This window comes from Bacillus sp. Marseille-P3661 (assembly GCF_900240995.1).
Taxonomy (GTDB): Bacteria; Bacillota; Bacilli; order Bacillales; family Bacillaceae_J; genus OESV01.
Genome location: NZ_LT965960.1, coordinates 1 through 41001 on the forward strand (window position 1 = coordinate 1; position 41001 = coordinate 41001).

A 41001-nucleotide genomic window follows, 5' to 3' on the forward strand; every position below is an offset into this window, starting at 1 on the left:
GGAACAACCAAATCATAAATTTGCATATATGGACTTAAATTCATCATCTCTTGTTTTTGTATCATCCAATCCACCCACTTGAAATTGATACTATAATTATACAAGAAAAAAGGTATAATTCCTCAAACATATGAGAATTATACCTTTTTAAAATTTTAAGGACTTTTTCAGTGGCCTCCCAGATGGTAAGCATTTTTTATATTAATCTTCAATTTGAAATGAAAAACAACGGTCATCTACCATTTGATCATTGTAGGTTCGTTCAATGAACTTTAATTTATTAGTTTTGTCTAGCAAAATTACAGTCGAAGTTCTCGTACCGTAATCACTCGTTTTAATAAAAAGTGGAGAAAGTTTCTTTTCCCACTCAAAGCTGACCCCTGTTTGCGGTAGCATGTGATCCGGAGCCTCTTCGTTATTTCCTAAAACGGAGAATAAGCACTCCATATCTAACGTTGTTTTGTTCATACAAGCTTTTAGCCCTTCTACCCCTCTATCAACCTTGGGCCAACTTGTATTTAACAAATGATTACTTAAACCATACAAACCGGATGTTAGTTCCTTTGGCTCATTATTAATATTAGAGTAATACCATAAGGAGGTAAAATCTCCGAATACTAAATTGTAGCCTGGGTACCGTAAACGGTTATTATTAATAATTGATAGATACTCTTCGGTCGTTACCGATGAGTTAAGGTAATCTGCAACTAATTTCCCTCTACTTTCCTTCCCTTCATTTGTCTCATTTGGATCACGATAGTTTGTTAGTGCTGCAAACTTTCCAGATTTAGTAACCCCCATCCATGTTCCTAGTTTTTCTAGATCTCTTCCCGCTAATATAGACGGATGGTCTTTCCAAAATGTTGCTTGCTCTGTTGGTCTATTATAAAATTCATCACGGTTTCCGGCAAGTATAAAAGGAAATTCAGGATGAACATTATAAGCGAATAATAGAAGGCACATGATCAAACATCCTTTTGTAAAAAATTTAATTTCATGTAAACTTTTGTAAAATGCTTTTATATTTATTTTATATAAAAGCGCTGTGAAAATACAATGGATACTCTGGAGAATATAATAAGAGTTAAGCATTAAAAGTGAGGATTGAGGTGGAAACATGATTGAGTATTTTGAAAAAGTTTACAGTGGCGAGCCTTTTACTATATTCTCTACGGTTCATATCATGACCTTGATGCTCCTGCTCTTATTGAGTGTAGCACTCTACTTTTTACGTCACTTTTTTCGAGAGCCGATCACCAATCGAATCAGTAGACATACAATCGCGTTTACTCTCCTCGGGTCAGAAATAAGCTTGCAAATATGGTTTTTAAGTATAGGCGTTTGGGATAGTAGCCATTCCCTTCCACTTCATTTAAGCAGTATTAGTTTATTTACTTCAGTGGTAATGCTTATATCAAAAAATTTCACACTATTTGAATTCACCTATTTTTCTGGAATCGGAAGCGCTCTTCAAGCCATGCTTACTCCGGATTTAGGCGTGTACTCTTTCCCACACTTCAGATACATTCACTTTTTTATTTCTCATGGCGGTGTTGTGTTATCGTGCTTATTTATGATAATCGTAGAAAAATTCCGCCCAACATTCCGTTCAATATGGAAAGCTTTTTTCCTATTAAATCTATATGCAGGTACAGTCTATCTATTAAATATCATCCTCCAAGGAAATTACATGTATTTACTACGAAAACCGGTAAATCCATCTCTATTAGATTATTTAGGGCCTTGGCCATTGTATATTCTTTCACTAGAAGGGGTAGCACTAATTATGTTTCTTATTCTATATTTACCATTTTCTATTTATTATCATTGGAAAAGTAGAAACAGTTTTTTACAGTAAATACTTAATTCTACCACTTTTCGAAATTTTTACAATATAAAATATGTACAAAATATTGATATCTGTGTATAATAAAATTATCAACTTTTAAAGGAGTGACAAGCTTATGGTAGAAATTGAAAAGATTTATGAGGAATTTGAAAATGTAAAAATGCATTATGTAGGTTTCATGACTAATGATTTAAGATATGATTTTGCAATTATTTATACCAATATGTTTTTAGGCAAGACTTTGTTAACTTGTATGCAAACTGGTCGTTCTACACTTATTGAAGGCAGCGATCTTGAGGATCCAGAACATTTTTGCCAAATCTTTAATATTGATACAGATGAAGCTAAAACTGTTACTGAATTTTTCAAAACAAAAATCCCGAACAGTGGGTTTACAAGACAATACTAAAAAAACTCCCTACCGTCATAAAATGCGGGTGGGGTTTTCCCCGTGCATCCCCAAATGTTACTAGTACCTCAGCAGTATTTTAGTCCTATGAATGAACCAAAATATATCCGTAAACAATTTCATGATAAATATATGACTAATGGAGGTGAATATTGGTTGCTACGACAGTAAGGCCAACAATAGACAAGCAGTGCCATAGTAGTCAACAAGGTGTAGCAATCAAAATGACATTATGAACAAAAATAATACTAGTAATAAAAAGAAAAATCCAACTATCAACTCAAATAAACAGCGAATATCATCCATTGAAAATGACCCGACTCCTGAGAATAATCCACTGTATGGTGAAGAGTCACATAAAAATTAAACAAGATATGAAAAGAGGTCATTTGCTTAAATAGCATATGATCTCTTTTTCTTTATACTCTAATATCTCTCAATATATTTGAAGTGATTAAGCCCACATACCGCCTCTATCTTTTCTTTTAGGTATTATTTTTGTTTTATTGTCATCTTTTTCTTCAAATTTTAAGCATGATTGTCCGGATGCTCGAAATACATAATCAGCCGGTATTTGTTGTGTTTTAAAGTTATAGGCTCTACAACCTCGGGGAAAACGTTGATCCCATGTAGTATAAAAATATTTACATTTAAAACAGTCTGGTTTATTCTTTTTCATTGTATTTGACTGCAATAATAACCCACCAATTAAGTAATATTAAATGGGCCAATTAAGTATTGCCTCCCCCTCCCCTTTCAAAGCTGATACCTAGTGGTAAATTTTACGTTACTTTTTCCAAAATTGAAACCATTTCATTGCTTGTTTTTTTGTGATATCATCTTTAGTCAGTACTTCTTGTTGTCGTTTAATAGACTTCAGTTCGCTTATTATTTTATGATCTAGCTCTTCTATCATTAGCTTCTGTGCATATAATTGACTTTCTAATTTTTTGTATCTTGTATCGTTATCCAATTCCATTGTAGGTTGTTGTTGTGTTTCCGGCAACGATTTCTGTGCACTCTGCAAGTCTTTCATTAGTGATTGTATTTCTTTGTATTGGGAATCAAGCTTGTCTAGAAGAATCCAATTAAAGTCTTTTAATTGTTTGATTTCCTCGTAAAGCATCGTTATCTCATTATTAGCAATGTGGTCATCATTCATTTCTTCAATATATGAAATACGCTCTAATATTTGTGATGTTTTTTTTATATTTCTTCCTGGTTTATTTAATATTTTATAATCCATAAAACACACCTCTAAAATAAACTTGTCCTATAGACAAAGTAAAATAGCTAAACAATTCATAAAAAGCTAATTCCACTCATAAATATGGACAAGGACTAAGTAAATTATAGAAAGTGGAATCATTAATGAGTAGATCAATTATAACATATCTTTTTGTATTTTTAGGAGCAGTGTTGCAAGGAGTTGGAATGTCATTATTTTTATTTCCTCATGACATCCCTTCAGGTGGTGCCGCTGGACTTGCTATTCTAATGAATTATTTTCTCCGTATGCCCTTAGGTATTGGTTTATGGATTGTAAACTTCGTATTTTTATCCGTTGCATTGAAGTATTTTGGATATTCTTGGACGCTTCGAACGATGTTTGCCGTTACAACAACTTCTGTAACAGTCAGTTTACTATCTACCCACGTTTGGATTCCGCATATCCACTTATTATTAGACTTGCTACTTGGCAGTATTATTTTTGGTATAGGTGTTGGTTTATTAATCCGAAATAACGCTTCAAGTGGGGGTATGGTCATTCCTGCTTTAATGATTTCTAAACATTTTATGATAAGACCAGGTTCTGCAATGTTTGGCATTAATATTTCCATCTTCTTTCTAACTGCTGTTGTTATTCATTGGAAGATCGTTATATATGCCATTGTATGTCAATGGCTTTCAACAAGAATAATTGATTTCGTTAATGAAGTTGAAATTCCAAAATCATTTTCTCCTGCGTTTGGTTGGAGAAAAAAATAAATATTACTTTACATAACTTTAATAAAACCCACTTATTAAGTGGGTTTATTTTTCTATTTAAACTTAAACTATAATCACATTACTTTTTTTCCTTTTGCTGTAATAGTAGCTTTTCTTTCCTTTTTCATGGAGCTTATTAAGCTCATAGTACCAATCGTAGCTAAAAATACACTTCCAATAGCTACTACGGTATAAAAATCTGCTTCAAAAAATAATTTTACTAGCCCGTATGAAATCACTAAAGAGAAAACTGGTGATACTAGCCATACCTTTAACATCCGTTTTATAATCCCTTTTTGCCATAATAGTAGACCCTTATCTGCAGCGCCTATGCCGAGTATACCAGCTGTAGTAACCTGTGTAATTGGAATTGGTAAACCAAATAATGATGCGATGATGACCAACCCAGCACCAAAGCCTGAGACCGTACATCCTTCTAGTAGGGACAATGTGGTAATTTTTTTCCCATTAGTCTCCATCACCTTTCCTCCTAAAAGAAAAGCACCTAATGAGATAAAAAAGCCACCTATTAAAGTTCCAAAAGAAATAGAGATAATCCCTGCTCCAACTAGAGGTCCTATAGCGTTTGATACATTATTCATACCTGCTGAAAATGCTTCGAAGAAACCTGTAATAATTAATAAAATGGTAAGGGGTTTTTTCCAACGTACGTTTAGATTCCCTTTTCGACTTCGGTTAATTTTTGAGATAATTAGCCCAGCTACAAAAGTTAAACTAAATGCAATAATTGGGATGATGATCCAAAAGGATACAATAACTAGTAATTTATGAAAATAAACGGATTGGAAGGCAATACCAACACCGACTACTGAACCGACCGTTACCTCACTTGTTGATAACGGAATACCAATCATATTTGCAATAAAAAGTGTAAAAGCTGCTGATGATAGAATGATGATCGCCATTTGAATGGTAATAATTGATGATGGTACGATCCCCGTTCCAATAGTTTTTACTACCGCCTCTCCTCCAATAGCGGCTCCAAGAAATACACCTATCGAGCATAAAAGCAACGCAATTCTTTTATTGGCTACAGCACCTGATCCATAAGCAACTCCCATAGACGCGGCAGCACCACTCGCCCCCATATTCATTGCAAAGAAAAATGCCACGATTAACGAGATTACGATATACATCATTAGGTCCACATCGCTTTAGCTAAAGTGAAGGCCGCATTCATTTTTTTGATGATTCTGCCAGCGTCCTGCACGTAAATCTTCATTGCTATGAACTGGCTTTGTACAAACCTCACAACCGATACTAGGATAACCTTTATCGTGTAGTTCATGGTACGGGAGTTTATTCAAGTTTATATACATCCAAACATCATCCCACGTCCAATGTATTAATGGACAAATTTTGATAAGTTTGAATTTTTTATCTTTATTAATATACTGCACATTTGCCCTAGTAGGTGCTTGATCTCTGCGAAGCCCTGTAATCCATGCTTTATATTTGGAAAGTTCTTTCTTTAACGGTTCAATTTTTCTAACATTACAGCATAAATTAGGATTAGATTCCCAAAGATTCTTGCCATATTTTTCAGCTTGTTGCTCTAAAGTATATTGAGATTTTAAAAAGTTTATATTGTACGTTGGATACCTTTCTTTAACTTTTTCAATAATTTCATATGTTTCAATAAAGTGAAGGTCTGTATCTATAAAGGCAATACTAGCATTTTTATTAATTTTGCTGATCAGGTCTAATAATACACTGCTTTCTGCCCCAAAACTGCAAGCATATACGATTTGATCACCATATTGCTCAAAGGCCCATTTAAGACAATCCATTGTATCCTTTACTGAAATTGAGTTAACTATATCTTCAGACCATGAATCATATGTGAGCAAGATTTTCCCCTCCTTTTATTCAAAAGGTCGGTTTCTAACTTCTATCTGCCCTTTCTGCTAAAATCGTAGATAAATCAAGATATTGAACGGTATTATTTTCTACCGTGAATTGATTCATCATATTTATATTTCCTGTTTCACTGATAGAAACCATACCGCGTATCCATGCACCATGTCCGAATACTAAAATTCGTGAATAATTTTTATATTTATCAATAAATGTTAATAGTCGATTTTCAAAATCAATCATGCGTTCACCTAATGTTAAATTTCGTGGATGATCAATCCAACCTGCAGTATTTATTAAATATTTCTTGTCTTTTCCCTCATAATCACCAAAATTTAATTCATTTAACAAGGGATCCGTTACATAAGATGTATATCCGTACTGTTCGGCGGTTTGGTGGGTTCGCTTTAATTGACTTGCGAGAGTCAACTCAGGTTTAAACAATTTAATTTTTTCAATATTTTTTGCTATATTCATTTGTTGTTCAGGTTCTACAATCGGATCGATTGAAATATCACGACTTCCTTGTAATAATCCCTTTTTATTCCATTCAGTAGGAAGATGTCTAATTAAAAAAAGTTCCAATGTTATAAACCTCACTTATTTTGTTGATGAAGCTCTCTTATCTGCCATGAAAAAGGTTTCGCTTCTCAGCCCAACTCGTTCGGCCTCTAATAGAAGGGCGTCTTGAATTTTTACATTTCCTAGGTTCACATTTGCTCCAAACGCATTAATAAAATACATTTGGTGCTTTGAAGACGCGGCTTCAAAGATAACTTTACGTAAATCAATCTGTTTTGAAAGTTCTGCAACAATTGATTTTTTCACTTCTCCATTCCGATTATATATGCCTGCTGTTCCAGAATCTCGTCCTTCCGTAATCACATATTGGCAGCCAGCGTCTAACAATGCAGTGATTTCTTCAGTCCAACTCCGGATTGATAAATCTTTATCACTATCCTTTGAACCAACTTCACCTAATACATAAAAGTCTTCCTTTAATTCCTCTACTAAACTAATTCTTTCTTCTAAAGGAATATCAAGGGTACCATTTGAAACTTCGATCCAATTTACTCCAAGCTCTCTTAAAGATTGTGTGTATTTTTTTAGCGTTCCTTGTAAATAACATTTTTCGAACAAGGTTCCACCACAATACACCTTTATGTTGAAACTTTTATACAGATTAATTTTTTCTTGGAGATTTGGGGTAACATAGGCAGATCCCACACCAAGTTTTGCTATATCAATATAGCGATGATAATCCTCTAATAAATGTTTTAATTCCCCTATTGGAATACCAAAATCAGTCACAGATGTAATTCCAAACTTTCGATTCCCTGTTGTTCTGGTTGGTAATGTTAGAAAGTCCATTAGGATAAACGCCTCCTTTGCTTTCAAAACTAGATTATTCACACAAAATATAAAGAGTGCAACTGTAGGTCAAAAAACTAGGCCCATTTTTGAATAGTTATGAGGACAATTTCTAACAATATAAAAGTCATGAAAAGCTGTAAAAGGAGTTGTACTAAACTTGGCCAAACAAAACCAATCATTTTTAACTATATTAGCAATTGGATCCATACCACTAATCCTGGTATTAGGAAACTCTATGCTAATTCCAATCTTGCCTAAAATGAAAAACGAGCTTGACATTTCCCAGTTTCAAGTAAGTCTCGTTATCACAGCTTTCTCGGTAGCTGCCGCTATTTCAATTCCAGTATTGGGCTATCTTTCAGACAGATTTACCCGAAAAGCGATTATAATTCCGTCTTTAATCGCATATGGAACAGGTGGAATTATTGCAGGATCTGCTGCCGCTTGGTTTGATAACGCTTATATGTGGGTATTAGCTGGCCGTGTTTTACAAGGCATAGGTGCAGCAGGTACAGCCCCGATTGCAATGGCATTGACAGGAGATCTATTTAAAGGTGGCCAACAAAGTAAAGTTCTTGGACTCGTAGAGGCGTCGAACGGATTTGGAAAAGTTGTCTCTCCTATCATTGGTTCATTGCTCGCATTACTTGTATGGTATGCAGCTTTCTTTGCATTTCCAGCTTTTTGTCTTATATCGGTTTTACTCACTTTATTTTTTGTTCATGAAAAGAAGAAGAAAAAAGAACCACCTCCAGTTAAACAATATGCAGCAGGACTGTTTTCAGTTTTTAAACAAGAAGGAAGATGGTTATTTACCGCTTATTTAGCTGGTGCCACTTGCTTATTTACATTGTTCGGTATTTTGTTTTATATATCTGATGTACTTGAAAAAACATATAATACCGATGGTGTATTAAAAGGTAGTATACTTGCTATCCCTTTGCTTTTTATGACAATTACATCGTATATAACAGGTAGTAAAATTGGAAAACATATGAAACTTATGAAAAACTTAATTATCATTGGTTTTCTCCTAATGACAGTTTCATTTGCAACACTTGTATTCTTCGATAAATTAGTACCTTTTATAGCTATACTTGTCATTTCAAGCATCGGAACCGGGTTAGTTCTTCCTTGCATTAATAGTTTTATTACTGGTTCTGTAAAAGCAGCACGAAGAGGTTTTGTGACCTCACTCTATGGATCAGTACGTTTTTTGGGAGTGGCTATTGGGCCGCCAATATATGGGTGGTTAATGGAATGGTCTCGAACGGGTATGTTTCTATCAACCGCGAGCTTAACATTACTAGTTGGCTTGTTATGTTTAATTTTGATTCACGTTAAAAATGAAAATCCTCAGAAACAAATGGGCGGTTCAGTATTTAAACGCCTTGAATTAAAAACTGAGTAAAAAGGTGGAGGTTTACAATGCAAATTTATTTTTCTCCTGAGGTTATGAAAAATGAAAGCCAGCTACTAAATATCGTCGATCAAAATAATAAACCTATTGGTTTTTTAACGTTTTTATTTGACGAAAAAAAGATGTATGTTTATGGCCAAGCAGAAGAAGGTGTTAAAGAAGACTTTAAAGATTTAGTTACACCCTACATCCAAGGCATGAAAAAAACAAAACCAGACATCGAAGTTTATAGCTATTTAACAATCGGAGGCTCAAAGTTTGAAATAAACGCTGAAGAAGAAAGCAAGTAGATTCCGAACAATATATCTCTGCCCTACTACATCGTACTTGTCATTGGGCAGAGTTCAAAGGTTTAATGGCGTATAGTAGTAGAGACACACAAGCCTCATTGGTAAGAGGACGCTTGGGTAAAGAGTTTTATTCTATATCAATCCGAAAAGGATAACCAATATTGGTTATCCTTTTTTGTAATGTTTTAAGCAGAAGAGACCTTAACTTGGGTCAGTCTCATCGTATGATAGCGTTGTTACTTTAGTTGTATTATGCTGGGCAATATCTTTGTTTGAAGCTTTTTGGCCCAGTTCTTCATGATCGTCTATTCCCGGAGCAACGGTTGCTTCGTACTTTTGTTGTTTATCTGTGGCCATTTCATTAACCTCCTAATGTCTAGTTTCTATTTTTATTTCTCGGGAAAGCGCAATATTTGACAAGAAGAGCTTTTAGTTATCACAACTGACTCGATTTTTGTAACAATATCAATGCATCTGTAGATGACCTATATCGATTGGACGAATTTGTCTATAACGGTATTGTATTCTTGATAAAACTTAGTTGGAATTTGATGTTTAGCTTTGGAAATATAAATAACATCTGTTTGCGATATATTATTTTTAAATAATGTTTGATAACCATGGATATAATGATCCCTTGAGCCATAAATTAGCAAAAGCGGTATCTTTATTTGAGAAAGACGAACAGTACAATTATAATAAAGGCCTTCCTTATACATTTGATACAGAATCCTTGGATTTACCATTTCAATATAATTTTGAAGTTCCCTTTGGAATGGTTTCTCTTGAGTATGGCTTGTAGCTAAAGCTTTTGCTAATAATTTAATTCCTCGCACTTGGGCAATAAAAATCCCTATCTTAAATTGCTGCTGCAATCGAAAACTGCTCACTTCTGAAAATCCCCCGCACAGAATGATACCTTTAACATGATCAGGATACAGCAAGGCGAATTCAAGCGCGATAGCCCCACCGTACGAGTAGGCACATAATATTACATTCTTTAGATTTAGATGATCTACTAACGCCTTTAAATCATGTGCTAAAAGCGTTATCGTAATATCTTCGTTTGAGAATTCACTTCGGCCATTCCCTCTAATATCGTATAAAATCACTTTATATTTTTCTGATAAGCTTTTTTGTTTTTTAAATGTTATCGAGCCCATGGCAGGTGGATGAATAAAAACGATCGGGTCCCCTATTCCATGTTCCTCAAAATACATGTTCATTTCCCCATTAATCGAAAAGTACGGCAATTTTGTCCCCCCAAAAAGAAAAGTATCTCTTTACATGTATTATGGGCCTGACTTTATGGCTTTATGTGAAAATTAGTTTGAATAGTTTTGCTCATTCTATGGCAACTTTAAAAGGAGGGGGTAATATTTTATGAGTCAAAGTAAAAACACACTAAACGAAACAACACCAAGCAACAAGAAATATGATGATTATATAGAGGTATTTCCCGACCTACAGGGAACGGAGAATTTACTCAATGTTACATTTGCGCCAGGAGAGAATTCGGATCTACAATTAAATGGCAGTGATGTCGATTATGGAATCAATTAGCGCTGCTGTTACATTATAGAATTAATTCCTAAAATGAGCTCCTCTGGTTCATGAATGTTTCTTTCAAGTACCAGAGGCTGCTTTATATTTGCTTATTTAGGGTATCCTTCTCTTGGTATATCTAAATTTTTTCCATTTACATCTTCGATTTTTCCATCGATTGTTCCCTCTACAAGCGAATCACTTGCCTGCTCATGGGTTATAGCGAGCCCTTTCTCAACTTCATTATTACTAGTATAAAAGCTTGGATCATAAATTTTTTCAGCTATTTTATTACTTTGATTTTGATTATTACTTTTCATAATCATGCCTCCTTTTTATTGACTTTTATAGTTTGTGTTAGACTTAGCTATTTATGACATCTTCCACTATTTTTAACAATAATTTTGGCATTTTATTATCGAGCTATTTAGGCCGATACCTATCCACCTTTTTCCTTTATACATAAAGTAATAAAAGAACCTTTATTAAGGTGGCGATTAGACGTGGATCAAAATAGAAACCCCAAACGTAACTTAATAAACCAACAAAACTTTAAACAATTTATAAAATCTACTGAGCGTTTTTTAGATGATACCTTTGGTCATTTTAATTTTAGTCAACTAAATTTTAATAACTTCGATTTAAAAAACATGTTTCATCGGACCATGCCTATTAAAATAAATGAAACTACTACGCACTATATTGTTGTAGCAAGCCTGCCAGGTTATGCAAAAGAAGATATAAAAGTTGAATTAATCAATCAGCAATTAAAAATAACTGCCATGACCAGTAAAGATCCTTCAAGTCACATCGAACGAATACTTGGTTTTCCTCATCCAATACAAGAAGAATCTATCCAAGCAAAAATGAAAAACGGTTTATTAAAAGTCTTTATAAAAAAACAACAACCAACCGGGCGCTCGATTGCGATTGAAAGCAATTAATAGTTAACTGGATTATTCTAAAAGGAAGGAGTTAAAAGATGAGATCTTTCACCTATCTTGATTTCTTAGCGTACATGGGGGTTGGTAATGCTCATCCTGGTGGCTTAGAACTAACGAAGAAAATAGTAAAGGCAAGCAGGCTTAGAAAAGATGATCATATTTTGGATGTAGGCTGCGGAACAGGCTTAACAGCAGCCTATCTTGTAAGCGAATATGGCTGTCAAGTAACAGCAATAGACATACACCCGGAAATGGTTAAGAAAGCTCAAAGACGATTCAAGGAAGCGAACCTTCCGATTATTTTGAAAAGAGCCAACGCTGAAAATTTACCATTTCCTGATCAAACATTTGATGTGGTCATTACTGAATCCGTCACAGCTTTTACAGATATATACCGTTCACTTAAAGAATATCAACGTGTATTGAAGGATGGAGGAACCCTGTTAGCTTTAGAAATGACCGCTGAGGACGTATTGAATAACGAAGATAAACAAAGTATCCAAAATCTTTATGGCATGAATCAAATTTTAACAGAGCAACAATGGATGGTTGCAATAGAACAAGCTGGTTTTAATCCAATTGAAATATTGTTTTCAGGTAAAGCAAGCGAACACTTAGTATATCAAAATGAATTGCTTGAAACCTCAATGCCTATCTTTGAACCCTCAGAACAAGTTGATACAGATATTTATAATATTTGGGCCGATCATGAGCTGCTCATCCTTAAATACCAATCTGTATTGGGTCATCGTGTATTTAAGGCGATTAAGTAGTTAGGTTGTCCACTTTAGAAATGAAATCATTCAGTACGTTGTTGTTTCGTGTAAAATGGCTAAAAATGAATAAGCATCCTTGCAGTGGATGCTTATCAAACTACGATTATTCTTGGTCACCATCTAATTCCTCAATTAATCCAATACTTAATAAATAATCAAAGGTAATATCTGCGATTACCAATGTTTCTTCTTCAGTTGGAATGTATCCAGAATCAATTAATCTTTCGTAAAAGAAGTTCGCAATTTCATCTGAATCAATTACTATGTTCTTCAATAAAAGATCTCCCTTCTATGCAACAAGTTAGTTAGTTTGTTCATTTATATGGGCGATCTTTCCTACTTATGATAGTGTATTACTGAACTTGCTTAAAATTATCTCATGTTTACATTACTTTTTTGCTGAGTTTTCTCTTCATCCGGTTGATGATGAGAGTTTGTCTCGCTTTGTGACTGCGATTTTCTCTACATTTTTCCTTTAAACAACGAACAAACTCTCGCTTGGACGCAACGTTTACCCTTATCGACCGTCGAATATTCTTTTGATTCTCAAAATTCATTTTTACTATGGTGTCGTTGCTTGCTGGACAAATCAATGAAAAAACACACTGGATATCCAGTGCGTTAATTTTTTTAATAAATATGTATTTGAGATAAGAATCACCTTATCTCATATATTCAGGTTTCATACAAAACCTTGTAAGCCGTGTTCTGTTCATGTTGTGCTGCAAACGAAAAAATTTCTCGCACTCCATGGAGAATCATCTATCTCATAACTGTTAAAGTTATGGTGTCCTTTCGTTCAATTCCGTCTGGACACTTCCCCTACCAAATTTGGGTTTCTCGCTCGTGGGGTTTACCTCGTTCCACCTCTAATGTTTCCATTAGAGCTCCGTCACTGTGGCACTTTCAAGGTAGTCATACCATATCCATGAAGGACTTAGGTATTTTCCCTGCCGTCAACCTAGATTTTACTAGGCTGCCCTAGCTTACGGTTTCGCTAGGCACGATCACTACAGGCATCTCAGCCTGTGCGAGCACGGACTTTCCTCACAGAAATAAATCTGCGCGATTCTCGCCGGTTTTGTATGAAATTCATATTTGATATCACTTACTTTATATACTTTAACAATTAATTTCACAGAAGTCAATAGGCGCATTGAAATTTATGACACTTTTTTAATTGAATTTAAAAAGAAACATATGCATACGCTACCTGCAAAAGCAATTTAGCAATAAGTTGTTCGACTTCACTAGTAAGTAGTAATTAAAGTGGAAAACCTAAAATGCATGCTGATACAGCAGTTTGTTTAAGCGTCCCTAACAGAACTTTTGTTAATGGATATTTCTTTTTCATTTTAAATTCAAGCAAAATATAGTTAGAACCTGGTTGTAGATTTTGCACTTCACCTATCATTTCTTTTTTTAATTTCCAATCACCCATATTTAGAATAATATTATCGTTAACAATTGCTCTTGCGTATTTAATGATACCATCAGGATCGTAAAGTTTTAGCTGTAACTCAAAATTAACCGAAGAATCGATCGAGGGAATTTCAATTTTTCTAGAAATCATTCCATCAAACGGCGGCTCGACACCATAATTATTACTTTGAATGGCTGATTTAAACCATACCCAATTGCCATGTTTTACTGGATTAACTTTAACGCTTACTTCTTTGGCATTATTCCATTTGGCTGAAGTGCCCTCAATAATAATAGGATTTCTGCGTGATGTTTCAGCAATAGAATTATAATTTGTTGTTAGCGATGAAAACAAACAAATACCCTCCTCTCTTGTCGTTTTATTAGTATACGAATAGAGAGGATTTGGGTTTGTGCAAATACCTATATAATTAATTATTCTTGATTAAATTCATTAATACCAGCCCAGTCAGAGAAATGTCCACTTCCGTTACATCCAGGACACTCGTAGCTATTCGTAAAAACAAATTCATTAAAGGCTGCAGAGTTTATACCCCTTCCATAGCAATCAGGGCAAATTCCTTTCGCCTCCATTTTAGCTATTTTCTTCTCGTAACGAGCTGAGTTCCATTCCATAAACGAATTGAGTAAACCCATCTTTTTCACCTCATCATACTTTTATTTATTTTATGTTGTGAAAAAAATGGCGTTCTTATCCATAAATAACAAATTTATTTTTTTATTTATTCCTCATAATACATCTTACGTGTTATTCCGCCATCTACGATTATATTTTCGGCTGTTACAAAGTCATTTTCTGGATCTGTCAAATAAAAACATGCCCTAGCAATATCCTTAGGTGTGCCGACACGTTGTGCTGGATGCTGCACATGATCAATTTCACGCAATTGTGAATAATCCCCAGTTTCAATCCATCCCGGGCTTATCGAATTAACTCGAATTTTATCTTTGCTAAGTGAAAGAGCAAGGGCATGTGTTAAGGCAATAATGCCACCTTTAGTTGCCGCATATGCCTCAGAATTCGGTTCAGACATAAATGCTCTTGTCGATGCAAGATTAACTACCGATCCTCCATTAGCATTTGTTTTCATATATTTGGCAGCTTCCCTTGTACAAAGAAACACACTGCGCAAATTAGTATTGATGATATCATCCCACTCATCAATCGTTAATTCATAAGGTGATTTCCAAATAGAAACGCCAGCATTATTAATAAGGATATTCAATTGACCATATATACCGACAGTTTGTTCGATCAAATAGGAAATATGATCAGGTTTTCGTACATCTGTTTCGATAAAAGTTGCATAACCACCATTGCCTTCAATCCTCTTTTTAATTTCATAACCGTTTTGTTTATGTATATCAGCGATAACAACCTTTGCCCCTTTATCAGCATATGACTCTGCTAGTCCTGCGCCAATTCCACTTCCAGAACCGGTAATCACTACAACTTGATTTTTAAAATTCATTATAAAACTCCTTTCAAGTGATAAAGCACTCCTATGCATGTCAATCCATATTTTAGTGTTAAGGGGTGGAAATCATGAAGGAGATGATTCTTTTATTTCAAGAACTTTTAGTCCTATATGGTATTGGTGTGATTGGGTTTGTATGTAAAAAAATAAATCTTTTTCAACCATCAGCAGACATTGTGTTTTCGAATCTTTTATTATATGTCACACTGCCTTGTTTAATATTATTTTCTATGGATATTCCCTTTACATCAACTATCCTATCGGAATTCTATTGGTTAATTCTATTATCATCAGGGGCGTTGTGCTTAGCCAGTATATTAGCTTACCTTTTAGCAACGAAATGTAGTCTTTCTTCCAATCGGAATGGTGTATTTCAATCCCTAATCATTTTTGGTAATCAAGGTTTTATTGGTTATGGTATTTGTTATATTTTATTTGGTGAAAAAGGCATATTATATGCAGCATTTTTTAATTTTCCTTATTTATTATTAATTTGGAGCTATGGAATTTATTTAATATCAAAATCAGCAGGTAGTATCAATTGGAAAGAACTATTCCTTAACCCAGGCATAATTTCAACCTGCGTTGGATCTCTTATCTTCATTGTTCCCGGTGGTTGGCCAATACCTTTACTTAACATGTTTAAAATGGTTGGAGAGATAACCATTCCCTTATCAATGCTTTTTATTGGTTGTTTATTAGCAAATCTGAAAATTAAAGAGATTGGTTCGCTATTGAAAAATAAATATTTATGGATTAGCTCCGTATGTAAGTGTCTGATTAATCCGTTATTGTTATTTCCATTATTATTCACGACTATTCCATCTGGACTTGTACTAGTCGCTATATTAATTACGGCTACACCGTCTGCACCGACCACGTCCATTTATGCTCAAAGATATGGTGGTGACCGTTATTTTGCATCAACAGGGGTGTTAATCTCAACATTATTAGCATCTATATGTATTCCCGTTTTATATGGACTTGGCATGCTTTTACTATAAAAATATGTCATGAACAAACGAAAGACTGTCTCTCTGATTCTAAGACAGTCTCTTTGTACATATAAAAGCTTAAAATGAAAAATTATCTGGATCTGGGCCAGTACGTTCGTTTTTATTTAATGAATCAATACGCTTCACATCTTCTTGAGATAACTTAAAGTCGAAAATGTTTGCATTTTCTTGTATTCTTTCTCTTTTTACTGATTTAGGTATAGTTACCACACCCTGCTCTAAATCCCAACGAAGTACAATTTGCGCTGGGGTTTTACTATATTTTTCCGCTAGTTCCACTATAATAGGGTGGTCAAGGATTTTGCCTCTCATTAAAGGTCCCCACGCTTCTGTTTGAATACTATTTTCTTTGCAGAATGATAGAACTTCTTTTTGCGTTAAGCGAGGATGATACTCAACTTGATTTACCATAGGTTTGATTTCACTATTGGTCATAAGATCTTTTAAATGATGGACCTGGAAATTGCTGACGCCTATTGCTTTGATAAATCCATCATTATAAAGCTTTTCAAGTGCACGCCAAGTATCTATATATTTGCCTTTTACCGGCCAATGAATTAAAAATAAATCAAGATAGTCTAAAGCTAATTTTTTTCGACTTTCTTCAAATGCTTCTAAAGTTGATTCATATCCCTGCGCATCATTCCACACTTTGGAAGTTATAAACAATTCTTCTCTTGGAATTCCAGAATTTTTTACAGCTTGACCTACACCTTCTTCATTTTTATATAAAGCAGCGGTATCAATACTTCTATAACCAAGCTCAATTGCAGTCATTACAGAGCTTTGAACTTCTGCACCATCTTCAACCTTATAAACTCCCAGTCCCAGCCAAGGCATTTTAACACCATTGTGCAATGTCGTTGTGTCAGATATGTGGTTGATATTCATCAAAATCCTCCTTATAATGGAAAAATGTTCATTCTTTACCATCATAGCATAGCTTATGAATCCTATAAAACTAATACGATCTAGCTGGTATACTATTTCCAAACTTTTATACTATTTTATTTTTATAATCATGTTAAAATGAAGGGAGAATAAAATAAGGAGCTTAAAATGAATATTATTATTTGTAAGCCAAATCAGCCACCTTATATAAAAACGATAAACGGTAAATACGATGAAATGGTTAACGTAGTTGGCAGCTCACTTAAACCACTATCAATGAACCATGATTCTATTATTATAATGTGTAACGAAAGTCTTTATGAAAGTGAAAAAGATCATTGGAAACATCGAATGAATATTCCAGGGATTTTCTTTTTTGTTGGCCGAGAAAAAAACCGGCTTAGAAGTCTGACTGTTGACGAGATCGAAGATATTTTTGATACGATTAGAAGAGAAGATTTAACTGTAGTTTGACGGGGAATAGGGCTGTGTATGCCATACACAGCTCTTTTATTTTGCCATTATATCTGCTGATTTGATAGTATAGAGATCAAATTACTAGATAAAAGGAGTACACTATGTCATTAAACGAAGTTAGTACAATCATTTTTGATTTAGATGGAACATTATATGAGGATACACACCATTTTGATTATTTTGCAAAAAAAATGGCGCAAAAGTTACCAATCGACTTACAAAACGACTTTATGACAGACTATTCTGCCTCTCTAAACGGACAGCATCCGTTACAAATTGGCCGAATTTATGATGTTCAGCGCGATTTAATTTTAGTTCATGAAAACCAAGAAATTACCGCCGCTTTTAAATGGGATGGAACCGTTGTCCCGGATGAAACCATTAAACAATATTATCCGCAAAAAGTACAACTTGATCTAACGAGTATGATTAGTGTCGGAGATTTATGGTGGGTACCTTCCTCCATTGCCTATCATTATAAATTAGATTCAAAACAAGGGCGTGAAGCGTTTTTAGAAACGAGAGAATATATGATGAGTGATGCGTTTCAAATGACGCCAATCCCTGGATTAAAAGAGCTGCTTGAAGATTTATATACAGATATTAACTTAGTACTATTCACGAACAGCCCTGAGACTGACAGCGAAGCGATCCTTGCGAAGCTTGGATTAAGTCAGTACTTCCATAAAAAAATATTTGAGGGAAAGAAGCCTGTTCATACAAAAAGCTGGTTTAACGAAATTAAAGAATGGTTTACCGCTGATTATCATGAAATGCTTAGTGTAGGTGATAACTGGATTAATGAGATCCAACCAGCTAATGAACTTGGATGTAAGACAATTAGTATTGATGCACATGAAATAGGTTCTCATCTTAAAGCCGATTATAAAGTGACAAAGATGAGTGAAGCCATAACAATTTTAAAAGAATTAATTAAAAAATAAGGGAGCATAATTATGCTCCCTTACTCGTTTTCATTTAATTCTGCAGCAGGAACTTCCATTACTTCATCTGGATTATCTCTTGTATGAACGCTAACAGATTGGTCTGTTTCATTTGCTTGTTTTAACCAAACTGATACTCCATTATATGTAACCGTTATTTCGTTTGGAGATGAGATGATTTGTTTCGCTCTTTTAATATCCATATGCATACTCCTTTTTAGTTTATAGGTCATTACTATGTTTTCTATAATGGAGTATTGCTATACTATATAATTTTAGTTTTCTTACATCTATTCTTCTGTCAGTTTGACAAGTAACGAATCTCCATTCGTGGCAACTCTAACAAAAGCGTAGTGTACCTTTTCTTGCAATTCAAGCCCTGTTCCCTCAGGTACAAAGTAATTTTCTATACCATATTCAATGTTCTCATAGCCCTTAAGAATACCAGTTATCCAAACATCCGCTTGATCTATTCGATCAGCTGGTATATCTGTACCCACGATATAGTCGCCACTATATTCATAAACCCCTTGAGCATTCCTAACTAATCCAACACGGATACGTTGTCTCCAAGGTAAATCCTCATCATTCAGATCAAGTGAAGAAATGGAATAGCGTAAGGTTAGATAATCCCCTTGTAACATTGATCTAGGATCTACAGGTGCTAGCTCTAATTTTATTAATTGACCATTTGCTAATAGCCTTTCACTTGTACCGATTTGAATTCCAACTACAATGACCTGAAAAACAATAACCATGATAATACTTACCTTCCGGGAGTATTTAAGCTTTTCAGCAAGTTGTTCATTGGAGTTATCAAGCCATCTTGCTATAAACAAGATAAGCATACCAGTTAACAGGAATGTAAACGACTTATGCAATAATCCCCAAACTAAGTCGTAATATTTATAAATAAGAAATGCAAACCAGAAGGCAAGCATTAATCTAAAAAAGATTGTTTCTGTATGGCGCATGAAATAGATAAGCAATAATGTAGTTAAAATGAAATATAAGCTATTAATCAAATAATACATTATCGCATGATTTTCGTTTAAGAATGTTAGTACAAAAAAGGCTAACATCCCGTAAAACACGCTGTTAACATTAAGCTTCTGTCTAAAATGCTGATTTCTTGCCAAAATGGATCCAAGATAAACAAGCCCGTTTAGAATAATCACTGTCCAGACCACAAGCTCTTTTGAATAATTAACCTCAGCAACAGTACTTACTATTACAACCATAATTCCCAAGTAGATAAAATAACGAATTATAGTATTATTAATCTTCCATAAAGCTAAGCTTAAAAACAAACAAAAAATCGTCGCCATCCAAACATTTGCTCCAATTGCAGCTGGAATCCCAACGAAATAGCCTGTTAATAAAAAGGTATACCTGATAATAGAATCCCATTGTACCCTTAGCAACGCAATTACGATTAAGAGGATCCCCATGACAACAAAAAACGGAAAAGAAAAATTATGTGTCATTAAAAACGTTACCCCATAAATGGAGCTACTTGCAATAATAGAAGCGATCGCAGTAGTCAGGCCGATGATGATCCTTCTAAAATCAAAATGATTTTCAGATACTTTATTACCTTTCCATTTTCTTAAACCCCAAATCACTATTGCAACAATCACAAATGGCAGTAACATAGTGAATAAAAAAATGTATTCGGATCCCATAAAAATCAAAAATTCGATAAATTTTATTGTAAAAAAAGCAACAGCAGCTAGGCTTAGTAATAGGGTATATCCTTTATGGACTGGATATTTTCCATAGTACATGTAAAACAAAAATAAAATCACAACATACAAAAAGCTACTAAAAATATTAAATGGGGCAAATAGTTCATCTATAGTCAATGCTAACATAATACCGTGCATTACAATGAAACTTAACAACTGAACAGGTTTTGAACTTAACAGCCGTCGTTCAATTGCAGCATAAAGCAAACCATTAATAAAAGCTAAGCAGAGAAAAATAACCTTTAATTGTAGCTCCGGAACAAATTGAAAGCTTGAGGATGGAAACAAGTAAAACCAGACAGATAAATGGAATAATATAAACGACAGTACATAAAAAGGTTGATATTTTGTAATAATGGCCAATATTACAGAAGGGATGGCCCAAATAATAAACATCATAAAACTATCGGCATGCGAATTATAAATTTGACCGATTAAAGCGATTCCGATTCCAAATGATAAACAGCCTAAGAAAAGAAATAGTGAACTTAAAAAGGGCTGCTTTTTAAATATTCTCGTAATTAAAAACGACATTCCATAAAAAAAGATCATGAGACTTATACTTAATGTTACTTTATACCCCTGCGCTAATCCAGGCCAGTTAGAAGCAAAAAAGTAAATAATTGCAGCAATAATTAAGGAAAGTCCAAGCACATACCCAAGCTGTACAGCTTTTATCTGCCAGCTTTTTTTCTCAAGTTCCATTTTGCCCACTTCCTTATATTAAATAATCGTTTTATTATAACATAAAAAAAAGAAACCTTTGATATTTATACAAAGGTTTCTAACCATTTATTCACTGTTTTGAGTAGTATTAAAAAAGAACTCTTCAGCAAATTCAGCATCTTTCTTAGGAGCCTGTTTGTCTTTTCCGTTGTCTTCTTGGCCCATTATTCCATCAGACTCGTAGCTAAGCTTTATGTTTTCATCTTTGTCATGTCCCATTAAAATGCCCCCTCTGCTCTAAAAATCACAAAAATTACTAGACGGTAGTATTATTTTTACCGTTACATGATTAAAAAATGTATTATTTTTTATGTATGACCCCTTTTTCTAGACGTAAAATATCATCTGGCCATGGAATTGCAACTGAAATTTCTTCGTTTGTAAAGGGATGGATTAGCGAGACATTTTCAGCATGCAGTGCTTGTCTAGAAATTCCCTCCTTTTGCCCTCCATATAAAGAGTCTCCTACGATCGGGAAACCTAAATGGCTAAGGTGTACACGGATTTGATGGGTTCTGCCTGTTTCTAATTTTAATCTCACTAAGGACATGGGAGGATTTGAATAGATTTGCACTCTTTCGAAATGAGTAATCGCCGTTTCTCCCGTTGGCGAAACTCTTCTTCTTGAAGGGTGGTGGCGGTCCCGGCCAATCTTTTCCTGAATACTTCCTTTTTTTTGATTCAATTTGCCATGTGTAAATGCAATATACGTTCGTTTAATCAGTCTTTTTTCGAGCATTTGATCGAGTATCGCACCTGCTAATGCATGTTTTGCAAAGACGACGCCACCTGTTGTATCACGGTCGAGGCGATGAATATGACGAACCTTAGTTTTTAGTCCGTTCATCTGGAAATGGAACGCAACTGCATTTGCTAATGTGCCGCCGTTATGATCATTAGGATGTGTATCCATCCCTGCTGGTTTGTCAACAATAAGCAAATGATCATCTTCGTACATTACAGATAGCGGCAAATATTCTGGTTCTACACCATATTCTTCGTCAATAAACAACCGTAGCTGTAATCGATCCCTTTTATGAAGAGGACTAGTCCATTGCGTATTAATCTTCCCGTTAACCTGAACTCTTTTTTCCATTCTCATTTGATGCAGTAACTTTTTTGGACCCCGCCATCTATCTTTTAAAATGGAATCTATACTTATACCATCCCATTCTGTCGGAATTTCAACCTCGAGCCATTCACCTTTTTTATCTACCTTCATGTTTTTATTTCTCCTATACACTTTTACTTAATAATACATTTATAAGTTGTTCAGGATCTTCTTCAGAAAAAATCACATCTCTCGTCTTTTTCAAAAGAAATTCTTGCTCTACCATATGATCTAATAAATCGATAAGGGGATCAAAATATTGGCCAACATTAAGAATGCCTACTGGCTTTGAATGTTCACCAATTGAATGTAATGTAAATATTTCAAAAAATTCTTCCATCGTTCCGATTCCTCCTGGCATAACAATAAAAGCATCGGATAGATCATACATTTGTGCTTTACGTTCTGGCATTGAGTTTACAATTCGTAAATCAGTAAGTTTGGAATGAGCAATTTCCCGTTTAGAAAGTATTGTAGGAAGTACGCCGATCGCCTCCCCATTCATTTCCACAACTTTATCAGCAACCGCACCCATTAGCCCTGTGGAGGATCCGCCATAAACAAGCGAAAGCTTATTTTCAACAAGCTTTTGTCCTAGTTGTACAGCCATTTCTTTGTACAGTGGATTTAGTCCGTCACGAGATCCGCAAAAAACTCCAACTCTTTTCATCTATATCCCCCTAGAATCTTTTGTATTAAGAACAAATTTGGTCAACTCAACTAGTTTACATTGACATGTACTAAAAGAATACCATTAGTGCTAGCAAAAACAAAAGCATGGAAATTTTAAATGGTACCCATTTACTATGTTTTAGGGGTTGGAATAGGGGGTATTTTATACTCTATTGCTTTGATTGATTAGCTTTGAAGTGGGGTTATTGTGATAGTTCCTTGTTTCATGGTTTGATGAAAAGGAAACGGGTGCGTTTTTTGCTGTTGGTCCCTCTTCATACGCTCTATGAAGAGCTTTCGCTTGCACTTTTTGCCGGTGTTTCCTCTTCATACGGCTTATGAAGAGCTTCTGCTTGCACTTTTTATTGGCGTTTCCTCTTCATCGTGCTTATGAAGAGCTTTTGCTTGCACTTTTTGCTGCAGGTTCCTCTTCATCGTGCTTATGAAGAGTTTTCGCTTGCACTTTTTATTGATGTTTCCTCTTCATACGGCTTATGAAGAGCTTTTGCTTGCACTTTTTATTGGCGTTTCCTCTTCATCGTGCTTATGAAGAGCTTTTGCTTGCACTTTTTGCTGCAGGTTCCTCTTCATCGGCTCTATGAAGAGTTTTCGCTTGCCCTTTTTGCTGTTGCTTCCTCTTCTTACGGCTTATGAAGAGCTTTTGCTTGGACTTTTTATTGATGTTTCCTCTTCATCGTGCTTATGAAGAGCTTTTGCTTGCACTTTTTATTGATGTTTCCTCTTCATCGTGCTTATGAAGAGCTTTTGCTTGCACTTTTTATTGATGTTTCCTCTTCATCGTGCTTATGAAGAGCTTTCGCTTGCACTTTTTGCTGGCGTTTCCTCTTCACCGACTTTTTACTGCTGCTATCTACTAAAACAAAAAAACACTACTCCATTAACAAGAGAGTGCTTTTGTTGATATTACGAGTACATACTTTCGTCTTCACTCCAACTTCTTTCACCAATTTCCGTACTTCTAATTAACTTTGCATCATTAAGGATATTTTCATGATAATTTTTCTGTTTATTTAAATCTGCTGTTGTCCAATGGTTTACATAATTTGCTAATCCACCTAAATCAGGAAACAGTGTAAAATGATTAATCCCACTTAGTTCTAGAAACATGATAATATCATTTTTTAGGTCTGGTGTTATTTGAATATGCTTTAATACTTTCTCATTGAATAATATTTGGTCATTTTCCTCTTCTAATCCTAGCTTAGTATTTCCTTGAAGTGTAAAAAAACCTTTTTGAAACATGCTACGGTATGTATTCATCGTTGGACTTAGCGCCATCGACATATGAAAATTCGGACGCTGCTCGATAAATGAACCATCTTTAGGCATACTTTTCAACTCATCAATATTATGGAATAACTTATTTAACTGAAATGGATCGATTAACCATACACTACACGGATATACCTCATCCCAATCTTTTGTAGCAAAATATAAAGCAACCGCAAACGATTCTGACCAATCTAATAATCTGGTCTTTACACCGTACTGCTGCATTAAATACAGCAAGTCCCATTGATTTTCAGTTTTATGTAGCTCATACCCATTTTCAAAAAATCTTTTATAGCTTATTTCTTCCCACTCTAGTATCTTGTCGACTGAAAGATTTTGTCTGAACAGTCCAGATAATAAGGGAAACCGATTTCCCTCACAACCATTGTTATTTTGCCCGCGATACCAAACTAGTCTACTTTTTTTTGTAAAAAATGTTACCTCATCCATAATGGTTAACCATTTTTTTGAAAAGAAATAGTTTGTAATATCAAGTGGATTATTCATAAATGATCACTCACAATCTCCCTCATGCTTACTACAAGTTATACCCACCCTCAAAAAAAAAAATACTTTTTAGCCCAATTCACTCTTTACAAACATACGTTCCTTTGTATAAAATAAAACATACGTTCTTAATATTGGAGGTATGTATAATGATCATCAAAGATCACCCTATTTTAGCCATGACTGTTCAGGAGATTGGTGAATTATCACTTGAAAAAATTGAAGAGTACCGTCATGAACTTAATTTCTGGATTAGTAATCATCGCAAAGATAAATCAAACGACATTGTTGACTATATATTTAGATATTTTATAGAACAGAAAAAACGCTAAAATCTTTCTTCTCGCTGCTATAATACATAAAAGCTCCCTTTTTACGGGAGCTTTTTTTCGCATCATTATTAATCTATCACTTGATAGCGATGAGATATCAAGTGATAGCACATTGATATCTCATAAACTATGACTTAAATGATTACTTAAGACAGTTATAAATCGTTTTTCATAAAAAATGTTTTCTTCCACATGATTTGAAATCGCAAGCCATTGTTCCTTTGGCATACCCAAATGATCTTCTAATTCAACCGTGTTCAAAGTTTTGTCAGTTTCATAGGTCGTGACTAAAAAATTTGCCATGTCAGACGGTGATTGAAACAAATCAAAATAAAAGTGTATGTGTTCATCTGGTTTAAATTGATATAGATCTTTTCCAATACGCTTTAATTGTTTGATACAATCATTGCGGCTTTGATCCCAAAGTTCATCAAGCTTCGTATAGACGCTTTTTAAAAAAGGGATATCTTGGCTATAATCACTAGATTCATACTGCTCTAATACTCTTCCCAAATTGTCGCTGTAATAGCGGTCAAACTCACTTTGATTTTTTACAAATCCGATCATAACTGTTGGAAGATAAATATATTTTAAAAACCCGATAAGTGCATGTGTATTCGGATAAACAACCCATGAGTTTTCATATTGAAAAGTATTTGCATTAAGCGCGTATACATATAAAATAACAGAATCTTGATTTAGCCCCGGTTCGTTACGAAATAATCCTTTCCAAAGCTCTGCATCTTCATGATATAATTTTTCCCAAAAATAAGGTGTGTCATATTTCTTCATCATTATTAAACTCCTATTCTCTATGTTCCAATTCTTCACTCTATATATAAATATTAATTAAGACCTGCTGCTATTTTGATTTTCGTTTGATGATTTCCATCAATTAGGCCGTCCTTGTGGCGAGTACTATTTTTAAAATGAATATCAAAATGACCCTCAAAATTGTTATTCGTAATATATTGCACATCATGCGGCATAAACGACATTGAAGCCGCGATTTTTCTTCCATCTATTTCAACAATGACTGGTCTAACATTCCAATTAAATCCGCCCCATATTTTTTTAGCAATTTCAGTATCCTTTGCTGTTAATGGTTCACAATCGGCATGGTTGGCACCTATTGTGCGTTTGACTTGGAATGAAATTCCTGTTTCGAAATCCGTAACTGTTCCTATCTTACCAATTGAAAACATATATTGTGCTTCAGTCCACCAATCTAAATACTCCCCATGTTTCTCACTTTTTCTTTCTTGCACAGGAATATTTCGAACAGGAATTAAGACTGTTTGGCCAATGCTTAGTGGACTAGTACTTGTTAAATTATTTAGCTCTAAAAGTTCATTCATAGGAACACCGTATTTAATTCCCAAATTCCAAATATTATCCCCAGATTGTACGGTGTGCTTTTTATAGGAAACTGTTGTTGAATCTGGTGCAGAAACATATGTTGCTGCTTGAGGGATGTTTCGAGTTATCGTTCCGTCTTCATAAATAAAAACTGAACGTGTTTTATGATCCCAGCTAACGTCCATTCCTAATGTTTCACTTAAGAACCGCAGCGGAACACGAGTAACCCCATCAATAATAAAAGATCGGTCCATTTTCACTTGATTACCGTTTACACGAGCAAGGGACGAGCCTACAATAAAACTGACATCTGTTCCATTTTTGGAGATTCCTACAGTACTTGAATCACCATTCCACCAAACATGTGCACCTAAACTTTCTGTTATTTCACGGACAGGTATATATGTCCGATCATTTTTGATCACAGACTTGTTTTTATATGGAAATAATTCATCATTTATATACACTTTTATGTTATCAGTATTTGCAGAAGTCAAAATAGGTACTTGTGCGAATAAGGATAGAGCTAATGTCGTTCCAATTAATAGTTTACTAACTTTTGATGATGTCCTCGAATTTTTGATTTTACGTAGTATCATTCTGCACACACACCTTTGCTGTTTTGTCATGTTTATGTTTATTGACTTTTATCTCTAGTATTTATGATACTTTGATGCATGCGCAGATGAAAGTAACAATATTTTCATAGAATGGTAGATTTAAATAAGCAGGTATTTATAGGATAATAAAAAATAAAAAAAATCAAGCAACTCGATAAATGAGAAACTTGATTTTAGATATCGTCACTACCTATTTGTTTCATATATTCCTTTAAAAAATCCCTCCATTTTTCTATATAGCTTTTGCGCTTTAAATATATCAATTTCTTTGAAACGAATTTTAGTACCTGGTTGAGCCTGAGCAAGCTTAGGTATGTCGACAGAGATAATTGTTGCAATCATTGAATAGCCGCCAGTTGTTTGATGATCTGCCATCAAAATAATTGGTTGGCCATTGTTCGGTACTTGGATCCCCCCAAAAGGAACAGGCTCTGAGATAATATCCGCTGTATTCACATGTTGGATCTTTGGCCCTTCAAGGCGATATCCCATGCGGTCTAATTTATTTGATAACGTATACGTGGATTTCAAAAATGTTGTAATCCCCTCGTCAGTAAACAAATGTTCATGCGGCCCTAGAATAATTCGACAACATATGTTTTTTTCATACTTCGGAATATGCTTTGGATTTAGAGAACGATTGAACAGTGATTGCTGTTGGGTTGTACCGCCATAGATAACATCTTCTTTTTGTAAAGCATTGCCTAAACCACCCGCTACATATGTAGACTTGCTTCCGATAATGATCGGACTATCGATTCCACCATCAATACTTAGATAACTTCGCATTCCATTTTCCAAACCTTCAAATGTTAAAATATCATCCTTTTGAACGCGAAGACTTCTCCACATTTCTACTTTTTTTCCATTTATCTTCGGCATTAAATTAGCCCCAGTAATAGCAATTAGTAGGTTATCCATTGCTTTTAACACTGGGCCGAGCATTGTAATTTCAAGACAGGAATCATTACGATTATTTCCAACTAAAAGATTAGCGATTTGATAGCTAAAAGGATCCATTGCACCAGACACAACAATGCCATATTGTTGAAATCCCCAGCGACCGTGATCTTGTATTGTAGTCATTAAGCCGGACTTTAAAACGGTAAAAATAGGACGCTTTTTCATATTCTATCACTAGGAGACTTCATAATAATTTGATTTTCCATTAATACCTTATTTAAAGTTTCAACAAATTCTAAAGCATTGGCATTATCACCATGCACACAAATAGTATCCGCGGCAATTGTTATGTCTTCACCTGTAATAGCTTGTACCTTACCATCTTTAATCATCCGAATGATTCGTTCAGTTACAAGTTGGGTATCATGCAATACTGAATTAGGTTCTGTTCTTGGGGTCAATGTACCGTCACCGAGATATGTGCGATCTGCAAATACTTCCTGGACAACAGTCAAACCATGATCTTTTCCGATTTTAGCTAATAAACTTCCAGATAGAGCATATAAAAGTAAGTTCGAGCTCACACTTTTGACGGCTTTTACAATAGCTGTTGCAATACCCGCACTTTTGTTCGCCATATTGTATAATGCACCATGTGGCTTAACATGTTGAACTTCTGAACTTTCAACCTTAGCTAAAGCAACCAAAGCACCGATTTGATAGGTAACTAAATTAAAAACATCATCCGCTGCAATATTCATATCTCTTCTTCCGAAACCAACCAAATCAGGTAAGCCTGGATGAGCACCAATCGCTACATTCGCTTGATTTGCAAGCTGAATAGTTTTCCTCATAACAGTTGGGTCACCTGCATGAAATCCGCAGGCAATGTTAGCCGATGTTATATAGCGAAGAACCATTTCATCATTACCAAGCGTATATGTACCAAAACTCTCTCCCAAATCACAATTTAAGTCAATTCTCATTTTTTTCATACTCCTTCTCCCAATAGCGCAATTGATAACAGTTTTTTTCTATTTCTCTCTCGATAGAATAATACTCATCTTCAGCAATTGGTTTGAATTTTAGATAGTCGCCAGCTGAAAAAATGACAGGTCTAGAATTTGTTGGACTAAATAATTTAAGCGGTGTTCTACCGATAATGCGCCATCCGCCTGGTATTTCTAACGGATAGATACCAGTTTGTTTCCCTGCAATCCCCACTGAACCAGCTTTTACTTTTGCCCGTGGATTTTCAAGTCTTGGCGCTGCAATTTTGGTAGACATTCCTCCTAGATAAGGAAAGCCTGGCACAAATCCAATCATATATATTAAATATTCTGTTTTGCTGTGGATATCGATAACTTCTTGCTCAGTAAGATTATTGAGATCCGCCACAAAAGGCAAATCCATTCCAAACTCGCCACCATAAAGTACTGGTATCTCATAAACGTTGGCTTGAATTGAAAAGTTATCATCAAGAATTGTATTGATCCTTTCTAGTTTACTTTTTAATTCTTCATATAGAATTGTACTTGGATTATAATAAATAACAATTGTCGTATAAGCAGGGACAAATTCAATAATTCCTTTTATGGATTCAGCCCTCAATTTCTCAGTATACCTTCGAATCCATTTATTTGTTTCACTATCAATCATATTGGAAAATTCGATTCGAATTGCACAATCACCTAGAGGCCGTAATTGAATATTCATAACATATCACCACTTATTATTTATAGTTGCAGAAAATTGATCATTTAAAGAGTATACACTTGATCTGCGGTAATACTATTCATAAAAACTGCCGTTTGCAAAATCATCATACATTTCTTCCCCAACATAGACATATATCTGTTATACTTAACTTTAGTTCAATTTACGGAGGATGTTCCTCCGAGTCCTGAATAAGAAAGGAATTTGTACGATGTCTACAACTCACACTTTTTCAAAACATGAAGAAATAGTAAATTCAATTACTCACGGTATTGGTGCATTACTTAGTATAGCCGCATTAGTACTGCTTATCGTTTTTTCTTATTCACAAGGTACATTACTACATGTTATCAGCTTTTCAATATTTGGAAGCACGATGCTGTTGCTTTATGTATCTTCAACTTTAGTCCATAGTTTCCCACCTGGAAAAGCTAAGGATATATTCGAAATAATGGACCATGCATCCATTTATCTTTTTATTGCAGGTACTTACACTCCATTTTTATTTATTGTCATCAAAGGCTGGCTTGGATGGACATTATTTGGAGTTATTTGGGGTATGGCTATTCTTGGTGTTGTTTTTAAAATATTTTTTGTAAAACGATTCCTTTACTTATCGACCGTTATTTACTTGCTAATGGGTTGGCTAATTGTCTTCGCATGGAAACCACTTGTTTCTATTTTACCAACTGGTGGGGTTATTTGGTTAGTTTTAGGTGGAATTCTTTACTCAATCGGTACAATTTTTTATATGTGGCGCGGCTTTAAATTTCATCATGCAGTATGGCATTTATTTGTGTTAGCTGGCTCCATTGCTCATTTCTTTGCAATTTTACTTTATGTATTGCCAATTCAAGGCTAAAAACCACAACTCCCCAGCAAAGCTGTGGTTTATTTTTTTGGAATACGATCACATCAATGAGTAGCATTTGTGTTTTTGATAATAATACATAATAGAATCACCATTTGCACCTGACTCGTTTTAATTGTAAAAGAGGTGACGCTGTGAGAGTAACAAGTGACGAAAATAAAAAACTAAGTGATGCCATTGATCAGATGCAAGAGGGACTAGATACATTTATTGAGTTATATAATCAATCCGAGGAAGATAAACCTTTTCTTGGCTTAGATGACGAAGTTATGGATATGATCCAAACCGCCACTAAAGTATTAGGAGCAGACGTTGTTAATCAAAAAGTAAACACGATCATTAAAGAAGTTCTTTCTTTATTACCACTTGATGATTATCGAAACGAACATACAGATGACGAAGATACAGAATAAATTTCTACAATACACTCAACAGATGACAGTAAAGAGGTGATATGTGATGCAAATAAAATCAATGATAGAAAATGTAGTAAAAAAAATTACTGATACCGCCCAAAACATTATAACAAATAACGAAGCCCATCTAGAAAAGCACTCAATAAATGAATTAGTTTCATTTATTAAAGAGGATGAAAGCACAACTAAAACAAGTCAAACTTTATTAGGTCTCCATTTCCATCAATATGTTCTTTGCAACGAAGAATTTGAGTTCCATCTTGAAACAAAAGGAAAAACCGCGGAAAAAATATTATATCTAAACATTTTTCATAAAGGAAAATCTATTCTCAAATATAGAAGCTATGATTCTAAATTCTCGTTAGACAAAAATATTAAAATTCCCCTACAGTTAACGCACTAACTTATGATGTTTCGTTTCTTGGGGTTGTAGGATCACATTTAGGTTGTTCAAGTTCTGAAACTTGTGCAACCTTTGTTAAATGATAACATTCCTCGCGATACATATGATCTGCCATTAACGGAGTGAATGATGAAAGGATTTCATGATTCATTTCCATTTCCTCAAGCTCAGCTAAAAATTGTTGAAAAATCTTAATTGCTACTTCTGTATCATTATTTAATCGCTTTAATGCCGGGAATTGATCAATGTTTGCCCTTAAATAGCCTGTCATTTCAACTGCCTTCAGGTAAAAAGCTTCAAATTTAATCGTAAAGTCATGGCTCTTTTCTTTTATAGCTTTTTCAGTTTGATCCATTTGATCATTAATTGCCCCTGCGTGGCCGGCAGCATCTATGAGCCATAATAAATGATGATGTAGTACATGTACTTTAGGTGGTTGCTTTTTATCCATTAAGAAATGAAGGATCCGCATATATTCTTCAAGCTCATTCACCATATGATTCACAAATGTGACAGTTAAATGAATCGATACCTTTCCAACTAACATTTCACGAATTAATTGTAATTTAAAGTTTCGTAATGCATTGCCTTGTTTAATTGCGACCTTCGACAATTGAACCACTTCTTCTTGAGAATGAATGGTTCGAGCAGTTTGTAGTAAGTCATCAAAAACAGTTTGGTGCTGTTTAGCTATCTCGATATACTCTATTTCTTTTGGTGCTAGCGCCGAATGAATAAAACGAGCATGATCTCCAAGTATTTGCAGCCAAAACCGATGCTCAAATAGCGCTTCATTTACATATGCCATCCTCCTTCTCCCCTTTCGTTTAATACGTTATAAACAAATGTATGTAATGAAAAGGACGTCCTATTCAAGTTAGCTTACTAAAAAATACATGTTCAGCCGTAATCTCCTCATTTATTGTGATGAGTCCAAAGGAATATTCCGGTTGTTTCCGTTTATCTGTTGGGGAGCCAGGATTAAATAACAATAGATCACCCATTTTTTTCATAAGGGGAATATGCGAATGACCAAAAATAATTATGTCCACATCGTCTTCTTGAAATGCCTCTAAAGCTCGTTTTTCTGTCGTTTTACCTTTACCGTGACCGTGTACAATCCCAATTTTATAATCCATTAAATGTAGAATTTTCTTAGCTGGAAATTTACTTTTAATATCGTCACCATCTACATTTCCGTAAACACCTTCTACAGGTGCGTATTTAACTAACTCATCATAGACATCCAATTTGAGCCAATCTCCCACATGAATAATTAAATCAACCATTTGTAGATATTCAATCAATTTCTGCGGAAAATGCTTGGCTCTTTTTGGAATATGCGTATCACCCATTACACAAATTTTCATTGTTTTACCCCTTGTTTACATAATATTATTATAGTTAACCCTTAACTTCAAACCTACTATTATTTTTTCGAAAACGGGCAACACTATGCTATATAAAAACAAAGCTTTATAAATAGTTACAATATTTCTTTATAAAAATTTTATAGAAATATGAGAGGGATTATCATGTGGTTAGCAATTTTTTGGGGAGGTGTTGCAGGTTCTGCAGTATTGGTCGGTGCACTTTTTGGGATATATTTTAAACTTCCAAGCAAATTAATTGCACTTATTATGGCATACGGCACCGGAATATTAATAGGTGCTGCTTCATTTGAATTATTATTGGATGCAATCGAGAACGGAGGTCGTACTGCAACAGTAGTTGGCTTTATCAGCGGTGCTACTTTGTTTACAGCTTTCGAATTCATCATTGCTAAAAAAGGTGGTCATCATCGGAAACGGTCATCAAGTAACCCTGTTGGACATTCAGGTCTCGCTATTTTTGTCGGTACAATTTTAGATGCGATCCCCGAATCTGTTATTCTAGGTGTCAGCTTACTAAAAGATGGCTCTGTTAGCTGGGCTCTGTTAGCAGCTATATTTTTGAGCAATTTTCCAGAAGGCTTATCCTCTACCCATGGCCTAAAAAAGGATGGATATTCCAATAAGAAAATAGTCTTTTTATGGGCATTTGTCTTTTTGTTAGCTGCTTTTGGTTCCTTTTCTGGATTTTACTTTTTAAAGGATACATCTGAAGTTTATATTGCCTCAATCGGTGCATTTGCCGCAGGAGGTATTATTGCCATGGTATCATCGACAATGATGCCTGAAGCATTCGAGGAAGGCGGACCTATTGTCGGAATGATTGCAGCTCTTGGACTACTAACATCCTTAATGTTATCTTAAGCTTGTCCGCTGCCTTACCCTAACCAACATTTATTAGTTTAAGCGAGGTATATACAACAGAGAACAGCATTTGATAATTTAAACTGCTTAGAATGGTTCTTTTTTCATAAACTATAAAACATGTATAAAACAAAGAAAGACAGACGTTAAAGTCGGTCTTTCCTTGTAATATGAATTATTATTTCTTATCGATCATTTTTGACAATGAATTTAGATCCATAGGCATATTATTATTAAGGATTGACTTTACAATCATATCTTCTTTTTCTTTAGAAACACGCTTTCCAGCTAATTGGCTCACTTGTCTAATTACCTGTCTTACAGTTTTTTCATCTTTGAAGTTTGCTGTTGACAATGAATTAGCTAATTTCATAATATCATTCATATTAACTCCGGTTTTCTTTTCAATATTTCCAAACATATTATTATTTTGCATACGCTTGAAATACCTCCATTTCCTTTGACGTTAATATCATTCTATGGAGATCAAATATAAAGGGTGCCAATTCAATACAAAACAGGCATCTAAAACAATATAAGTGATGTTAACGCTACCATAAAAGGCCCATTCGTTTGTACTTTGTTAGTAATCTCTATTGAAAACTCTAACACTTTGTTGGCATTTATTTTCATTCCCTACTATAATTATTTAATAGGATTATTTTTGGAATTTTACGTTAATCGCGCTTAGGAAGGAGATGTACCATGAAAACCCATTTAGTATTCAACTCATCGATCGCATCAAACAAACCCAATAGTATACTGAATACGGATATTAACTGTCCATTTTGCGAACGTGATTTATTGACAGACATAATGGATACAGACTATCCGATTATTTTGTTAAAAAATAAATATCCTACCTTAGAGAATACTTTTCAAACTGTTATTATCGAAACAGACGTATGTCACTCTGAATTATCAGAATACAGTAAAGAACATCTCTATCAGCTAATCACGTTTGGCATTAAACATTGGAAAGAAATGATTAGCAGTGGGAAATATAAATCCGTTCTCTTCTTTAAAAACCATGGACCGTATTCCGGAGGTTCAATTCGGCACCCCCACATGCAAATAGTTGGTCTCGAGCATATTGACTATTTGAATAATGTACAAGACTATCATTTCGATGGAACAATCATTAAAAAAGAACCTGAAGTTGAATTTAATATTTCAGATCACCCAAGAATGGGCTCGTTCGAATTTAATGTCATTTTAAATCATTCTGAAGGTATTAAAACGTTTGCCGATTACATTCAAACAGCTACCCATTATGTATTAAATTACTTTAATCGGCATTGCAATAGCTATAATCTTTTCTTTTATGAATTACATGAAAAAATTGCTGTTAAAATAATTCCTCGCTTTTCCACTTCACCATTATTCGTTGGATACTCAATCCCACAAGTATCCAATAAAGTTGATAAAGTTGCGAGTCAAATTAAAGACTTATATTTTAATAAGTAAACAAGGAATTCATACTATAATTCATAACCCTAAAAGGGATTCATATTAAAATACTAAAGAGAAGCTAATCTTATGAAGAAAAGAATTAGTTTTTCTTTCTTCTCTTCATTTTAATTACACCACAGTGTTTTTTTCCTCAGCAAATTTAAGATTGATCCTTCTTTCTTACACAGGTCAGGAAAATGTATCCTGCAAGCACATTGCATAGCCCCTTCTTTCGATCATAAGGGATTCTATGTCCGCTAAAATTTCAAATAGTGTTTTTCACAGTGTTTGGCGGACATACTGGCCGCTATTTGGGGTTAAATGGCTGGTTTTGAAAGTTTCACGGACATTTATTCCGCTATTACACAAAAATGAGCCAGTTTCTTCGGGTTTTGGATGATATAGCGGAATATATGTCCGGTAAACTCAACAAATGTGCCCTTTTTTCGCTTATAAGGGATTCTATGTCCGCTAAAATTTCAAATAGTGTTTTTCACAGAGTTTGGCGGACATACTGGCCGCTATTTGGGGTTAAATGGCTGGTTTTGAAAGTTTTACGGACATTTATTCCGCTATTACACAAAAATGAGCCAGTTTCTTCGGGTTTTGGATGATATAGCGGAATATATGTCCGGTAAACTCAACAAATGTGCCCTTTTTTCGCTTATAAGGGATTCTATGTCCGCTAAAATTTCAAATAGTGTTTTTCACAGTGTTTGGCGAACATACGGGCCGCTATTTGGGGTTAAATGGCTGGTTTTAAAAGTTTCACGGACATTTGTTCCGCTATCCCGCGATAATGAGCCAGTTTCTTCGGGTTTTGGATGATATAGCGGAATATATGTCCGGTAAACTCAGCAAATGTGCCCTTTTTTCGCATATAAGAGATTCTATGTCCTCTAAAATTTCTATTGTAAATTTGATCAACCGGCAACTACACACTAGGTTGCATCTTTCTTGGCTATCAATAGCCGACAATGAAGCTTATTGTTAATAAGCCTGCTGTGGTGATTGAAGCAAAGGCGCGGAGACTCCCTTTACTTCCGTTAAATCCGCACAGCGCCAGATCCGAAATCATTAGGTAAACTTTAATGCAGCCAAAAGAAAAAAAACGTTATCTATATAGATAACGTTCCATTTTTCAAATGACCCATACGGGATTCGAACCCGTGTTACCGCCGTGAAAGGGCGGTGTCTTAACCGCTTGACCAATGGGCCATATTTAATTTTATGGCGGAGGAAGAGGGATTCGAACCCCCGCGCGGTTTAACCCGCCTGTCGGTTTTCAAGACCGATCCCTTCAGCCGGACTTGGGTATTCCTCCAAAATAAAAGTGAGCCATGAAGGACTCGAACCTTCGACCCTCTGATTAAAAGTCAGATGCTCTACCGACTGAGCTAATGGCTCATAATTATACATACAAATAATCTTGTTTATGCAGCATCTATACACTTAATTCATGCTCGATCTACTGCAAAAAACCAATACCTTTTTGCGACGTTTATTAATATAACATTATAATCTACTAATTTCAATACTTTTATTATTTTTTTTTAAAGCACTTCGATTTACGGTTAATAATTAGGATTATGGCTCTCCGTTTGGCTAAAATAGGAAAATGGGATTTTGATGACATATTTAGATTAGTTTGTTAGCTTTATTATGATGTGCCCTGTTATAGACTCGATATTTCCTACCAATTGAACGCTAAATAGATATAATTAACGATTACTATCCAATGAACTTTGTAATTGTAATATACTTAATTAAAAGGTGTAGACAAAACTCAGCTGAATAACCACCTGCCCTCATACTAAAAGGAGTGGTTATTCAGTTCCTAGTATTTATTAATTAAGAACCTCTTGTTCATATGCATCCCACACCTGATCAAAAAGTCTAACAGAATTCAGTGCAGTATCATTAAGCTCTAAATAGCTACTAATTTCATGATAATCCATTGAATATTTCGGAAAAGCATGATCGTTATAGATTTCTTCTGCAAACGCCCCTAGCTCGTCCCCTTTTTTCTTAGACCGATACTTTAAAATAAATTGATAAAAAGATTTCCTCACAGTTACCTTCCTTTCCAATATAAATACTATTTAAATGGTACTACCATCTCTTCCATAAATCTACTATTTAATTTTACGACATAACCACTTAAACTTGATATTGTGTGTTACTCAGCGCACCCCACCGCTCAAGTGCCCAAAAATACTTGAGATAGGAGTGAGTATTGTGGTAAAACACAAATTCTTTAATATATTGTCATTGGTATTTATTTTAATTCTTCTACCCATCACTAATCAAAACAATGCAAGTGCAGCACAAAAAGTATTACAGCAAGGAATGACAAACGGTTATGTCTATGACCTACAACACCGACTTCAACAGAATGGTGTTTATGATAAAAATATAACTGGGCACTTTGATGTATATACAAAACAAGCTGTTTTGAACTTCCAAAGAAATTATGGTCTTACTACGGACGGAATTGTCGGACCAAATACATGGAAGAAAATTTATAAATATACACTAACTGAAAATGAAATTGAAATACTAGCAAAATTAGTCCATGGCGAGGCACGTGGTGAGTCGTTTGAAGGAAAGGTCGCTGTTGCTGCTGTTGTTTTAAACCGAATTGACTCCAACGACTTCCCTTCTACAGTTAAAGATGTCGTGTTTGAACCGCAAGCATTTACAGCCATTGCGGATGGTCAGTATTATAATCGACCTAATAAAGACGCGTATCGTGCTGTATACGCTGCATTAAGCGGTTGGGATCCATCAGAAGGAGCACTTTTCTATTTTAATCCAAATACTGCTACATCACCATGGATTTGGTCAAGACCGCAAATTAAAAGAATTGATAAGCATATCTTTGCTATGTAATCATAATTGGAAGTATAATAAAAACGTCACAGTTGTGGCGTTTTTTTGCATTCATGTGATTTATATCACACTCCCTATAATTAGGCTTTGATATACTAGTACAAAAATATGAAAATCAGGTGATATGTAATGAGTTTTGAAGTTCCGTACGATTTAATTGGTGGCGAGGAAACCCTCGATAAACTAGTAAATGCTTTTTATCCAAAGGTATATGCGCATCCAGATTTAGCACCTCTATTTGAAGGTGAAATGGCGGAAATAATGAGAAAGCAAAAAATGTTTTTAACTCAATTTTTAGGGGGACCTGCTTTATATAGCATGGAATTTGGGGCACCAGCTATGAGAGCTCGCCATATGCCATTTGAAATTACACCAACACGTGCAAAAGCATGGCTAGCATGCATGAAAGAAGCGATGGATGACATCGAATTAGATGGGCCTATACGAAAAGAATTTTATGATCGATTAACACAAGTTGCTGGGATCATGATTAACACGCCTGATAATGAATAAGGGCGTGTTTTTCATTTATTTGCACGTCTCCCTCCCCTTGTCCCTATCCACTAACAAAATTTTCCTCCTCAACAAAACGTATGTATCATTATTCCATGCCAATAATAACTGTAATTAAACATGGAGATGAAACGAATGTGGACAAAAATATTTAAGATCTTTTTATTATTAACACTGTTTTATATACTTTTAAGTCATTCTGTTTTTGCTAATGAAAGAATTACAGCTAACCCTACGTTCCCTGTAAGCTTTAAAATTCAAAAGCTACCTTGGAATGAAGTCAAAAAAATTATTCCGAGATATTCTAAGTTTAGAGTTATCGACCTTGAAACAGGAGCAAGTTTTCAGGTACAAAGAAGAGCAGGAAGTAGACACGCTGATGTCCAACCGCTTACGAATAAAGATACAGCGATTATGAAAAAGATTTATAACGGAAAATGGAGTTGGAATCGAAGAGCTGTTTTAGTTTTAGTGAATGATCAATTGATCGCAGCATCTATGCATGGAATGCCACATGGGGCAGGCGCATTAGTAAATAATTTCCCTGGCCATTTTTGCATTCACTTTCATGAAAGTACAACACATCGGTCTTCACAGCCAGATCTAGGTCATCATTTAATGATTTTGAGAAGTGGTGGTGAATTAGAACATTATCTGCAAAATAGTAGTGCAGAACAAATGATTAACATATTTATGACCGCCCTAAATAACGAAGATTATAAATTGTTAAAAGCAATTACATACAGTAATAACGCTAAAAAACATAAAAAGGATTTACATCAATTAATAAATAATGTTGACATGATTAAATGGGAAATCGTTATGCCACAACAAAAAACTCAATTCGCACTAGGCACAACGATACAAGTTAAAATTCATATGTACACTAAGAAAAATGGTCTCCAACGGGAACAACTGGACCTAGAATTAAGCAGAGCTTTTTTTAAGGAGTCTTGGAAGGTTAACATATCATCACTTAAAAAGCTGCGCTGATAGACATTACGAGCGGAGGAATTCACAACAAAGAGGGATGCTATTACATGATTTATACATGGTTAACTCTACTTTTTCTACTTTATCAACAATTTCATATACCTGATAATATTACAATTACTGAAAATGGAAAAACCGTCGAAAGCGTGAACCGCCAAGAGTTTACGATACCCTTAACTGACACTTTTATCGACGTAGAGAAGTACAATGAGTTTGTAAATAACATCGAGAGCAAGATCTATAAAGAACCTACTAATGCTTCCCTTGACGATAATGGCATCATTACCCCGGAGCAAACCGGTTACAAATTAAATCGCCAAGCATTCGGGGATCAATTTTATTCGTACTTTTTTAACAATGGTCCAGCAACGATTGAGATTCCTGGCTTAGTTGTATTTCCTAAAGTTGATAGCGAACTTCTTGCTTCCATTAAAACTAAACAAATTGGCTATTATATTACGTTTTTTAATTCTCGTAATAAAGAAAGGTCACATAATATTGAACTTGCAACTCAAGCCATAAATAACCATGTTGTCTTTCCTGGTGAAACATTTTCTTTCAATTCAGTCGTTGGAAAAAGAACAAAAGATAAAGGTTATTTACCAGCACCAGTCATTGTTCGCGGCGAATTAACAGAAGGAATTGGTGGCGGAATATGCCAAGTTTCCTCGACACTATTTAATGCCGTAGATCGGGCAGGACTTTCCATTGGTGAGCGTTACTCACATAGCAAAAGAGTTCCTTATGTTCCTGAAGGTCGTGATGCTACAGTAAGCTGGTATGGTCCAGACTTTACGTTTCATAATAAACACAATCAACCTATTTTAATTCGTGCCAAAGCAATACATGGTAAAATGATTGTTACTGTATATTCCTCTGATGTTATTGATAATGCACCGAGAAAGGTTGAAAATGCACCCAAAAAGCTTCCTAAAGAAATAAAAGAAAAACAGCAGTTTCCGGACGCGCTCTTTCATCATTAGCATTACCTATACCTAGCACTGAAGGGGGTGCTTACCCCCCTTTTTATTATTAGCTCTGCTAAACTCAGGTGTTGGTTTTAAGTTTCAGAACTCTAGCGGGGATACCAGAGGGGAGCGGTGAGCACCTTCTGCGCTTTGCACCTGCACGGTCTCACGGGATATCAGTCTCGCACCTTCCGCTTTAATTTACATCGATTGCAAACCAACATTGAGCCTATAACCTATTTATTAGAGAAGTCAGTAGAAGATACTTTAAAAATCTATTATGAAATTATGATACATAAAATATTGAAGCAATATTTTTCCATACTTGAAACAGAATGTACTAATTTATGTTACTTCAATCTCTAAAAAATCAAACCTTAAAAAAAAACCAACCACATAATGTGATTGGCATAATTAACAATTTAAGCACGATTACTTAACTTGAGCGATTGCTTTATCGATATCTGCTCTGATTGCTGTTAATGTTGTATAGTTTACTTGAGCCTCAGTGTTATTGACTGTTTCTGT

51 protein-coding genes, 3 tRNA genes and 1 other RNA gene are annotated in these 41001 nt (G+C 34.8%); 21 read left to right on the forward strand and 34 right to left on the reverse strand.

What is annotated here, in order from left to right:
* Positions 1-201 precede the first annotated feature (201 nt).
* Positions 202-963, reverse strand: coding sequence for an NRDE family protein (locus C1724_RS24980; protein WP_102349733.1), 762 nt, complete (start codon positions 961-963; stop codon positions 202-204).
* A 154-nt stretch (positions 964-1117) separates the two neighbouring features.
* On the opposite strand from C1724_RS24980, the gene C1724_RS24985 reads away from it, so the two are divergent.
* A complete protein-coding gene (locus C1724_RS24985) occupies positions 1118-1858 on the forward strand; it encodes a YwaF family protein (protein WP_102349735.1) in 741 nt (246 codons plus the stop codon).
* A 106-nt stretch (positions 1859-1964) separates the two neighbouring features.
* Entirely contained in the window at positions 1965-2258 is a 294-nt protein-coding gene (locus C1724_RS24990) for a DUF3055 domain-containing protein (RefSeq protein ID WP_102349737.1), read from the forward strand.
* Positions 2259-2712: 454 nt separating this feature from the next.
* Here C1724_RS24990 and C1724_RS24995 read toward each other — a convergent pair whose 3' ends face one another.
* Together C1724_RS24995 and C1724_RS25000 are read right to left on the reverse strand one after the other, a co-directional pair.
* Positions 2713-2952 (reverse strand): hypothetical protein, encoded by a 240-nt coding sequence (locus C1724_RS24995; RefSeq protein WP_308410519.1) that lies wholly within the window; start codon positions 2950-2952, stop codon positions 2713-2715.
* Positions 2953-3045: 93 nt separating this feature from the next.
* A complete protein-coding gene (locus tag C1724_RS25000) occupies positions 3046-3504 on the reverse strand; it encodes a hypothetical protein (RefSeq protein ID WP_102349740.1) in 459 nt (152 codons plus the stop codon).
* A gap of 125 nt (positions 3505-3629) precedes the next feature.
* Here C1724_RS25000 and C1724_RS25005 point away from each other — a divergent pair, with 125 nt between their 5' ends.
* Positions 3630-4247 carry a YitT family protein gene (locus tag C1724_RS25005; protein ID WP_102349742.1) on the forward strand — a complete coding sequence of 206 codons (618 nt, stop codon included), beginning with the start codon at positions 3630-3632 and terminating at the stop codon, positions 4245-4247.
* Between the two features lie 74 nt (positions 4248-4321).
* On the opposite strand, the gene C1724_RS25010 is transcribed toward C1724_RS25005, so the two are convergent.
* From C1724_RS25010 to C1724_RS25025, 4 genes are read right to left on the reverse strand one after another with little or no spacing between them, the layout of a single operon-like run.
* Complete coding sequence (locus C1724_RS25010) at positions 4322-5404, reverse strand: inorganic phosphate transporter (RefSeq protein WP_102349744.1); 1083 nt, start codon at positions 5402-5404, stop codon at positions 4322-4324.
* An 18-nt stretch (positions 5405-5422) separates the two neighbouring features.
* Entirely contained in the window at positions 5423-6118 is a 696-nt protein-coding gene (locus C1724_RS25015) for a phosphoadenylyl-sulfate reductase (protein ID WP_308410520.1), read from the reverse strand.
* Positions 6119-6152: 34 nt separating this feature from the next.
* On the reverse strand, positions 6153-6710 hold the full coding sequence (locus C1724_RS25020; protein WP_102349746.1) for a histidine phosphatase family protein: 558 nt from the start codon (positions 6708-6710) through the stop codon (positions 6153-6155).
* Between the two features lie 15 nt (positions 6711-6725).
* Complete coding sequence (locus C1724_RS25025; protein ID WP_102349748.1) at positions 6726-7496, reverse strand: phosphosulfolactate synthase; 771 nt, start codon at positions 7494-7496, stop codon at positions 6726-6728.
* A gap of 160 nt (positions 7497-7656) precedes the next feature.
* Here C1724_RS25025 and C1724_RS25030 point away from each other — a divergent pair, with 160 nt between their 5' ends.
* Positions 7657-8910: an MFS transporter gene (locus C1724_RS25030; protein ID WP_102349750.1), complete on the forward strand. Its 1254-nt coding sequence runs from the start codon at positions 7657-7659 to the stop codon at positions 8908-8910.
* A 17-nt stretch (positions 8911-8927) separates the two neighbouring features.
* Positions 8928-9209, forward strand: a complete 282-nt coding sequence (locus tag C1724_RS25035; RefSeq protein ID WP_102349752.1) for a hypothetical protein — start codon at positions 8928-8930, stop codon at positions 9207-9209.
* Positions 9210-9410: 201 nt separating this feature from the next.
* Here C1724_RS25035 and C1724_RS25880 read toward each other — a convergent pair whose 3' ends face one another.
* Together C1724_RS25880 and C1724_RS25040 are read right to left on the reverse strand one after the other, a co-directional pair.
* A complete protein-coding gene (locus C1724_RS25880) occupies positions 9411-9566 on the reverse strand; it encodes a hypothetical protein (RefSeq protein ID WP_180994443.1) in 156 nt (51 codons plus the stop codon).
* Positions 9567-9694: 128 nt separating this feature from the next.
* The gene (locus C1724_RS25040; RefSeq protein WP_102349755.1) at positions 9695-10462 is read right to left on the reverse strand and encodes an alpha/beta fold hydrolase; all 768 of its coding nucleotides are present in this window, start codon (positions 10460-10462) and stop codon (positions 9695-9697) included.
* Positions 10463-10592: 130 nt separating this feature from the next.
* Between C1724_RS25040 and C1724_RS25045 the strand changes: the two genes are divergently transcribed.
* The gene (locus tag C1724_RS25045; protein WP_102349757.1) at positions 10593-10772 is read left to right on the forward strand and encodes a hypothetical protein; all 180 of its coding nucleotides are present in this window, start codon (positions 10593-10595) and stop codon (positions 10770-10772) included.
* Between the two features lie 92 nt (positions 10773-10864).
* On the opposite strand, the gene C1724_RS25050 is transcribed toward C1724_RS25045, so the two are convergent.
* Positions 10865-11074 (reverse strand): YozQ family protein, encoded by a 210-nt coding sequence (locus C1724_RS25050; protein WP_102349759.1) that lies wholly within the window; start codon positions 11072-11074, stop codon positions 10865-10867.
* Between the two features lie 183 nt (positions 11075-11257).
* Between C1724_RS25050 and C1724_RS25055 the strand changes: the two genes are divergently transcribed.
* Both C1724_RS25055 and C1724_RS25060 read left to right on the forward strand, forming a co-directional pair.
* Positions 11258-11698: an Hsp20/alpha crystallin family protein gene (locus C1724_RS25055; RefSeq protein WP_102349761.1), complete on the forward strand. Its 441-nt coding sequence runs from the start codon at positions 11258-11260 to the stop codon at positions 11696-11698.
* A gap of 38 nt (positions 11699-11736) precedes the next feature.
* A complete protein-coding gene (locus C1724_RS25060) occupies positions 11737-12471 on the forward strand; it encodes a class I SAM-dependent methyltransferase (protein ID WP_102349763.1) in 735 nt (244 codons plus the stop codon).
* Positions 12472-12577: 106 nt separating this feature from the next.
* On the opposite strand, the gene C1724_RS25065 is transcribed toward C1724_RS25060, so the two are convergent.
* From C1724_RS25065 to C1724_RS25085, 5 genes are all read right to left on the reverse strand, one after another.
* Positions 12578-12748, reverse strand: coding sequence for a YozD family protein (locus C1724_RS25065; protein WP_102349765.1), 171 nt, complete (start codon positions 12746-12748; stop codon positions 12578-12580).
* A gap of 418 nt (positions 12749-13166) precedes the next feature.
* An RNA gene (gene rnpB / locus C1724_RS25070) (RNase P RNA component class B) lies at positions 13167-13556 on the reverse strand.
* A gap of 182 nt (positions 13557-13738) precedes the next feature.
* Positions 13739-14251 carry a hypothetical protein gene (locus C1724_RS25075; RefSeq protein WP_102349767.1) on the reverse strand — a complete coding sequence of 171 codons (513 nt, stop codon included), beginning with the start codon at positions 14249-14251 and terminating at the stop codon, positions 13739-13741.
* A gap of 80 nt (positions 14252-14331) precedes the next feature.
* A complete protein-coding gene (locus C1724_RS25080; RefSeq protein ID WP_102349769.1) occupies positions 14332-14553 on the reverse strand; it encodes a methionine aminopeptidase in 222 nt (73 codons plus the stop codon).
* A gap of 86 nt (positions 14554-14639) precedes the next feature.
* Entirely contained in the window at positions 14640-15389 is a 750-nt protein-coding gene (locus C1724_RS25085; RefSeq protein ID WP_102349771.1) for a glucose 1-dehydrogenase, read from the reverse strand.
* A 74-nt stretch (positions 15390-15463) separates the two neighbouring features.
* Between C1724_RS25085 and C1724_RS25090 the strand changes: the two genes are divergently transcribed.
* A complete protein-coding gene (locus C1724_RS25090; protein WP_102349773.1) occupies positions 15464-16399 on the forward strand; it encodes an AEC family transporter in 936 nt (311 codons plus the stop codon).
* Positions 16400-16468: 69 nt separating this feature from the next.
* Here the strand turns inward: C1724_RS25090 and C1724_RS25095 are convergent, their stop codons facing one another.
* Positions 16469-17302 (reverse strand): aldo/keto reductase, encoded by an 834-nt coding sequence (locus C1724_RS25095; protein WP_102349775.1) that lies wholly within the window; start codon positions 17300-17302, stop codon positions 16469-16471.
* Between the two features lie 168 nt (positions 17303-17470).
* Here C1724_RS25095 and C1724_RS25100 point away from each other — a divergent pair, with 168 nt between their 5' ends.
* Together C1724_RS25100 and C1724_RS25105 are read left to right on the forward strand one after the other, a co-directional pair.
* Positions 17471-17776 (forward strand): DUF3846 domain-containing protein, encoded by a 306-nt coding sequence (locus C1724_RS25100; protein ID WP_102349777.1) that lies wholly within the window; start codon positions 17471-17473, stop codon positions 17774-17776.
* Between the two features lie 104 nt (positions 17777-17880).
* On the forward strand, positions 17881-18723 hold the full coding sequence (locus C1724_RS25105; RefSeq protein WP_102349779.1) for an HAD family hydrolase: 843 nt from the start codon (positions 17881-17883) through the stop codon (positions 18721-18723).
* Between the two features lie 20 nt (positions 18724-18743).
* On the opposite strand, the gene C1724_RS25110 is transcribed toward C1724_RS25105, so the two are convergent.
* From C1724_RS25110 to C1724_RS25130, 6 genes are all read right to left on the reverse strand, one after another.
* A complete protein-coding gene (locus C1724_RS25110) occupies positions 18744-18926 on the reverse strand; it encodes an H-type small acid-soluble spore protein (RefSeq protein ID WP_102349781.1) in 183 nt (60 codons plus the stop codon).
* An 87-nt stretch (positions 18927-19013) separates the two neighbouring features.
* Entirely contained in the window at positions 19014-21176 is a 2163-nt protein-coding gene (locus C1724_RS25115; protein ID WP_102349783.1) for a GDYXXLXY domain-containing protein, read from the reverse strand.
* An 87-nt stretch (positions 21177-21263) separates the two neighbouring features.
* Complete coding sequence (locus C1724_RS25885) at positions 21264-21416, reverse strand: hypothetical protein (RefSeq protein WP_180994444.1); 153 nt, start codon at positions 21414-21416, stop codon at positions 21264-21266.
* Between the two features lie 82 nt (positions 21417-21498).
* Positions 21499-22419, reverse strand: coding sequence for an RluA family pseudouridine synthase (locus C1724_RS25120; protein WP_102349785.1), 921 nt, complete (start codon positions 22417-22419; stop codon positions 21499-21501).
* Positions 22420-22432: 13 nt separating this feature from the next.
* Positions 22433-22978 carry a TIGR00730 family Rossman fold protein gene (locus tag C1724_RS25125; protein WP_102349787.1) on the reverse strand — a complete coding sequence of 182 codons (546 nt, stop codon included), beginning with the start codon at positions 22976-22978 and terminating at the stop codon, positions 22433-22435.
* 926 nt (positions 22979-23904) lie between these two features.
* Entirely contained in the window at positions 23905-24780 is an 876-nt protein-coding gene (locus C1724_RS25130) for an FRG domain-containing protein (protein WP_102349789.1), read from the reverse strand.
* A gap of 149 nt (positions 24781-24929) precedes the next feature.
* Between C1724_RS25130 and C1724_RS25135 the strand changes: the two genes are divergently transcribed.
* Positions 24930-25112, forward strand: a complete 183-nt coding sequence (locus tag C1724_RS25135; RefSeq protein ID WP_102349791.1) for a hypothetical protein — start codon at positions 24930-24932, stop codon at positions 25110-25112.
* 120 nt (positions 25113-25232) lie between these two features.
* On the opposite strand, the gene C1724_RS25140 is transcribed toward C1724_RS25135, so the two are convergent.
* The 5 genes from C1724_RS25140 to pxpB all read right to left on the reverse strand — a co-directional run bounded on the left by C1724_RS25140 (position 25233) and on the right by pxpB (position 29710).
* Positions 25233-25907, reverse strand: coding sequence for a hypothetical protein (locus tag C1724_RS25140; RefSeq protein ID WP_102349793.1), 675 nt, complete (start codon positions 25905-25907; stop codon positions 25233-25235).
* A 50-nt stretch (positions 25908-25957) separates the two neighbouring features.
* On the reverse strand, positions 25958-27070 hold the full coding sequence (locus tag C1724_RS25145; RefSeq protein WP_180994445.1) for a stalk domain-containing protein: 1113 nt from the start codon (positions 27068-27070) through the stop codon (positions 25958-25960).
* 207 nt (positions 27071-27277) lie between these two features.
* Complete coding sequence (locus C1724_RS25150; RefSeq protein WP_102349797.1) at positions 27278-28219, reverse strand: biotin-dependent carboxyltransferase family protein; 942 nt, start codon at positions 28217-28219, stop codon at positions 27278-27280.
* Complete coding sequence (locus tag C1724_RS25155; protein ID WP_374703489.1) at positions 28216-28989, reverse strand: LamB/YcsF family protein; 774 nt, start codon at positions 28987-28989, stop codon at positions 28216-28218. Before C1724_RS25155 ends, C1724_RS25150 begins: the two co-directional genes overlap by 4 nt.
* Entirely contained in the window at positions 28970-29710 is a 741-nt protein-coding gene (pxpB, locus tag C1724_RS25160) for a 5-oxoprolinase subunit PxpB (protein ID WP_102349799.1), read from the reverse strand. Before pxpB ends, C1724_RS25155 begins: the two co-directional genes overlap by 20 nt.
* Before the next feature lie 211 nt (positions 29711-29921).
* Between pxpB and trhA the strand changes: the two genes are divergently transcribed.
* The 3 genes from trhA to C1724_RS25175 all read left to right on the forward strand — a co-directional run bounded on the left by trhA (position 29922) and on the right by C1724_RS25175 (position 31400).
* Positions 29922-30572: a PAQR family membrane homeostasis protein TrhA gene (gene trhA / locus C1724_RS25165; protein ID WP_102349801.1), complete on the forward strand. Its 651-nt coding sequence runs from the start codon at positions 29922-29924 to the stop codon at positions 30570-30572.
* Positions 30573-30715: 143 nt separating this feature from the next.
* Positions 30716-30994: an atypical membrane-integrating protein (Mistic protein) gene (locus C1724_RS25170; protein WP_102349803.1), complete on the forward strand. Its 279-nt coding sequence runs from the start codon at positions 30716-30718 to the stop codon at positions 30992-30994.
* Positions 30995-31040: 46 nt separating this feature from the next.
* The gene (locus C1724_RS25175) at positions 31041-31400 is read left to right on the forward strand and encodes a hypothetical protein (protein WP_102349805.1); all 360 of its coding nucleotides are present in this window, start codon (positions 31041-31043) and stop codon (positions 31398-31400) included.
* Between the two features lies 1 nt (position 31401).
* On the opposite strand, the gene C1724_RS25180 is transcribed toward C1724_RS25175, so the two are convergent.
* Together C1724_RS25180 and C1724_RS25185 are read right to left on the reverse strand one after the other, a co-directional pair.
* Complete coding sequence (locus tag C1724_RS25180) at positions 31402-32208, reverse strand: DUF2935 domain-containing protein (RefSeq protein ID WP_102349806.1); 807 nt, start codon at positions 32206-32208, stop codon at positions 31402-31404.
* Between the two features lie 64 nt (positions 32209-32272).
* Complete coding sequence (locus C1724_RS25185; protein WP_102349808.1) at positions 32273-32770, reverse strand: metallophosphoesterase family protein; 498 nt, start codon at positions 32768-32770, stop codon at positions 32273-32275.
* 165 nt (positions 32771-32935) lie between these two features.
* Here C1724_RS25185 and C1724_RS25190 point away from each other — a divergent pair, with 165 nt between their 5' ends.
* A complete protein-coding gene (locus C1724_RS25190) occupies positions 32936-33655 on the forward strand; it encodes a ZIP family metal transporter (RefSeq protein WP_102349810.1) in 720 nt (239 codons plus the stop codon).
* Between the two features lie 178 nt (positions 33656-33833).
* Here the strand turns inward: C1724_RS25190 and C1724_RS25195 are convergent, their stop codons facing one another.
* Positions 33834-34091 carry a stage VI sporulation protein F gene (locus C1724_RS25195; protein ID WP_102349811.1) on the reverse strand — a complete coding sequence of 86 codons (258 nt, stop codon included), beginning with the start codon at positions 34089-34091 and terminating at the stop codon, positions 33834-33836.
* Between the two features lie 269 nt (positions 34092-34360).
* On the opposite strand from C1724_RS25195, the gene C1724_RS25200 reads away from it, so the two are divergent.
* Positions 34361-35122 (forward strand): DUF4931 domain-containing protein, encoded by a 762-nt coding sequence (locus tag C1724_RS25200; RefSeq protein WP_102349813.1) that lies wholly within the window; start codon positions 34361-34363, stop codon positions 35120-35122.
* Positions 35123-36253: 1131 nt separating this feature from the next.
* Here the strand turns inward: C1724_RS25200 and C1724_RS25205 are convergent.
* The 4 genes from C1724_RS25205 to C1724_RS25220 all read right to left on the reverse strand — a co-directional run bounded on the left by C1724_RS25205 (position 36254) and on the right by C1724_RS25220 (position 37179).
* Positions 36254-36325: transfer RNA gene (locus C1724_RS25205), tRNA-Glu, on the reverse strand.
* 13 nt (positions 36326-36338) lie between these two features.
* Positions 36339-36431 (reverse strand) — tRNA-Ser (locus C1724_RS25210).
* Positions 36432-36441: 10 nt separating this feature from the next.
* Positions 36442-36514 (reverse strand) — tRNA-Lys (locus C1724_RS25215).
* Between the two features lie 440 nt (positions 36515-36954).
* Positions 36955-37179: a YozE family protein gene (locus C1724_RS25220; RefSeq protein WP_102349815.1), complete on the reverse strand. Its 225-nt coding sequence runs from the start codon at positions 37177-37179 to the stop codon at positions 36955-36957.
* A gap of 166 nt (positions 37180-37345) precedes the next feature.
* On the opposite strand from C1724_RS25220, the gene C1724_RS25225 reads away from it, so the two are divergent.
* From C1724_RS25225 to C1724_RS25240, 4 genes are all read left to right on the forward strand, one after another.
* A complete protein-coding gene (locus tag C1724_RS25225; protein WP_102349817.1) occupies positions 37346-37999 on the forward strand; it encodes a cell wall hydrolase in 654 nt (217 codons plus the stop codon).
* Positions 38000-38128: 129 nt separating this feature from the next.
* The gene (locus C1724_RS25230) at positions 38129-38512 is read left to right on the forward strand and encodes a globin domain-containing protein (RefSeq protein ID WP_102349819.1); all 384 of its coding nucleotides are present in this window, start codon (positions 38129-38131) and stop codon (positions 38510-38512) included.
* A 135-nt stretch (positions 38513-38647) separates the two neighbouring features.
* A complete protein-coding gene (locus C1724_RS25235) occupies positions 38648-39505 on the forward strand; it encodes a hypothetical protein (RefSeq protein WP_102349821.1) in 858 nt (285 codons plus the stop codon).
* A gap of 47 nt (positions 39506-39552) precedes the next feature.
* Entirely contained in the window at positions 39553-40488 is a 936-nt protein-coding gene (locus C1724_RS25240; RefSeq protein WP_102349823.1) for a VanW family protein, read from the forward strand.
* Positions 40489-41001: the final 513 nt, after the last annotated feature.

Bases quoted from the DNA above. Each gene is read 5' to 3' on its own strand.
- C1724_RS24990 (WP_102349737.1), top strand. From the start codon at position 1,965: ATGGTAGAAATTGAAAAGATTTATGAGGAATTTGAAAATGTAAAAATG.
- C1724_RS25185 (WP_102349808.1), bottom strand. From the start codon at position 32,770: ATGAAAATTTGTGTAATGGGTGATACGCATATTCCAAAAAGAGCCAAG.
- C1724_RS25190 (WP_102349810.1), top strand. From the start codon at position 32,936: ATGTGGTTAGCAATTTTTTGGGGAGGTGTTGCAGGTTCTGCAGTATTG.
- trhA (WP_102349801.1), top strand. From the start codon at position 29,922: ATGTCTACAACTCACACTTTTTCAAAACATGAAGAAATAGTAAATTCA.
- C1724_RS25235 (WP_102349821.1), top strand. From the start codon at position 38,648: ATGTGGACAAAAATATTTAAGATCTTTTTATTATTAACACTGTTTTAT.
- C1724_RS25195 (WP_102349811.1), bottom strand. From the start codon at position 34,091: ATGCAAAATAATAATATGTTTGGAAATATTGAAAAGAAAACCGGAGTT.
- C1724_RS25130 (WP_102349789.1), bottom strand. From the start codon at position 24,780: ATGAATAATCCACTTGATATTACAAACTATTTCTTTTCAAAAAAATGG.
- C1724_RS25080 (WP_102349769.1), bottom strand. From the start codon at position 14,553: ATGGGTTTACTCAATTCGTTTATGGAATGGAACTCAGCTCGTTACGAG.
- C1724_RS25050 (WP_102349759.1), bottom strand. From the start codon at position 11,074: ATGAAAAGTAATAATCAAAATCAAAGTAATAAAATAGCTGAAAAAATT.
- C1724_RS25200 (WP_102349813.1), top strand. From the start codon at position 34,361: ATGAAAACCCATTTAGTATTCAACTCATCGATCGCATCAAACAAACCC.
- C1724_RS25885 (WP_180994444.1), bottom strand. From the start codon at position 21,416: ATGGGACATGACAAAGATGAAAACATAAAGCTTAGCTACGAGTCTGAT.
- C1724_RS25035 (WP_102349752.1), top strand. From the start codon at position 8,928: ATGCAAATTTATTTTTCTCCTGAGGTTATGAAAAATGAAAGCCAGCTA.
- C1724_RS25110 (WP_102349781.1), bottom strand. From the start codon at position 18,926: ATGGATATTAAAAGAGCGAAACAAATCATCTCATCTCCAAACGAAATA.
- C1724_RS25100 (WP_102349777.1), top strand. From the start codon at position 17,471: ATGAATATTATTATTTGTAAGCCAAATCAGCCACCTTATATAAAAACG.
- C1724_RS25025 (WP_102349748.1), bottom strand. From the start codon at position 7,496: ATGGACTTTCTAACATTACCAACCAGAACAACAGGGAATCGAAAGTTT.
- C1724_RS25175 (WP_102349805.1), top strand. From the start codon at position 31,041: ATGCAAATAAAATCAATGATAGAAAATGTAGTAAAAAAAATTACTGAT.
- C1724_RS25105 (WP_102349779.1), top strand. From the start codon at position 17,881: ATGTCATTAAACGAAGTTAGTACAATCATTTTTGATTTAGATGGAACA.
- C1724_RS25150 (WP_102349797.1), bottom strand. From the start codon at position 28,219: ATGAAAAAGCGTCCTATTTTTACCGTTTTAAAGTCCGGCTTAATGACT.
- C1724_RS25240 (WP_102349823.1), top strand. From the start codon at position 39,553: ATGATTTATACATGGTTAACTCTACTTTTTCTACTTTATCAACAATTT.
- C1724_RS25045 (WP_102349757.1), top strand. From the start codon at position 10,593: ATGAGTCAAAGTAAAAACACACTAAACGAAACAACACCAAGCAACAAG.
- C1724_RS25145 (WP_180994445.1), bottom strand. From the start codon at position 27,070: ATGATACTACGTAAAATCAAAAATTCGAGGACATCATCAAAAGTTAGT.
- C1724_RS25230 (WP_102349819.1), top strand. From the start codon at position 38,129: ATGAGTTTTGAAGTTCCGTACGATTTAATTGGTGGCGAGGAAACCCTC.
- C1724_RS25115 (WP_102349783.1), bottom strand. From the start codon at position 21,176: ATGGAACTTGAGAAAAAAAGCTGGCAGATAAAAGCTGTACAGCTTGGG.
- C1724_RS25125 (WP_102349787.1), bottom strand. From the start codon at position 22,978: ATGAAAAGAGTTGGAGTTTTTTGCGGATCTCGTGACGGACTAAATCCA.
- C1724_RS25085 (WP_102349771.1), bottom strand. From the start codon at position 15,389: ATGAATTTTAAAAATCAAGTTGTAGTGATTACCGGTTCTGGAAGTGGA.
- pxpB (WP_102349799.1), bottom strand. From the start codon at position 29,710: ATGAATATTCAATTACGGCCTCTAGGTGATTGTGCAATTCGAATCGAA.
- C1724_RS25005 (WP_102349742.1), top strand. From the start codon at position 3,630: ATGAGTAGATCAATTATAACATATCTTTTTGTATTTTTAGGAGCAGTG.
- C1724_RS24985 (WP_102349735.1), top strand. From the start codon at position 1,118: ATGATTGAGTATTTTGAAAAAGTTTACAGTGGCGAGCCTTTTACTATA.
- C1724_RS25880 (WP_180994443.1), bottom strand. From the start codon at position 9,566: ATGGCCACAGATAAACAACAAAAGTACGAAGCAACCGTTGCTCCGGGA.
- C1724_RS25010 (WP_102349744.1), bottom strand. From the start codon at position 5,404: ATGTATATCGTAATCTCGTTAATCGTGGCATTTTTCTTTGCAATGAAT.
- C1724_RS25155 (WP_374703489.1), bottom strand. From the start codon at position 28,989: ATGAAAAAAATGAGAATTGACTTAAATTGTGATTTGGGAGAGAGTTTT.
- C1724_RS25000 (WP_102349740.1), bottom strand. From the start codon at position 3,504: ATGGATTATAAAATATTAAATAAACCAGGAAGAAATATAAAAAAAACA.
- C1724_RS25120 (WP_102349785.1), bottom strand. From the start codon at position 22,419: ATGAAGGTAGATAAAAAAGGTGAATGGCTCGAGGTTGAAATTCCGACA.
- C1724_RS25090 (WP_102349773.1), top strand. From the start codon at position 15,464: ATGAAGGAGATGATTCTTTTATTTCAAGAACTTTTAGTCCTATATGGT.
- C1724_RS25135 (WP_102349791.1), top strand. From the start codon at position 24,930: ATGATCATCAAAGATCACCCTATTTTAGCCATGACTGTTCAGGAGATT.
- C1724_RS25140 (WP_102349793.1), bottom strand. From the start codon at position 25,907: ATGATGAAGAAATATGACACACCTTATTTTTGGGAAAAATTATATCAT.
- C1724_RS24980 (WP_102349733.1), bottom strand. From the start codon at position 963: ATGTGCCTTCTATTATTCGCTTATAATGTTCATCCTGAATTTCCTTTT.
- C1724_RS25180 (WP_102349806.1), bottom strand. From the start codon at position 32,208: ATGGCATATGTAAATGAAGCGCTATTTGAGCATCGGTTTTGGCTGCAA.
- C1724_RS25060 (WP_102349763.1), top strand. From the start codon at position 11,737: ATGAGATCTTTCACCTATCTTGATTTCTTAGCGTACATGGGGGTTGGT.
- C1724_RS25095 (WP_102349775.1), bottom strand. From the start codon at position 17,302: ATGAATATCAACCACATATCTGACACAACGACATTGCACAATGGTGTT.